Origin of the sequence: Kineococcus sp. GCM10028916, from assembly GCF_042674865.1 — a bacterium.
In the GTDB taxonomy this organism is placed as follows: Bacteria; Actinomycetota; Actinomycetes; order Actinomycetales; family Kineococcaceae; genus Kineococcus.
Genome location: NZ_JBHTFM010000016.1, coordinates 519,042 through 569,250, shown reverse-complemented (window position 1 = coordinate 569,250; position 50,209 = coordinate 519,042). Strand labels below are relative to the sequence as shown.

Annotated in this window: 44 protein-coding genes, 1 tRNA gene and 1 riboswitch (1 of these 46 running past the window's edge); of the genes, 15 read left to right on the top strand and 30 right to left on the bottom strand. The window is 73.2% G+C overall.

All coding sequences use genetic code 11. From position 1 onward, the window contains the following. The coding region (locus ACFQ46_RS16390; RefSeq protein ID WP_380260427.1) for a transposase at positions 1 to 241 on the bottom strand (241 nt) is incomplete at its 3' end. 429 nt (positions 242 to 670) lie between these two features. After that, positions 671 to 2,587 carry a GMC family oxidoreductase gene (locus ACFQ46_RS16385; protein WP_380260426.1) on the bottom strand — a complete coding sequence of 639 codons (1,917 nt, stop codon included), beginning with the start codon at positions 2,585 to 2,587 and terminating at the stop codon, positions 671 to 673. Between ACFQ46_RS16385 and ACFQ46_RS16380 the strand changes: the two genes are divergently transcribed. Beyond that, positions 2,588 to 3,163, top strand: a complete 576-nt coding sequence (locus ACFQ46_RS16380; protein ID WP_380260425.1) for a helix-turn-helix domain-containing protein — start codon at positions 2,588 to 2,590, stop codon at positions 3,161 to 3,163. Positions 3,164 to 3,660: 497 nt separating this feature from the next. After that, on the top strand, positions 3,661 to 4,104 hold the full coding sequence (locus tag ACFQ46_RS16375; protein ID WP_380260424.1) for a nuclear transport factor 2 family protein: 444 nt from the start codon (positions 3,661 to 3,663) through the stop codon (positions 4,102 to 4,104). A gap of 136 nt (positions 4,105 to 4,240) precedes the next feature. On the opposite strand, the gene ACFQ46_RS16370 is transcribed toward ACFQ46_RS16375, so the two are convergent. The 3 genes from ACFQ46_RS16370 to ACFQ46_RS16360 form a co-directional block, all read right to left on the bottom strand. Further along, entirely contained in the window at positions 4,241 to 4,381 is a 141-nt protein-coding gene (locus ACFQ46_RS16370) for a hypothetical protein (protein WP_380260423.1), read from the bottom strand. A gap of 25 nt (positions 4,382 to 4,406) precedes the next feature. Continuing rightward, positions 4,407 to 4,736: a helix-turn-helix domain-containing protein gene (locus tag ACFQ46_RS16365; RefSeq protein ID WP_380260422.1), complete on the bottom strand. Its 330-nt coding sequence runs from the start codon at positions 4,734 to 4,736 to the stop codon at positions 4,407 to 4,409. Positions 4,737 to 5,938: 1,202 nt separating this feature from the next. Further along, positions 5,939 to 6,697, bottom strand: a complete 759-nt coding sequence (locus ACFQ46_RS16360) for an SDR family NAD(P)-dependent oxidoreductase (RefSeq protein WP_380260421.1) — start codon at positions 6,695 to 6,697, stop codon at positions 5,939 to 5,941. Positions 6,698 to 6,743: 46 nt separating this feature from the next. Here ACFQ46_RS16360 and ACFQ46_RS16355 point away from each other — a divergent pair, with 46 nt between their 5' ends. Then, complete coding sequence (locus ACFQ46_RS16355; protein ID WP_380260420.1) at positions 6,744 to 6,995, top strand: DUF2530 domain-containing protein; 252 nt, start codon at positions 6,744 to 6,746, stop codon at positions 6,993 to 6,995. Between the two features lie 6 nt (positions 6,996 to 7,001). Here the strand turns inward: ACFQ46_RS16355 and ACFQ46_RS16350 are convergent, their stop codons facing one another. From ACFQ46_RS16350 to ACFQ46_RS16335, 4 genes are all read right to left on the bottom strand, one after another. Further along, positions 7,002 to 9,968: a sacsin N-terminal ATP-binding-like domain-containing protein gene (locus ACFQ46_RS16350; protein ID WP_380260457.1), complete on the bottom strand. Its 2,967-nt coding sequence runs from the start codon at positions 9,966 to 9,968 to the stop codon at positions 7,002 to 7,004. An 83-nt stretch (positions 9,969 to 10,051) separates the two neighbouring features. Continuing rightward, the gene (locus tag ACFQ46_RS16345) at positions 10,052 to 10,915 is read right to left on the bottom strand and encodes a DUF3027 domain-containing protein (RefSeq protein ID WP_380260419.1); all 864 of its coding nucleotides are present in this window, start codon (positions 10,913 to 10,915) and stop codon (positions 10,052 to 10,054) included. Further along, positions 10,912 to 11,301, bottom strand: coding sequence for a cold-shock protein (locus tag ACFQ46_RS16340; RefSeq protein ID WP_380157520.1), 390 nt, complete (start codon positions 11,299 to 11,301; stop codon positions 10,912 to 10,914). The genes ACFQ46_RS16345 and ACFQ46_RS16340 overlap by 4 nt, the downstream gene beginning before the upstream one ends. A 143-nt stretch (positions 11,302 to 11,444) precedes the next feature. Next, a complete protein-coding gene (locus tag ACFQ46_RS16335; protein WP_380260418.1) occupies positions 11,445 to 12,164 on the bottom strand; it encodes an HAD family hydrolase in 720 nt (239 codons plus the stop codon). Positions 12,165 to 12,350: 186 nt separating this feature from the next. Between ACFQ46_RS16335 and ACFQ46_RS16330 the strand changes: the two genes are divergently transcribed. Then, on the top strand, positions 12,351 to 12,974 hold the full coding sequence (locus ACFQ46_RS16330; protein WP_380260417.1) for a superoxide dismutase: 624 nt from the start codon (positions 12,351 to 12,353) through the stop codon (positions 12,972 to 12,974). An 84-nt stretch (positions 12,975 to 13,058) separates the two neighbouring features. Here ACFQ46_RS16330 and ACFQ46_RS16325 read toward each other — a convergent pair whose 3' ends face one another. Both ACFQ46_RS16325 and ACFQ46_RS16320 read right to left on the bottom strand, forming a co-directional pair. Next, complete coding sequence (locus ACFQ46_RS16325) at positions 13,059 to 14,258, bottom strand: glycoside hydrolase family 76 protein (protein WP_380260416.1); 1,200 nt, start codon at positions 14,256 to 14,258, stop codon at positions 13,059 to 13,061. Between the two features lie 60 nt (positions 14,259 to 14,318). Next, positions 14,319 to 15,206 (bottom strand): LysR family transcriptional regulator, encoded by an 888-nt coding sequence (locus tag ACFQ46_RS16320; RefSeq protein ID WP_380260415.1) that lies wholly within the window; start codon positions 15,204 to 15,206, stop codon positions 14,319 to 14,321. Positions 15,207 to 15,309: 103 nt separating this feature from the next. Here ACFQ46_RS16320 and ACFQ46_RS16315 point away from each other — a divergent pair, with 103 nt between their 5' ends. Further along, positions 15,310 to 16,524 carry an MFS transporter gene (locus ACFQ46_RS16315; protein WP_380260414.1) on the top strand — a complete coding sequence of 405 codons (1,215 nt, stop codon included), beginning with the start codon at positions 15,310 to 15,312 and terminating at the stop codon, positions 16,522 to 16,524. On the opposite strand, the gene ACFQ46_RS16310 is transcribed toward ACFQ46_RS16315, so the two are convergent. Next, on the bottom strand, positions 16,496 to 17,140 hold the full coding sequence (locus ACFQ46_RS16310) for a copper resistance protein CopC (RefSeq protein ID WP_380260413.1): 645 nt from the start codon (positions 17,138 to 17,140) through the stop codon (positions 16,496 to 16,498). The genes ACFQ46_RS16315 and ACFQ46_RS16310 overlap by 29 nt on opposite strands. Before the next feature lie 185 nt (positions 17,141 to 17,325). Between ACFQ46_RS16310 and ACFQ46_RS16305 the strand changes: the two genes are divergently transcribed. The 3 genes from ACFQ46_RS16305 to ACFQ46_RS16295 all read left to right on the top strand — a co-directional run bounded on the left by ACFQ46_RS16305 (position 17,326) and on the right by ACFQ46_RS16295 (position 21,330). Then, positions 17,326 to 20,424 (top strand): S8 family serine peptidase, encoded by a 3,099-nt coding sequence (locus tag ACFQ46_RS16305; RefSeq protein ID WP_380260412.1) that lies wholly within the window; start codon positions 17,326 to 17,328, stop codon positions 20,422 to 20,424. Between the two features lie 145 nt (positions 20,425 to 20,569). Then, complete coding sequence (locus tag ACFQ46_RS16300) at positions 20,570 to 20,830, top strand: hypothetical protein (RefSeq protein WP_380260411.1); 261 nt, start codon at positions 20,570 to 20,572, stop codon at positions 20,828 to 20,830. After that, complete coding sequence (locus ACFQ46_RS16295; RefSeq protein WP_380260410.1) at positions 20,827 to 21,330, top strand: 2'-5' RNA ligase family protein; 504 nt, start codon at positions 20,827 to 20,829, stop codon at positions 21,328 to 21,330. Before ACFQ46_RS16300 ends, ACFQ46_RS16295 begins: the two co-directional genes overlap by 4 nt. Here the strand turns inward: ACFQ46_RS16295 and ACFQ46_RS16290 are convergent, their stop codons facing one another. The 6 genes from ACFQ46_RS16290 to ACFQ46_RS16265 are packed head-to-tail and all read right to left on the bottom strand — an operon-like array spanning position 21,331 to position 27,353. Next, positions 21,331 to 21,747, bottom strand: a complete 417-nt coding sequence (locus ACFQ46_RS16290; protein ID WP_380260409.1) for a GNAT family N-acetyltransferase — start codon at positions 21,745 to 21,747, stop codon at positions 21,331 to 21,333. It lies immediately after the preceding gene. Then, a complete protein-coding gene (locus ACFQ46_RS16285) occupies positions 21,744 to 22,874 on the bottom strand; it encodes a cysteine desulfurase family protein (protein ID WP_380260408.1) in 1,131 nt (376 codons plus the stop codon). Before ACFQ46_RS16285 ends, ACFQ46_RS16290 begins: the two co-directional genes overlap by 4 nt. After that, complete coding sequence (nadC, locus tag ACFQ46_RS16280) at positions 22,871 to 23,734, bottom strand: carboxylating nicotinate-nucleotide diphosphorylase (RefSeq protein WP_380260407.1); 864 nt, start codon at positions 23,732 to 23,734, stop codon at positions 22,871 to 22,873. Before nadC ends, ACFQ46_RS16285 begins: the two co-directional genes overlap by 4 nt. Then, complete coding sequence (gene nadB / locus ACFQ46_RS16275) at positions 23,731 to 25,320, bottom strand: L-aspartate oxidase (protein ID WP_380260406.1); 1,590 nt, start codon at positions 25,318 to 25,320, stop codon at positions 23,731 to 23,733. Before nadB ends, nadC begins: the two co-directional genes overlap by 4 nt. Further along, a complete protein-coding gene (nadA, locus tag ACFQ46_RS16270; RefSeq protein WP_380260405.1) occupies positions 25,317 to 26,609 on the bottom strand; it encodes a quinolinate synthase NadA in 1,293 nt (430 codons plus the stop codon). Before nadA ends, nadB begins: the two co-directional genes overlap by 4 nt. A gap of 48 nt (positions 26,610 to 26,657) precedes the next feature. Then, positions 26,658 to 27,353, bottom strand: a complete 696-nt coding sequence (locus ACFQ46_RS16265; protein ID WP_380260404.1) for an NUDIX domain-containing protein — start codon at positions 27,351 to 27,353, stop codon at positions 26,658 to 26,660. Between the two features lie 458 nt (positions 27,354 to 27,811). Between ACFQ46_RS16265 and ACFQ46_RS16260 the strand changes: the two genes are divergently transcribed. After that, positions 27,812 to 29,131 carry an MFS transporter gene (locus tag ACFQ46_RS16260; protein ID WP_380260403.1) on the top strand — a complete coding sequence of 440 codons (1,320 nt, stop codon included), beginning with the start codon at positions 27,812 to 27,814 and terminating at the stop codon, positions 29,129 to 29,131. A 38-nt stretch (positions 29,132 to 29,169) separates the two neighbouring features. Here the strand turns inward: ACFQ46_RS16260 and ACFQ46_RS16255 are convergent, their stop codons facing one another. Next, positions 29,170 to 30,552, bottom strand: a complete 1,383-nt coding sequence (locus tag ACFQ46_RS16255; RefSeq protein WP_380260402.1) for a cryptochrome/photolyase family protein — start codon at positions 30,550 to 30,552, stop codon at positions 29,170 to 29,172. Positions 30,553 to 30,703: 151 nt separating this feature from the next. On the opposite strand from ACFQ46_RS16255, the gene ACFQ46_RS16250 reads away from it, so the two are divergent. The 6 genes from ACFQ46_RS16250 to ACFQ46_RS16225 all read left to right on the top strand — a co-directional run bounded on the left by ACFQ46_RS16250 (position 30,704) and on the right by ACFQ46_RS16225 (position 37,860). Next, positions 30,704 to 31,387 (top strand): metal-dependent transcriptional regulator, encoded by a 684-nt coding sequence (locus ACFQ46_RS16250; protein ID WP_380260401.1) that lies wholly within the window; start codon positions 30,704 to 30,706, stop codon positions 31,385 to 31,387. A 287-nt stretch (positions 31,388 to 31,674) separates the two neighbouring features. Then, a riboswitch (cyclic di-AMP (ydaO/yuaA leader) is annotated at positions 31,675 to 31,874 on the top strand. 2 nt (positions 31,875 to 31,876) lie between these two features. Next, a complete protein-coding gene (locus tag ACFQ46_RS16245) occupies positions 31,877 to 32,746 on the top strand; it encodes a C40 family peptidase (protein ID WP_380260400.1) in 870 nt (289 codons plus the stop codon). Between the two features lie 417 nt (positions 32,747 to 33,163). Then, on the top strand, positions 33,164 to 33,658 hold the full coding sequence (locus tag ACFQ46_RS16240; protein WP_380157485.1) for an HNH endonuclease: 495 nt from the start codon (positions 33,164 to 33,166) through the stop codon (positions 33,656 to 33,658). A gap of 116 nt (positions 33,659 to 33,774) precedes the next feature. Next, positions 33,775 to 37,230, top strand: coding sequence for an ATP-binding cassette domain-containing protein (locus ACFQ46_RS16235; RefSeq protein WP_380260399.1), 3,456 nt, complete (start codon positions 33,775 to 33,777; stop codon positions 37,228 to 37,230). Between the two features lie 71 nt (positions 37,231 to 37,301). Next, positions 37,302 to 37,637, top strand: coding sequence for a hypothetical protein (locus tag ACFQ46_RS16230; RefSeq protein WP_328295299.1), 336 nt, complete (start codon positions 37,302 to 37,304; stop codon positions 37,635 to 37,637). Beyond that, positions 37,630 to 37,860: an RNA-binding S4 domain-containing protein gene (locus ACFQ46_RS16225; protein ID WP_380260398.1), complete on the top strand. Its 231-nt coding sequence runs from the start codon at positions 37,630 to 37,632 to the stop codon at positions 37,858 to 37,860. Before ACFQ46_RS16230 ends, ACFQ46_RS16225 begins: the two co-directional genes overlap by 8 nt. 3 nt (positions 37,861 to 37,863) lie before the next feature. On the opposite strand, the gene ACFQ46_RS16220 is transcribed toward ACFQ46_RS16225, so the two are convergent. From ACFQ46_RS16220 to ACFQ46_RS16170, 11 genes are all read right to left on the bottom strand, one after another. Continuing rightward, entirely contained in the window at positions 37,864 to 38,820 is a 957-nt protein-coding gene (locus tag ACFQ46_RS16220) for a D-2-hydroxyacid dehydrogenase family protein (protein WP_380260397.1), read from the bottom strand. Next, positions 38,817 to 39,599: an aldo/keto reductase gene (locus tag ACFQ46_RS16215; RefSeq protein WP_380260396.1), complete on the bottom strand. Its 783-nt coding sequence runs from the start codon at positions 39,597 to 39,599 to the stop codon at positions 38,817 to 38,819. The genes ACFQ46_RS16220 and ACFQ46_RS16215 overlap by 4 nt, the downstream gene beginning before the upstream one ends. 39 nt (positions 39,600 to 39,638) lie before the next feature. Next, on the bottom strand, positions 39,639 to 40,526 hold the full coding sequence (locus ACFQ46_RS16210; protein ID WP_380260395.1) for a carbohydrate ABC transporter permease: 888 nt from the start codon (positions 40,524 to 40,526) through the stop codon (positions 39,639 to 39,641). A gap of 1 nt (position 40,527) precedes the next feature. After that, complete coding sequence (locus ACFQ46_RS16205) at positions 40,528 to 41,487, bottom strand: carbohydrate ABC transporter permease (RefSeq protein WP_380260394.1); 960 nt, start codon at positions 41,485 to 41,487, stop codon at positions 40,528 to 40,530. Positions 41,488 to 41,515: 28 nt separating this feature from the next. Beyond that, on the bottom strand, positions 41,516 to 42,814 hold the full coding sequence (locus tag ACFQ46_RS16200) for an extracellular solute-binding protein (protein ID WP_380260393.1): 1,299 nt from the start codon (positions 42,812 to 42,814) through the stop codon (positions 41,516 to 41,518). Positions 42,815 to 42,995: 181 nt separating this feature from the next. Then, positions 42,996 to 43,940: a hypothetical protein gene (locus tag ACFQ46_RS16195; RefSeq protein ID WP_380260392.1), complete on the bottom strand. Its 945-nt coding sequence runs from the start codon at positions 43,938 to 43,940 to the stop codon at positions 42,996 to 42,998. Between the two features lie 835 nt (positions 43,941 to 44,775). Then, a tRNA-Arg gene (locus ACFQ46_RS16190) sits at positions 44,776 to 44,848 on the bottom strand. Between the two features lie 79 nt (positions 44,849 to 44,927). Beyond that, entirely contained in the window at positions 44,928 to 47,780 is a 2,853-nt protein-coding gene (locus ACFQ46_RS16185) for a sugar-binding domain-containing protein (RefSeq protein WP_380260391.1), read from the bottom strand. Positions 47,781 to 47,808: 28 nt separating this feature from the next. Continuing rightward, entirely contained in the window at positions 47,809 to 48,699 is an 891-nt protein-coding gene (locus tag ACFQ46_RS16180; protein ID WP_380260390.1) for a carbohydrate ABC transporter permease, read from the bottom strand. Further along, positions 48,696 to 49,616: a carbohydrate ABC transporter permease gene (locus ACFQ46_RS16175; protein WP_380260389.1), complete on the bottom strand. Its 921-nt coding sequence runs from the start codon at positions 49,614 to 49,616 to the stop codon at positions 48,696 to 48,698. Before ACFQ46_RS16175 ends, ACFQ46_RS16180 begins: the two co-directional genes overlap by 4 nt. Beyond that, positions 49,613 to 50,209: the 3' end of an ABC transporter substrate-binding protein gene (locus tag ACFQ46_RS16170; RefSeq protein ID WP_380260388.1), read on the bottom strand. Its footprint extends 732 nt past the window's final position; the window shows 597 of its 1,329 coding nt (coding positions 733–1,329); the start codon falls outside the window, past its right edge — the gene reads right to left on this strand; it ends in the stop codon at positions 49,613 to 49,615. The genes ACFQ46_RS16175 and ACFQ46_RS16170 overlap by 4 nt, the downstream gene beginning before the upstream one ends.

The window sequence follows — 50,209 nt, the reverse complement described above, 5'->3', positions numbered from 1 at the left end:
GCCAGGTCCCGTCTTCTTCCAGTCGCCGTGACCAGCGGTAGCAGGTCTCCCACGCCGGTAGGTCGCGTGGCATCGCCCGCCACTTTGCACCGTTGTCGACGATGTAGAAGATGCCGTTGAGGACTTCGCGCAAGTCCTGGCGCGGGCGGCCCATCCGTCCCTGCTGAGGTAGGAGGGGCTTGATCAGCTCCCACTCCGCATCAGTCAGGTCGGACGGGTACGCCTTGCGATCACCAGCCACCGCACCAGCATGCCCGACATGGACCCACATCTGAAACAGTCACTCAGTCGACGGCGGGAGTTCGTGGCGCCCACCAGGGCCGACGGTCCAGGTGGAGGTCGACCGGGAACGTGGTCGGTGAGGTGCCCGGCGACATCTCGGGAATCCACGCCACCGACCTGGGACCGTGCTGCGGACAGGGGAGTCGGTGCTGGTTCGGCCCTGGTGTGACGGGACTCGGTACGGCAGGCTCACGCCACCGCGACCGAACCCCTGCTTCGACCTGGGTGCACGACACCTCACGCGCAGGACGTCGGGAACAGGCACGTCGTGCCGTGTCGACGACGGAGAAGACGGCCCTCGGGAACTTGCGCAGGTCCTGGCGGGGAGGTCCTCCCGGCTCTGGCGACACAGGGGCGCTCCGGCGAGAACGGCCGTGCGGCGGGGTGGTCACCCCGCCGCCAGCACTGCCGCGATCCGTGTCGCCGAGCTCGCCGCGATCATGATGGTCGGGGCCTGCGTGTTTCCACGGGGAACGGTGGGCATCACCGATGCGTCGGCGACCCACAAGCGATCCGCGCCGTTGACCAGCATCGTGTCCGCTACGACGACGGCGCGCGCGTCGCTGCCCATCCTGGCGGTGCCGACGGGGTGCCACTGGCTGTAGACGTGGTCCCGGATCCACTCGTCGAGGGCGAGGTCGCTCGATCCCGCGGCGGGTGAGATCGCACCGTCGGTCACCGCGGTGAGCACCTTCGTCTGGAACAGCTCCTCTGTCCGGCGCAGTCCCTGACGGAGGGCGACCGCGTCCTCCGGTTCGCCGAGCAATCGGGGGTCGATGGACGGTGCGACCGCGGGATCGCGGGAGATGACCCGCACGCTGCCTCGGCTGCGCGGGGTGAGCAGCGAGACGACGCACGACACCGACGGTTCGGCCATCGGGGCGAGGTGATCGTCGAGTCCCACCCGCGCCAGGAACATCTGGATGTCAGGAGCGCCGTCACCGGGTGCGGTCGCCAGCATGGCGCCGGTCTGCGTCAGTGAGGCGAGCGTGCCTCGGCCCAGCTCCGCCTGGAGCAGGGCTTCGTCGGCTCCAGCGCTCGTGAGGAGCCCCTCGCCGCTCCTGGCCCGCCAGCTCGTGTAGACGACGGGGTGGTCGGACAGGTTCTGGCCCACCTCGGGCAGGTCGAGCACCGTTGCGACCCCCAGGTCGTCGAGCTCCTCTCGGCCCCCGACACCTGAGAGCACCAGGATCTGCGGCGTGCGGACCGCTCCTGCCGCGAGCACCACGCCTTCGCGGGCCCGTACGTGCCTCGTGGTGCCGTCGGCGAGGGTGACTTCCACGCCAGTGGCCCGGTGGCCGTCCAGGACCACCCGATCCACCCGTGCCCCGGTCGTCAACCGCACGTGGCCAGACCGCAGCGCCGGCTGGAGGAAGGCGTCGACCACGCTCCAACGGCGCCCCCGGGAGATGTTCGACGTCGTCAGCCCGACGCCTGTCGACTGCGGACCGTTGAAGTCGTCGGTGATGGGCAGTCCCAACTCGCGCCCGGCCAGGACGAACGCGCTGGAGATGGGGTGCAGATCGGAGGCCGTCGAGAGAACCATCGTCCCCGGTGCGCCGGGGGTGCGACTTTCGATCTCCGCGTACACCTTGCTGACGTCCGCAGGCCCCCAGCCCGTTGCTCCGGCCGCCTCCCAGGACCGGAAGTCTTCGGGGTGGCCGCGGAACCACGCCATCAGGTTCAAACTGCTCCCGCCGCCCACTCCGAGGCCTTGGGCGAAGGGCACCGCGCGTCCCCCCAGGGCGCTCTGGGGAGCGAGTTCGTCGTTCCAGCTCAAGGACGGGTCGGCCAGACGGGCGAGAGCAGCTCCGGGAACCACCCCGTTCGCCTCGGCACCGGTGTTCGTTCCGGCTTCGATGACGAGGACGTCCCGCACCCCGGCCGCCACCAGCCGGTACGCGAGAGTGCACCCGGCAGCACCTCCGCCGACGATGACGAGACCGGCTTCGGCCGGCAGATCGGACGACGTGACGTCAGGGGTGTCGAATGCGGTCATTGACCCATCGTCCGTCGGGGTGGGGCCGGAGCGTCCTGATCTGTCCGCTGAGTGGACACCCGTTGCGCGTACGATCGACCGGTGCACGAGTTCGAGCGCTCTCGTCCGGCCGTTTCCGTCACGTCGGCCCGCGATCGAGAGGACGCTCCGTGCTACGACGCCATTCGTTTCGGGCAACGCCGGGATGACGCTCGCGCGAGACTCACCGCGAATCCGGCCCCGGGGAGTTCGAGAGGAGGCCGCGGCGTCCTGGAGGGCGCATTCGCCATCCTGAGAGCCCTCCCGTTCAGCCCCGCGGAAGGCCAAGTGGCTGCGCTGGCGGACATCACCGGGATACCCCGCAGTTCGGTGTACCGCCTCCTCGACCAGCTGATCGGCGAGGGTGTGGTCGTGCTGTCCTACGGGCGGTACCTTCTCAGTTCCGAGATGCTGGTCATGGCTGAGCTCAACGAACCGGACGTGGGTTTCCGGCCGGTGGCGGAGCGGTACCTGCAGGCCCTCCGGGAACGCACGGGAGCGACGGTGACCTGCGTCGTGGCCGAGGGGACGAGGGCCTACGTGATGAGCGTCGTCCCAGGGGTGGAGAAACTGCCCGCGGACCTCTACCCCGGCCGCGAGCTGCCACCTGGTGCGGCTGCTTCCGTCCTGCTCGCTCCGACGACGATCGGCACGCCCGGACGGCGGTTCGTGACGGACCGGGAGGACGTTCTCCCGGGGCTGACCTGTTACGCGACGAGCATCGTGCTCCGCGACCGACGGGTCGCCGCGCTGCAGCTCTGCACGCCGCCGTCTGCACCCGCTGAACACTTCGCTCCCCTCGTCAACCGCGTGGCGGCCATGATCAGCCAGGCCATGTCCGCGACCGATGGCGGTCGCGGATAGCGCGGCACCCAGGAACCTCACGGACCGGACCCAGGAGGTCGCGCCCGTGCGCCGGGGACCGGGAACCGAGGTCGAAGGCGTCTCGGTGTCTGGTCGGGGAGAACTGGTGAACTCCATGGAGGTTTCGTCAGTGCCGGGTTCGGACACAGCGCGGGAGGTTAGGGTCGGGCTCGCGACGTACCGGCACGGCGTGCCTGAGTTGGACCGTGGGAGTCGGGGTCTTCGCCGACGTCTTCTCGCGCCACGACGCTCACCACTGCTGGCGGAGGTCTTCGCCCCTGCTCTTCCGGCACTACTCAGACCGGGACTCCGGTGAAGCGGCGAGGCCTGCCCGGAGTTCGGGCTGGGAGGTGTCCCCGGCTCGTCGACCGCAGCGTCCTGCACCACCACACCAGCGCGGGCACCAGCCCCATACCGGCTCGGCGTACCCGTCCGACGGGCCACCTCGGTCCGGCACCACACCGGACCGCCGCTCACACCCCACAGGAGTAGTGCACATGGACAACACGACCACGACGGTGACCGCCCTCGGCATCGGGCAGCGGTGGGTCGAGGCCTGGAACGCCCCGACGCACGAAGCGTTCGTCGGGCTCTTCGCCGAGGACGCTGAGTACTTCGACGTCACTTTCGGGATCCGCCGCCGCGGGCACGCCCTGCTCAGCAGGCACCACGCCCTCTGGCGCGCGGCGATCCCCGACTTCGAGATGACCCTGGAGAACGCGCACGCCGGCGAAGGCTTCGTGGTCGTCGAGGCCATCGGGCGAGGGACGTTCACCGGTGAGCCCCTGGCCGTCGGTACCATGACCGCCACGATGAAACCCTTCACCGGCCGGTGCGCGGCGATCCTCACCCTCACACCGACCTTCGAGATCCAGTCGTGCCACGAGTACTACGACCGGTCCGTCATGCCGGGTGGGGCTACGACCCCGGGCGGTCAGTAGGCCGGCGCCGCTGTGGCCGGTCGTCCAGATCGTCCTCCCGCATCCAGCGACCTCAGCTCGTCCCGCCGGCGGTCCACGGTCGACTCCTGAGCAGGTCGGGGTCGCGCCCCGGTGCAACGCCTGCTCGGACCGACCCTCACGCATCGACGTCGTGCAGCTCGTCGACGAAGAACGGGTCGGTCGACATCTTGAACCGGTCCCGCAGGTGAGGCAGCGAACCAAAGGCCCGCCAGGTTCGAGGGACGGTGGTCCGGGACAGATCGAGGTGCTCGGCCATGGATCGAGTCGACCAGTGGGTGGCGTCATCCGGTTCCGTCTCCGGCGTCGTGACGATGGTTCTCGACGTGGGCGTCGGTCACCGACCGCCGCCAGCCGGGTCGAGGTTCATCGGCGAGGCCTTCGAGGCGGTGCTCGGCGAACCGGGCTCGCCAGGTGGTCACGGTCGGTCGTGAGGCCTTCAGCTCGGTGGCGATGGCGGAGTTCGACTTGCCCTCGGCTGCGGCCAGGACGATGCGACTGCGCGTCGCCAGGCCGGCTGCGGTGGTCCGTCGACGAGACCAGGACCGCAGCTGGTCCCGTTCGGCCTCGGACAGCGTGATGTTCGGTGGTTCCGGTCCGCGAACGCCCGCCATGACCCCGGTCTACGGAACTGCCAGCGAACCATCGATTCAGAACACCAGGCACCGGGCCGCTCCGGTCTCGATGGGACCGCGCGGCTCGGCGTCCGGGCCTGCGAGGCGGGTACGAGGCGGCTCGAGGCTACGCACGGATCATGGCCTCGAACGGACGATCTTGAGTTCACAGTCTCCGGCCAGGCGTCTGCAGCTCTCACCATCCGCGGAGATCAGGCGTGGGACCGTTCCAGCGTCCAACGCCCGGGCAGCACCTGAGGACTCGCACGTCGGCGTTGCGCGGGGCCGCGACGATCTGCATCCCGGTGCGGGTTGCGGCCCCGTGGTCCAGGCTTCGTCTCACGCTCCACCCGGGCACGCCCGTGGGCACCGATCTCCATCGTCAGGGCCAGTGTCCACGCGGCGTTCGGGGTCTCGGCATCCATGGTCATCAGTCCAGATCGAGAACCAGGCACCGCAGTACCCTCCGCACCACGCGGCACACGACTGCGCCTGTCGTGGCCTGGCCATCGGCATGACGGCGAAGTGGTGACGCTGTGACCCGTCGGGTGTCGGGGTGACAGCGGCCGACGCTCGTTCCAGGTTCCGCAGAGGACCTGCGCGATCGCGTCGGCCACGGTCTCCGGGGTGCGCCAGGTGGTGAGGTGGTCGCCGTGCGTCTCGCCCACGTCGGTTCGCCGCGCGGGGGCAGGTCGATGACGTCCCCGCCGCAGGGCCGGCCGACGAGCACCACCGGAGCGGGCAGCGCGTGGAGCACAGTGCGCACGTGGTCGGCGTCCTCGAGGAGGCCAACCCTCGCGTTGCGGTGGGAGGGCAGGTCGCGGCGGCCACGCGGAGCGGTTGCCGCGGGGCGCGGATGTCTCCGCGCCGAGGATTCAGGACTTCGTGGCGCGACACCACGCCATCGCTTCACGTTTCTGCGCGCCGTCGAGAGCGGCCTGCGTCGACATGGGTCTCTTCCACGAGGAAGACGTTGACATGAGGAACTTCCACAACGGGTACACCCGAGTACGGCGAAGTCTCTGGGTGGAGCTGTGAGCGTCTACGCCCGAGGCGATCTGCGAACTCGAACCAGCAGGTGGTCTGCACTGCGAACCCCAGCGGCCCCGTGGTGCACCACTCGCGCACCGGCGCGAGGGCACGAGGTGGCGCGCCGGTGCCGCTGCGTCGCACGCCGGGGTGAGGAGCGTTCGCGACCGAGCCTACCGGCGGAGCACGTGGGCGGCGTCGGCCTGCTGGACCGGGCGCATGACGATCTTGTCCAGGTCGACGTGCGGCGGGCGGGTGACGGCGAAGGCGATGACGTCCGCGACGTCGTCCGCGCTCAGCGGGGTGAGCCCGTCGTAGACCTTGTCGGCCGCCTCCTGGCTGCCGAGGCGGACCAGCGAGAACTCCGTCTCGACCATGCCCGGGGCGATCTCGGTGACGCGGACGGGGTCGCCCAGCAGTTCCTGGCGCATGGTGCGGCACAGGGCGTTCACCCCGTGCTTCACCGCCGTGTAGCCACCGCCGCCGGGGTAGACCTCGAACCCGGCGATGGAACCCAGGACGACGACGTGGCCGTTGCCCCCGCGGCGCATCCCGTCCAGCAGGGCCTGGTGGACGCGCAGGACCCCGACGACGTTGATGTCGTACATGGCCTTCCAGCCCTCGGGGTCACCGTTCTCGACCGTGTCGGAACCGAAGGCGCCCCCGGCGGAGTGCACGACGACGTCCACGTCGCCGACCTGCGCGGCCATCGCGGCCACCGACGCCGCGTCGGTCACGTCGAGGGCGACGGCGCGGCCCCCGACCTCGGCGGCCAGTTCCTCGAGGCGGTCCACGCGACGGGCGGCGGCGATGGTCGAGAACCCCGCGGCCGCCAGCGCGCGCACGGTGGCGGCGCCGATGCCGCTGCTGGCCCCCGTCACGAGGGCGGTTCGCTGGGTGGGGGGTTCCGTGGTCTGCGGTGCAAGCGCCATGCGGGTCATCCCAGCAGATCGTGCGCAGGGGGAGGACACTGGCCCCGTGCCCTTGTTCCTCCCGCCGTCCAAGGCGAAACCGCCGCCCCCGCCGCTGCGCACCGACGACCGTCGGGCCGTGCTCGTCGGACTCGGGGTGTGGGCGGTCCTGCTCGTCGTCGCCCTCGCGGTCCCCGAGGTCCGCGGCACGGGCCAGGGGCGCTGGCTCGGCTCGTGCGTGGCGGGTCTGCTCCTCGGCGTCGTCGGCCTGGCCTTCCTGCACCGCCGCGACAGGCGGACCCCACCCCCGTCGGCCTGACGTCGCTCAGGGGAGGCCGGGGAGCTCCGCGCCCAGCACGGCGGCCGGTGAGTCGGTGGTCAGGAGTTCGGTGAGCGCCCCGCGCAACGGCCACGCACCCGCGACCTGCGCCAGCCCGCAGGCCGCGGCGGCCGGGTCGACCGCGATCACCTCGTCCTCCGCGGTCACCCAGAAGCGCACCGGCTGCCCGTCGCACCGCAACGAGGTCACCTGCGACCAGGTCGCCGGGACCCCCGCGGCGAGGACGCCGACCGTCGCGGGGACCGGGTGCGTCTCCCCGGCGGGGTGCTCCAGACGACCCGCTCCGCGCTCGGAGCTGAGGTCGAGCTCCAGCAGGTCCGCGACCGCGGTCGCCGCGGCGGCGGGGACCAGTAGGCGGGGCCCCAGGTCGGTGCGCTGGGCCCACGCGGGGGAGTCGACCACGACGACGTCGTCCGCCTCGGCCACGACCACCGCACCGGCCGCGTCCAGGGCGGCGAACCGTTGGGGTGCAGCGAAGACCGCCGCCTGCGCGGAGCGACCCAGCAGGGCCCAGAGCAGCATCAGGTCGACGGCGGCCGGGGGAGAGCCGGCGCTGGCCCGCAGCAGCCCGGGGAGGTCGTCGGCGCCCGCGCTCGCCAGGTCGGGGAGCACGCCGAGGGCACGCCGGGCGAGCGGGGGCAGCGGCGCGACCCACTCCGGGGCGAGCGGCAGCCACGGCGGGGCCGCACCGTCGGGGGCGCGGGACACGTCGGGCAGCGGGCCGTGACGGCGCAGCCACCACGCCACCAGACCCTGACGCCGGTGCGCGCCGAGCGTCCACGGACCGGTCAGGGCCTGCAGCCCCGCCGGTGACCCCGCGAGGTCGGCCAGCACCTCGGGCCAGGCGTCGAGGACCAGGTCCAGGTCGCGGACGACGACGACGTCGGCCACGAGGGCCTCGCCCTCCTCCACCAGGTCCGCCCAGACGTCCTCGACGTAGTCCGCGAAACCCGCCAGCCCCGCGTCGTCGGCGCCGTCGAGGTCGTTCAGGTCGAGTTCGGCGACGTGGGTGAGGGCCGGGCCGGACAGCACCCCGACGGCCCGCAGGACGTCGGACCCCCACTCCTGCAGCGTCTCCGGTGCCACCGGGGTGACGTCGTCGGGGTCGAAGGCACGCTCCGCCAGCGTCCCGGGCAGCAGCAGCGCGCCGGCCGGCGCGAGGTCGTCCTCGACGTCGGGCAGGGCCAGGTCGGCCAGCCAGGGCAGTTCCCGTGCCGTCCGCAGGACCGTCTCCTCCTCGGCCGCGGAGCCCGGCTGCGAGCCGATGACGGCGGCGACGAGGTCGAGGACCGCCGCGGCGACCTCGTCGGGGTCCTCGGCGTCGGGGGAGGCCACCACCGCGGCGCGGACCGCCGGGTCGGTGAGCACGGCCCACGCCCCGCCCTCACGGGCCCCGAGCCGCGACAGCAGCTCCCGCGCCGGCCCCTGCGAGGCGGCCGGGTCCACGACCCGCAGACCGTGCGCGGCGAAGACCTGCGCGGCCTGCGTCCCGAGGAGGTCGGGGTCGTCGAGCAGGACCGTCCCACGGGCCCCGTGGACGCGTCGTCCGTCGAGCAGCGGGACGGGCAGCCCGGACATCGCCTCCCGCGCGGAGGGGTCCGCGGCGAGCGGAGCCAGCGCGGCGAACAGCTCGCGGCTGCCCTCGGCGTCCAGACCGGGCAGCAGGTCCAGCACGTCGGCCAGACCGAGGCGCGTCACCCCGAGCTCGGTGAGCAGGCGGTCCACCGCGCGCGGAGCCGCCACGAGACCGGCCAACGCCGGGGCGAGGGCTCCGAGCAGGGCGGGGTCGTCCGCCCCCGCGCCGGTGAGCGCCACCGCGGAACTCGGCCGCAGGAGCATCGGTGCGCCGTCGACGCGTTCCACCGCACTCAGCACGGGGGCGGCCCGGGCGCGGTCGAGGACGCGCAGGCGCAGCTCGGCGTCGACGCGACCCGCCGCGGCGCCGTAGGGCAGCAGGGCGAGGGCGTCCCCGCCGTCGCCGGCGAGTTCGCTGAGCAGCGCGCAGAACGCGTCGGCGGCGGCGTCGAGGAGGACGTCCGCGGCCCGTCCCGGCGCGATCCGGCGCCGGTCGGGACCCAGCGGGAACGTCGCCACCAGCACCGCGGGCCACGGGAGGTCCTCGTCGGTCGGGGTCGGGGCGCACACGACCCCGGGCGTGCGGGCCTCCGCCGCGGTGGGCAGCGCCCAGGTCAGCTGCCAGCCGAGGCGCCGTCGGTCCTCGACCCCGCGGTCGGCGAGGTCGGCGGGGTCGTGGCGACCGCTGCGACGCAGGACCCGCCACCGCTCGTGGACGTCGGCGAGGCGACGAGGGGCCGCACCCGGGACCTCCACGACGATCTCGGCCAGCGCCGGCAGGGCCAGCAGCAGCACGTCGTCGACACCCCCGGGGGACCCCGTGAGCAGCGCCTCGACCGCGGCCCGCGCGTCGGCGTCGCGCAGCGGCAGCTCCACGACGGTGTCGTAGCCCGCGGGGACGGCCGCCGCGTCGGGAGCCGGGAACGGCAGCCGCAGCGCCGGGACGTGACCGTCACGACCGTCCACCTCGGCGACCAGAGCGGCGGAGCCGCGCGACCTCAGCAGGTCGGCGGAGGCGCTGCGGGAGAAGCGGACGGCACCCGGGACCGAGCGGACCGCGGGGTCGTCGCAGACCGCGAGCACGGCGGCGAAACCCACGCCGAACCGGCCGACGACCGCCGTGGCCGGGTCCCGCTTGGCGCTCGCCCGCAGCGTCGCGAGACCCTGCACGCCGGCGGCGTCCAGCGGGGTGCCCGTGTTCGCGGCCAGCAACCGGCCCGGACCCCCGGCCGGGTCGTCGAGCAGGCGCAGCAGCAGCCGGCCCTCGACGCCCGCGGCCGACGCGGCGTCCGCCGCGTTCTGGGCGAGCTCGACGACGAGCCGGTCGCGGTAGGCGCCGAGGGAGGCGTCCTCCTCGGCGTTGGCGTCCTCGCGCAGCCGCGCGGGGGAGTCGTTCCAGGCGGCGAGGACGCGGGCGCGCAGGGCGGCGGTGCCGAACGGATCGACCCCGTGGGCGTCGGTCAGCTGCCGGCTCCGGCGGTGAGCTCGTCCTCGAGCGTCTCGTCGGCGCCCGTCCCCGAGGGGACCAGCTCCAACCCCTCCGGGTCGAGGTCGTCGATCAGCGGGACGGCGGGGGCGTCCGCGGTGACCTCGACGTCGGTCTCGCTGTGCGCGCCGCAGCCGTGGTCCAGGCTCACGACCCGTGCGTCCTCGGGGGACCACTCGTTCGCGCAGACGCCGAAGACCTGACGCAGCGAGCCGGCCAGCGGGAGGAAGTACCCGCAGGTCGAGCAGGGTGCCTTGGCGTGCTCGGTGATCTCGTTCTTCGGGCCGCGGTCACCCTCGTACCAGCGGGTCGCGGCCTCGTCGCGGCCCGCCAGGTTCAGGACGCGCTCGCGACCCAGACCGAGTTCCCAGAGGGCGAGCTCGTCGGCGTCGGCGTTGCTGGTCCACTCGTAGCCCGGGTCCAGGAGGGGGTCGTCCTCCCGGCGCGGCAGCGTGTCCTGCGGACCGACGTCGCCGGGGGCGATGCGCTGGTCCCAGGGCAGCCACGTCGGCGCCTGCAGGGCGTCCTCGCCGGGCAGCAGGCAGACCTCGTTGACCGTCACGTTCTTCGCGCGGGAGGCGCGGGTCACGGTGACCGTCCAGCGCCAGCCGCGGTAGCCCGGCAGCAGGCACGCGAAGGCGTGGCTGACGATCCGGTCGCCCTCGGCGGAGGCGTCGAGGTGCTCACCCACGCTGCCCGCCTCGGCGACGTCCTCGGCCGCGGCGCGCGCGAGCTCGACGGCACCGCCGGCGGCGGCGTCGAGGGACGGCTTGCGGGCGCGCTTCGCCCTCTTCGCCCCGGGAGCGGTGTCCGCGGTGTCCGCGGTGTCCTCGCTCACGCGCCGGCCTCGAGGTCGTCGGCGACGGCGCGCAGGACGGTCGCGAACTTCCCCGCGGCGTTCTTGTCGGGGTAGCGACCCCGGCGCAGCGTGCCGGAGACGCCGTCGAGCAGCTTGATGAGGTCCTCCACGATCGGGACCATGTCCTCGGGCTTCTTCCGCGTGGCGCGGGCGACCGAGTGCACCGGGTCGAGCAGGCGCACCGAGAGCGCCTGCGTCCCGTTCTTGCCCTGCACGACGCCGAACTCGACGCGGCTGCCCTTGGACAGCGTCGCCGTGCCCGTGGGCAGCGCGGAGGCGTGCACGAAGACCTCGGCGCCGTCCTCGGCGGCGAGGAAGCCGAATCCCTTGTCGGCGTCGAACCACTTGACCTTGCCAGTCGGCACAGGAACCTTCTCCAGTTTGCGGTGCGGGCGCTGCGGGGTGTCCGCGCGCTCCGGCGGGTGTGCGTTCGGTGTCGTGAGAGCCGGCTGCGGCGCACCCCCGGGCGAGGAGCCCGGGACGCGCCGTACCGGCGGTCCCCCCCAGGTTAACGGGGGAGGGGGACCGCGCGCTTCCCGTTCTGCAGGTCGGCGGCGTGGGTGGCGAGCCAGTCGGGGAAGTCCTCCAGGCCGGCGAGCACCACGTCGGCTCCCGCGTCGAGCAGCGCGGCCCCGTCGTGGGAGCCGGTCGTGACCGCCACGGAGACGGCTCCGGCCACCTGCGCGGCCCGGACGTCACCCGGGTGGTCGCCCACGTAGGCCGTCGCTCCGAGCTCGGCGAGCCGCTGCCCCTTGGCCTCGGCGAAGAGGTCGCCGGTCACGTCGGTGTCCTGCACCGCCCCGGCGAGGCCGGTGACCGAGAGGACGCGGTGCACGTTCGGGGTGTGCTTGGCGCTGACGACGACGCTGCGCCCACCGTGCGCGGCCGGTGCGGCGAGGGCCGCGGCGGCCGCGGGGTAGGCGCGCACCGAGGCGATCCCCAGGGAGGGGTAGAGCTGTCGGTAGCGCGCGGCGAGGGTCTCGATCGTCGCCGCGGGCGTCCCCGGGGCGAGGCCCGCGAGGATGAGCTCGAGCGGCATCCCGGCGTAGGGCCGGGTGTGCGCGGCGGTGACGGTGATGCCGACCTCGGCGAGCACGGCCCGCAGGGTCGCGGCGATCCCGTCGCTGGAGTCGACCAGCGTCATGTCCAGGTCGAAGCCGACGACCGGGACGCCGGCCGCGGGGGCCTCCCGGCTCGGGTCCCCGACGGCCTCGGGCACGGTGCTCATGGCCCCAGCGTAGGTGCTCGTCCCGGGCCGACCCCGGCGCGCCGGGGGTGATCACGCGGTGAGACGCTTTCCACCGCCGGTTGCGCACCCCTCGTGGCTGCGCGATGGTCACGGTGCGAGGCGGGGTCGGTGCCGCCGGCTCTCGTCCCACGCACGTCACGTTGACGAGGAGTGAAGAGGAATCGCATGGCTGACTACACGCTTCCGGACCTTCCCTACGACTACTCCGCGCTCGAACCCCACATCTCCGGGGCGATCATGGAGCTGCACCACGACAAGCACCACGCCACCTACGTGGCCGGGGCCAACACCGCCCTGCAGAAGCTGGCCGAAGCCCGCTCCACCGACGACTTCGCCACCGTGAACCTGCACGAGAAGAACCTCGCGTTCAACCTCGGCGGACACGTCAACCACTCCGTCTTCTGGCCCAACCTCAGCCCCGACGGCGGCGACAAGCCGGTCGGTGAGCTCGCCGCGGCCATCGACGACAGCTTCGGCTCCTTCGAGGGCTTCCAGAAGCACTTCACCGCCACCGCGCTGGGCATCCAGGGCTCCGGCTGGTCGATCCTGGCCTGGGACTCCATCGGGCAGAAGCTCGTCAACGTCCAGCTCTACGACCAGCAGTCCAACATCGCCCTGGGCCTGGTGCCGGTGCTGGTGCTGGACATGTGGGAGCACGCCTTCTACCTGGACTACAAGAACGTGAAGCCGGACTACGTCAAGGCCTGGTGGAACGTCGCGAACTGGGCGGATGCCGCTTCGCGCTTCGAGCGTGCGCGCACCCAGACCGTGGGGCTCATCGTCCCCTGAGGACCCCGCAGCGCCGAGCGACCCCCCACCGTGCGGTGGGGGGTCTTCTCGTTCCCGGGCCGGTCACCCCGGAGGGGCCTCGCGTCAGTACAGCGTCGCGTGGTCGGCGGGGTCCCAGGCCAGCACCGCGAACACCTGCACCACCGCGGCCTGCTCGAGCAGCTGGGTGGAACCGTCCAGCACGCCGTCGTGCGGGAAGTGGAACAACCCGGTGGCGGGGTCGCGGCGGTGGCGCCAGACCCGCTCCGCGTAGGCCGCCATCGCGTTCCGGTAGGTGCAGCCGCCGACGACGGACTCGAGCAGCAGCAGGTTCTTGAACCAGATCGAGTTGAAGAACGGCGGGTGGTCGTCGACGCGACCGCCGTCGACGAAGTAGGCGATCGAGGCGTCGGCGACGCGGCGCGCCTCGCGCAGGTACCTGCGCTCACCGGTCACCCGGTGGAGCAGGGTGTTCACCCCGACGGGAACCCCCTGGTTGTAGGACCAGACCGTCGGTTCGACCGTCCCGTCGAGGCCGAGGTGGTCGGAGTACAGGCCGTCGGGACGACGCAGGTACCGGTTGGTCCAGGTGTAGTACTTCTGCGCGCGGTCCAGGTAGCGGCGTTCACCGGTGAACTGGAACAACCGCAGCGCGAGTTCCGCCCCGGGCATGTTCGACACGGTGTTGCGGTCGGTGCTCCACGGCGCCTGCGTCCAGAACACCCCGCCGGGATCGGCGTGCGTGGGGTCGACGTCCCAGCCGGACTCGACGAGGTCGGAGATCCTGCGCGCCTCGCGCAGGGCGGTGGGGTTCGGCGCCATCCCGTGGGCCTGGACGTCGAGCAGTCCCACCCACTCGTTGTCGTCGTAGAACAGGTCCCCGCCGCCGGCGTACGGGGGGAGCGGGGCGGACGCGAACCCGGGGAGACCGGTCGTTCCGGCGCTCGTCCAGTAGAGCTGCTGCGCCGCAGCCAGATCACGCAGGTCGTGGCGGTAGCGACGACCCGCGCCGCCGGGGATCCCCGTCAGGTCGAGGGCCGCCACGTGGGCCTGCGAGAACGGCCACTCGTAGGAGTACGCCGGGTCGTCGGGGCCCACGGGGAGCTGCTCGTGGAACAGTCCCGAGCCGTCGTCCACGCTGAAGTGGTCGAGCAGGGCCCGCCAGGCGTTCCCGGCCCGGTCGGCCCAGGGGGAACCCCGGTCGGCGGCCCGTGCCGCGGGGGCGAGGGTTCCGGTGGCCGTGGTGGCGGCGATGCCGGTGAGGATCGTGCGTCGGGTGAGGTTCTTCCGGGTGGGGTTCTGCACGGAGCACTCCAGACGTCGGTGTCGAGGCCTGAGAACGTTCTCACCGTGAGTTGCGGGTGGTCAACCACCCTCGCGGTTCAGGTGCCCGCGGAGTTCGGCGAGGAACGCCCGGGTCGCGGCCGACGACCCGGGCCCCGCGTGCAGGACGCAACTGCGCCGGGCGGGCCCGTCGGTGACGGCCAGGGTGTGCACCCCCTGGGCCGGGCCCACCGCGGAGGCCGGGAGCAGGGCCACCCCGAGGCCGCAGCGGACGAGGTCCAGCAGCAGCGGGAGGTCGTCGGTCTCCACCACGACGTCGCGGGCGAGGCGGGCCGCGGTGAAGGCCTCGTCGCTCTGGCGCCGTCCGCCCGTACCCGCCGGGAAGTCGACGAAGGGCAGGCCGGCGAGGTCGCGCAGGCGGACCCGTCGACGCGTCCGCAGCGGGTGCCCGGCGGCGACGACGGCGACGTGCGGTTCGGTGGCGAGCACCTCGACCTCCACGCCCGTGGGTGGGGAGTCCAGCGGGAACCCGGCGATGCCGACGTCCAGGGTCCCCGCCGCCACCTGGGCCAGGGACACCTCGCTGCTGTGCACGGTGACGGTGGCGCGGATCCCGGGGTGACTGCGCTGCAGCGCCGCGAGCACCTCGTGGATCCGCAGGTCGGGCAGCGTGGGGATCGTGCCGATCCGCAGCCGGCCCTCGATCGCGCCGGAGGCCGCGACCACGTCGGTGCGCAACCGGTCGAGTTCCGCGAGCACCGCGCGGGCGCGGGGGAGCACCGCCTCACCGGCCGCGGTGAGCCGGACCCGTCGGCTGGTGCGCTCGAAGAGCGGGGTCCCGAGCTCCTCCTCGAGGGTCGCGACCTGGTGGCTCACGGCCGACTGCGCGATGCCGAGGTCGGTGGCGGCCCGGGTGAAGTGCAGGCCGTCGGCGACGGCGAGGACGCAGCGCAGCTGCAGGGGGGTCACCGGCCGACGGTACCCCCGGCGGCACTCGTCGATCGCGATGTGCGATCGATCGAGCCGGTTCGACCGCTTGGACAGTCGGACCCGGGCAGACGACGATGGTGGCGTGCTGACCCGACCGCTCCTGCTCGTCATGGCCGTCGCCACCGGACTCACCGTCGGGGGGAACTACGTCAACCAGCCGCTGCTGGACACCATCGCGGGCGACCTCGCCGTCAGCGACGGCCGGGCGGCGGCCTTGGTGACCGTGGCCCAGGTCTCCTACGGCCTCGGGCTGCTGCTCGTCGTCCCGCTGGGTGACCTGCTGGAGCGTCGCCGGCTGCTCACCGTCCTGGCCCTGCTCGCGGCGGCCGGGCACGCCGTCTGCGCGCTCGCCCCGAACTACGCCGTGCTCGTGGTCGGGACCGCGATCGCCGGGGTGTTCTCCGTCGCGGCCCAGGTCCTCGTCCCCTTCGCGGCGGAACTGGCCGAACCCGGCCGGGAGGGTCGCGCCGTCGGGACGGTCATGAGCGGGCTGCTCATCGGGGCCCTGCTGGCGCGCAGCGTCTCCGGTGCGCTGGCGCAGGTCGCGGGCTGGCACGCGCCGTACGCCGTGGTCGCGGTCGGTCTGGTGGTCATCGCGGTGGTCCTGCGGCGCAAGCTGCCCAGCAGCGTCCCGCAGGCCACGGGCGGCTACCTCGCCACGCTGCGGTCCGGGGCGCGTCTCGTCGCGGAGCTGCCGCGGTTGCGGACCCGCGCCCTGCTCGGCGGACTGGGCTTCGCCGGGATCTCGGTGCTGTTCGCGACGACGACGTTCCTGCTGGCCGGTCCGCGGTTCGGGATGTCGGAGCTCGAGATCGGCCTCGTCGGCCTCGCCGGGGTGGCGGGGGCGTCGATGGCCTCGGTCGCCGGACGGATGGCCGACGCCGGTCGCGGCCAGCTCACCACGGGGGTCGGGGCCGTCGGACTCGTGCTCACCTGGGGACTGCTGGGGTTGTCGGCCTCGACGTGGCTGACGTCGCTGCTGCTCTTCGTCCTGGGGTTCGGGCTGGCCGACATGTTCCTGCAGGCCGTCCACGTCTCGAACCAGAACGTCGTCTACCCCCTGCGCCCGGCGGCCCGTTCCCGGCTGAACTCCGTCTACATGACGACGTACTTCGTCGGCGGCGCGCTCGGGTCCGCGGCGGGCTCGGCGGCCTGGGGGGCGGGCGGCTGGTCCCTCGTCTCGGCCGTGGGGGCGGGCTTCGGCGTCCTGACGATCCTCGTCTGGCTGGTCGACCTGCGTCTCGAGCGGGCCGGGCGGCCGGCTGCGGTCAGCGCTGCCGGCGCCGGTAGCCGATGATCCCGCCCGCGCCGGCCCCCACGACGACGATCGCCGCCGCGACGCTGATGAGGGCGCCGTTGCCACTGCCGGAGTCGGGCCTGGAGGGGTCGACGGTCCCGGCCGTCGAGGTGCCCGGGCTGCTCGAGCTCGGGGCGGCCGTGGGCACGGGGTCCAGGGTCGTCGTGCTCGTCGGGGTCGCCGCCCCCGTCGCGGTGAAGGTGTAGCTGCCGGAGATCGGGTGCCCGTCCGAGGACGTCACCCGCCACTGCACCTCGTAGCTGCCCGCGGGGAGGTCGCCGGTCAGGGGCTCGGTGATCGTCTCGTCCACGATCCGGGGTTCGCCGGAGGAGACCACGCCGGCCGGGCCGGTGACCTGGACCTGGGTCCCGAGGGCCAGCGGCGCGGACGACATCGTCAGCACGACCGCGTCGGGCGCCACGTCGACCGTCGAGCCGTCGGCGGGGTCGGTCGACTCGAGGCGGTCGTGGGCGGCGGCGGGACCGGCGGTGAGCACGGGCAGGACGGGGGTCAGCAGCCCGGCCAGGAGCAGCACCCCGGCGCGGCGCCGGCCCGGGCGCTGGGTGGCGTGGCCCGTCGTGGCGCGGGCGGTCCGTCGGTCACTGAACGTCTGCACGGGGACAGACTACGGAGCGTCGTTGTGGAGCTCGGACGGTCCGGCGGAGCGAACGAGTGCCCCGGGACACCTTGACGCCACGCGCTGTAGCCGGTTGGCTGCACCCCGTCGTCACTGAATCACCGAACGTCACTCGATGCACACGACACGTCAACCGTCGCTCCTGTTCCACCCTGGAGGCCGTCATGGTCGTCCCCCGTCCGCACCCAGCCGCAGGACCGGAGGGCGGCAGCCGCGGCCCCGTCCGGCTCGCCCTCGCCCTGGGCACCGGCCTCGTCCTGGCCCTCGTCCCGACGCTGACCGCGAACGCCGCCCCCACGCCCACCCCGGCCGCCTCGGCCTTCCGGGACGGCGACTACGTCGTCACCCTCGCCCAGGACCCCATCGCGAAGTACGACGGTTCCCTCCCCGGCCTGCCGCAGCTGAAGTCGGCCGGTGGCGACCTGGACATGACCCGGTCGACGACCCAGCGCTACCGCGACCTGCTGCTGTCCGCCCAGACGAAGGTCGCCGACAGCGTCGGGGTCGCCCCGCTGCAGCGCTACACGGTCGCCCTCAACGGGTTCTCCGCCAAGCTCACCGGCGCGCAGGCGACCAAGCTCGCCGCCACCGCGGGGGTCGTCTCGGTCGCTCCCGACGTCGAGCGGCACCTGGTCACGAGCAGCGCCGAGGCCTCGGCCGCGGCGAGCAGCGTGACCACCACGACCAGCGCCACCACGACCAGCTCGACCGGCGCTGCGAGCACGGCCGCCGCCCCCGCCCGCACGACCGCGGACTACCTCGGCCTCACCGGGGCCGACGGGGTCTGGAGCCGGCTCGGCGGTGTGCAGCAGGCGGGCCGGGGTGTCGTCGTCGCCGACCTGGACACCGGGCTCTGGCCCGAGCACCCCTCCGTCGCCGGCGCGGCCCTGCCCACGGGGGCCCCCGCGGGCGACCCCTACGGCGCCTACCGCAGCGGCGGCACGATCCGGATGGCGAAGGCCGACGGCGGCACCTACACCGGGACCTGCGAGACCGGCCAGCGGTGGACCGCCGCCTCCTGCACGACGAAGGTCGTGGGCGCCCGGGCGTTCTCCGACGGGTACACCGCGGTGCACGCCCTCGGTGACGCCGAGTTCACCTCCGCCCGCGACAGCGACGGCCACGGCACCCACACGGCCACGACGGCCGTGGGCCGCAACGGCGTCCCCGCCACCATCGACGGCGACTCCTACGGCGACGTCACCGGGATCGCCCCCGCCGCCGCACTGGCCGTCTACAAGGTCTGCTGGACCGGCGACGACGGGACGAACGGCTGCCAGACCTCCGACCTGATCGCCGCGATCGACCAGGCCGTCGCCGACAACGTCGACGTCATCAACTACTCGATCGGTTCCGGCGCGTCGACGACGGCGGCCGACCCCGTCGAGATCGCGTTCATGGTCGCCGCCTCCGCCGGGATCTTCGTCTCCGCCTCGGCCGGGAACTCCGGCCCGACCGTCTCCACCACCGACCACGCCAGCCCGTGGGTGACGACCGTCGCGGCGGCCACCTCGGTGCTGCGCGAGGGCACCGTCGTGCTCGGCGACGGCCGGAAGTTCGTCGGGGCCCGGTTGACCCAGGAACCGCTGCCCACGACCCGCCTCGTGCTGGGTTCCGACGTGGCCGCCGCGGGGAAGACCGCCGACGACGCCGCGATCTGCCTCGCCGGGTCGCTGGACCCGGTCAAGACGAAGGGCAAGGTCGTCTTCTGCCGGCGGGCGGTGACGGCCCGCGTCGACAAGTCCGCCGAGGTCGCCCGCGCCGGTGGGGTGGGGATGATCCTCTACAACCCGACGCCGAACTCGCTGGAACCTGACGCGCACGCGGTGCCGACGGTCCACCTGGACGCCGGGGCGGGCAAGACCCTCCTCGGGTACCTGCGGACGCACCGCACCAACGCGACGGTGTCCTTCCAGCCCGGGAACACCACCCGCACCCCGACGCCGGCCCCGCAGATCTCCGCGTTCTCCTCGCGCGGGCCCGCGCTGGTCGACGGCGGCGACCTCCTCAAGCCCGACCTCACCGCCCCGGGTTCCGGCGTCGTGGCGGGGTACTCGCCCGTCGCGGACGGCGCGCGCGGCAACCTGTTCGCCCCCGAGTCGGGGACCTCGATGTCGGCCCCGCACGTCACGGGCCTGGCGGCGCTGTACTACGCCGCGCACCCGGAGTTCACGCCCATGATGGTGAAGTCGGCCCTCATGACGACCGCGCGGAACCTGCTCGGTCCCGACGGCACCCCGGCCCGCGACCCGTTCGCCGGGGGGGCGGGTTTCGTCGACCCGACGAAGATGCTGACCCCGGGTCTGGTCTACGACTCGACCCCGGTCGACTGGTTGCGCTACCTCGAGGGTTCCGGCGTCGCGACCGGGACCGGCGTGGGTGCGATCGACCCGAGCGAGCTGAACCAGGCCTCGATCGCGGACGGCGACCTCGCGGGGGCCCGCACCGTGACCCGCACGGTGACGGCCACCACGGGCGGGTACTACTACGCCACGGCCCAACTCGCCGGGTTCGACGTCCAGGTCCAGCCCAGCGTCCTGAAGCTGGACGCCGGGCAGAGCGCGCAGTTCCGGGTGACCGTGGCCCGCACGACCGCGGCGCTGAACACCTGGGCCTCGGGCTCGCTGACGTGGAAGGGCGGCGACGACCTCACCGTCCGCTCGCCGCTCGCGGTGCGACCGATCCCGCTGGCGGCTCCGGCCGAGGTCGCGGGGACCGGCGCGAAGGGTTCCGTCCAGGTCGGTGTCACCTCCGGTTTCACCGGTGACCTCGACCTGACCACGACCGGCCTCGTGGCCGGGAAGCGGAGCGCGGGCTCCGTCGCCGTCGGGGACAGCGTCGAGTTCCCCGTGACGATCCCGAAGGGCACCACGTTCAGCCGCTTCGACCTGCACGGGGAGGCCGGGTCCGACGTCGACCTCTACCTCTACTCCGCCGCCGGGGAACTCCTCGACCTGTCGGCCTCCGCGTCCACCGACGAACGGATCGACGACTTCGTCGACCCGGGGAACTACGTCCTCGTCGTCGACGGCTACGCCCCGGCCCCGGGGAAGTCGTCGATCGGGTACACGTTCACCTCCTTCGTCCTCGGGCCGGACGCGAAGGCGGGTTCGCTGACCGCCACACCGGACCCGTTGCCGGTGCGCACCGGTCGCCAGGCCACGTACACGCTGTCCTGGTCCGGGCTGGACCCCTCGACGCCCTACCTGGGCACCGTGGGCTACGGCGACACCACGCGGTCGACGGTCCTGACCGTCGGCTGACCCTCCCGCGGTGACGAGACCGCCGTCCCCACCCGGGGGCGGCGGTCTCGTGCGTTCACGCCGAGGGTGTCTCCCCGCGCGTGCCGCCCTCGTGGTGGGGCAGGACCGGTGCCGCCGGGTCGAGCGCGGGTGGCAGAGTGGGCCCGTGCAGCAGCAGAAGGCCGAGCCGACCAACACCGGGGCGATCGGCGGCGTCGTCGCCTCCGTCGCGGGGCTCGTCGTCTCGCTCGCGTTCGCCCCGCTGGGACTGGTCATGGGTGTCGTGGTGGTGGTGCTGGGGGTGCGCGCGTTGCGCTCCGGACACCCCGACCGCGGCTGGTGGACCCTCGCGCTGGCGCTCGCCGTGCTCTGCACGGCGTCGGGAGTCTTCGGGACGGTCGTCGGGTTGGCCAACGTCCTCGGATGAGGCCGCTCATCGTCACGGCGACGTTCGACGTCGCGACCCAGGCGAGCTTCGACCGGTTGCGTGAGCGGTGGTTCCCGCCGGAGCGCAACCAGCTCGCGGCCCACCTGACCCTCTTCCACGCCCTGCCGGGGGAGGCCCTCGACGACGTGTGCGCCGCCCTGGACCGCGCGTGCGCGGGTGCCGCGCCCCGCGCCGAGGTGACCGGGGTGCGGTCGCTGGGGCGCGGCGCGGCCCTCGTCCTGGACTCACCCGGGCTGGCCCGGGTCCGGGCCGGGCTGGCCGCGGAGTTCGCGGACCGCCTGACCCGGCAGGACGGCCAGGGGTTCTGCCCGCACGTCACGGTGCAGAACTTCGTGACCCCCGAGGTGGCCCGTTCGACCGTCGAGGAACTCGGCCGGGGCCTCGTGCCCTGGACGGTGCAGGTGAGGGGTCTCGCGGTGCACCGCTACCTCGGCGGCCCGTGGGAACTCCTCCGGGAGTCCTGCTTCACCGCTGCCTGATCAGGCTCTCCCGTGGGGGAGCGGCAGGGGTTTCGTGCACAGGACGTCGGGGCAGGTGAGGTAGCCGAGCCGGGCCCAGAACCGCAGTCCCGCCTCGTTCTCGGGCATCACCAGCAGGTTCACCCGAGGTAGGCCGCGCCCGGCGAAACGCCCCTCGAGCTCCGCGACCAGGGCGGCGGCGAGTCTCCGCCGGCGGTGGGCGGGGAGCACGGCGAGGCGGTGGATCCAGCCGCGGCGGGCGTCCGTGGTGCCGACCACGACTCCGACGATCCGGTCCTCCACCTCGGCGACGAGCAGCAGTTCCGGCGCGTTCGCGCGGATCGCCGCGAGTTCGTCGGCGGGGAGGGGTTCCCGACCGCAGGCGGCCCAGACCGCCTGGACCCCGGGCAGGTCCGCGGGCGCGAAGGCGCGGATCACCGGCCGGCGAGCTGGACGGCGGAGGGCAGGGCGGCCAGCACCGCGTCGATCTCGTCGGCGGTGCTCGTCGGGCCGAGGGTGAAGCGCACGGCGGTGCGGGCGAGGTCGGCGTCGATCCCGGTGGCCAGCAGCACGTGCGAGGCGTCGTCGGAGTCGGCGGCGCAGGCCGACCCGCTGGAACAGACGATCCCGACCTGCTCGAGCTCCGCGAGGACGGTCTCGCCGCCGACGCCCGCGAAGCAGAAGGAGGCGTGGCCGGGCAGGCGCCGGGTGCGGTGACCGGTGAGGCGGGCCCCCGGGACCGTGGCCAGGACACCATCGATCAGCCTGTCCCGCAACGAGGTCAGCCGGGCGACCTCGGCCTCCCGGGCGGTCGCGGCGGCGTGCAGGGCGACGGCGGTCCCCACCGCCGAGGCGACGTCGGAGGTGCCCGAGCGTCGGCCACGTTCCTGCCCGCCCCCGTGCAGGACGGGCGCCAGCGGGACGACGCCGCGGACCCAGAGGAACCCCGCGCCGCGCAACCCGCCGAACTTGTGCGCCGACGCGGACAACGCGTCGACGCCGAGTTCCCCGACGTCCAGCGGCAGGTGCCCGGCGGCCTGCACCGCGTCGGTGTGGAACGGGACCCCGAACGCGCGGCAGCGGGCCGCGATCTCGGCCAGCGGCTGCACCGTCCCGATCTCGTTGTTGGCGTACATCACCGACACGAGCGTCGTGTCGGGGCGCAGCACGGCGTCGAGCGCGGTCAGGTCGAGCAGACCGTCCCCGTCGACCCCCACCACGTCGACCTCGAACCCGCTCTCCCGCAGGGCGGACGCGGTCTCCAGGACGGCGGGGTGCTCGATCGCGGAGACCACGACGTGGCGGCCCCGGGGGTTCGCCGTGGCGATCCCCGTGATGGCCAGGTTGTCGGCCTCGGTGCCGCCGGAGGTGAACACGACCTCCCCGGGACGGGCCCCGAGGACCTCGGCGACGGCGTGGCGCGCCGCGTCCAGCCCCGCCTTCGCGGCCCGGCCGACCTCGTGGCTGCTGGAGGGGTTCCCGGTGACCTGGGTCAGGTACGGCCAGACCGCCTCGAGCACCTCCCGGCGCGGCGGTGAGGTCGCGGCGTGGTCGAGGTAGATCACGCGCTGACCGTGGTGTCGAGCCCCAGGTCCAGGGTGCGGGAGTTCTGGGTGAGCGCGCCCACCGAGATCAGGTCGACCCCCGTCTCGGCGATGGCGCGGACGGTGTCGGCCCGCACGCCGCCGCTGGCCTCCACGAGGGCCCGCGAGCGCTCCCGGACCAGGCGGACCCCCTCGGCCAGGTCGGCCAGGGAGAAGTTGTCCAGCATGACGACGTCGACGTCGGCGGCGAGGACCGCCTCGAGCTGGTCGAGGCGGTCGACCTCCACCTCGATGGTCGTCGTGTGCGGGACCTGCGCCCTCACGCCCTCGAGCGCGGTGGTGACGTCGATGCCCTGCGCGAGCAGCACCGCGAGGTGGTTGTCCTTGACCAGCACGGCGTCGGAGAGCGACCAGCGGTGGTTGTGCCCGCCCCCGGCCCGCACGGCCGCGCGTTCGAGCGCGCGCATCCCCGGGGTCGTCTTGCGGGTGTCGACGACGCGGGCGTTCGTCCCGGCGACGAGGTCGACGAACGTCGCGGTGTGGGTCGCGATCCCGGACAGGTGCTGCAGCAGGTTCAGGGCGACGCGTTCGGCACGCAGGACGCCCCGGGCGGTCCCGCGGACCCGGCCCAGCACGTCCCCGGCTCCGAACCGGGTGCCGTCCTCGGCGAGTTCCAGGAGTTCCAGCGAACCGCCGGTGAGGTCCGCGGTCCGGGTGAACGCCGCGCGGGCGCAGGCCGCACCGGCCAGGACGCCGGGTTCGCGGGCCACCAGTTGCGCGTCGGCGAGCGCGTCGGGCGGCAGCAGGGATTCGCTGGTGACGTCGCCCCAGGGGGCGTCCTCGGCCAGCGCGAGAGCGACGACGGAGTCAGGGGTGTTCACGGGATCCTCCGGAAGGACCGGCGCCGGGCGTACCCCGGTGCGGTGGGGTGGTCGCTGCGGAAGTGCGCGCCGAGGCTCTCCTCCCGCGCGGTCGCCGCGGCGACCAGCAGGTGGGCGGCGAGCACGAGGTTGGCGTCCTCGCGGGTGTGGCGGGGCACGTCGAGGTCCTCGGACAGGATCTCGACGGGGTCCTCCTGCGGGGTGAGCAGTTTCATCGCCACGGCGAGACCGGCGTCGTCGCGCACGACACCCGCGTGCTCCCACATGGCCGACTGCAGGTCACGGCGGCCGACGTGGGACGCGACGGGCAGCGCGGCCCCGGGCACCTCGACGACCTCGTCCTCGGGGAACTCCGCCGCGGCGACGCCGTTCTCGCGGATGTCGCGCACGACCTGACCACCGGTGACGAGCGCCTCCAGCAGGGAGTTCGACGCGAGCCGGTTCGCGCCGTGGACCCCGGAACAGGCGACCTCGCCCGCGGCCCACAACCCGGGCAGCGTGGTGCGCCCGACGGCGTCGGTGCGGATCCCGCCCATCCAGTAGTGCGCGGCGGGGGTGACGGGGATCGGTGTCGTCTCGGGGTCGATGCCGGACTCCCGGCACAACTGCGCGATCCCGGGGAAGCGCTGCGCGAAGGGCTTCCCCAGGGTCGCGGCGACACCGGTGGCGTCGAGGACGACGGGTTTCCCGCCGTGCTCGGCCATCGCGGCGGCGATGGCCCGGGCGACGACGTCGCGCGGGGCGAGTTCGGCCCGCGGGTCCACCCGGAGGGTGAACCGTTCACCGGCGGCGTCGAGCAGCACGGCGCCCTCACCGCGCACGGCCTCCGACACCAGGAACGGGTGCGCGACGGCGGCGACCGTGGGGTGGAACTGGAAGAACTCCAGGTCCGCGACCGCCGCACCGGCGCGGAACGCGGCGGCCAGGCCGTCGGCCGTCGCGACCGGGGGGTTCGTGGTGTGGCTGAACAACTGTCCCGCCCCGCCGGTGGCCAGCACGACGGCCCCGGCGTGGACCCGCAGGACGTGGGTGGCCCCGTCCTCCTCCGCGCCGGAGATGAGGTCGGCACCCACGACGCGGCCCCCGGAGGTCCGCAACCCGGCGAGGAAGGTCTGCTCGCGGATCGTCACGTCGCTGCGGCGGACGGCCGCGGCGAGCGCGGCGGAGATCGCCGCGCCGGTCCGGTCACCGCCCGCGTGCAGGATGCGCGAGGTCGAGTGCGCGGCCTCCAGACCGAGCGCCCAGCCCCCGGAGGCGCCGCGGTCGAACTCCACCCCGCGCTCGGCGAGGACCCGCACGGCGGCCGGGCCGGCCTCGCACAACGCCTGCACCGCAGCGGGGGAGGACAACCCGGCGCCGGCGGCCAGGGTGTCGGCGACGTGCGCGGGGACGTCCTGCGGCCCCACGGCCGAGGCGATCCCGCCCTGGGCGTAGTGCGTGCTGCCGTCGCCGAGCCCCGTCTTCGTGGCCAGCACGACGCTGCCGTGGTGGGCGGCCTCGAGGGCGGCGGTGAGCCCGGCGATCCCGGCGCCGACGACCAGGACGTCGACGTGGAGCTCCTCCACGAGTTCGCGACGGCGGTTCACGGGTGGACGGCCAGCATGCGTTCCACCGCCGTGCGCGCGTGGCCCGCGACGTCGGCGGCGACGCTGACCTGGTTCACGACCCGGCCCTCGACGAGGGACTCCAGCACCCAGGCGAGGTAGGCCGGGTGGATGCGGTACATCGTCGAGCACGGGCAGACGACGGGGTCGAGGCACTCGATCGTCAGGTCGGGCCGGGTGTCGGCGAGGCGACGGACCATGTTGACCTCGGTCCCGATCGCGAACGCGGTCCCGGCCGGGGCGGCGTCGACCGCCTTCTGGATGTACTGCGTGGAACCCGCCTCGTCGGCGGCGTCGACGACCTCCATCGGGCACTCGGGGTGGACGACGACGCGGACGTCGGGGTTCTTCGTCCGGGCCTGCGCGATCTGGTCGACGGTGAACCGCTGGTGCACCGAGCACCACCCGCGCCAGAGCACGACCCGGGCGTCCTCGAGGGTCTCCGCGGAGTTCCCGCCGTGGGGTTTGCGGGGGTCCCACACGGGCATCCGCGCGACGTCGACGCCCATGGCCTTGGCGGTGTTGCGGCCCAGGTGCTGGTCGGGGAAGAACAGCACGCGCTGCCCCCGCTCGAAGGCCCACTCCAGGACCTCGCGGGCGTTGGAACTGGTGCAGACGATCCCGCCGTGGGCGCCGCAGAAACCCTTGAGCGCGGCCGCGGAGTTCATGTAGGTCACCGGGATGACCGGCACCCGGCCGTCGGCGTCGGCCTCGGTGCCGTAGAGCGCCTCGAGCTGTTCCCAGCAGGCCTGCACGGAGTCGATGTCGGCCATGTCGGCCATCGAGCACCCCGCGGCGAGGTTCGGCAGGATGACCGGCTGGTCCGGGGTGGTCAGCAGGTCGGCCGTCTCGGCCATGAAGTGCACCCCGCAGAAGACGACGAACTCCGCCTCCGGGTGCCGCTGCGACTGCTGCGCGAGCTGGAAGGAGTCCCCGACGAAGTCGGCGTAGCGGACGATCTCGTCGCGCTGGTAGGCGTGGCCGAGGATCGACACGCGCGGTCCCAGGGTCGCCTTCGCCGCCAGGATCCGGCGGTCCAGCTCCTCGGCGGGCAGCAGCCGGTACTCGGCCGGGATCTGCTGCTGCACCGGGGAGTCGGCCGGGGCCGGGTCCTGGCGGGAGGCTCCCGCGCCGTAGGTCGGCAACGGCAGGGGCCGGCCGGGGACCGCGTCGAACTGCCACGGGGCGGTGGGCAGGTCGGGGTCGCAGGTGCTGTCCGCGCCACCGGGGGCGCGGGTGAGCAGGGCGATCTGCGTGGGGACGGACGCCATCGTGACGGGCCTGTTTCTCGAGGAGTTCCTGTGAACGTTGCCGGAGCGCTACGCGAGCGGACCGGCGGTCATCAGCGGGCCGGCGACCCCGTCCGGGACCACCGCCCGGTACAACGTCGGCGGCCGGTGCCGGCCGCCCGTCTGGCGTTCCCCGGTGGAGACGACGGTTCCCGAGCTCTCGACCTGGCGACGGAAGTTCGCCGGGTCGAGAGGGCGCTGCAGGATCGCCTCGTGGACCTCGCGCAGCTGCGCCAGGGAGAACTGCTCGCCCAGGAAGTGCAGGGCGACGTGCGCGTGCTGGACCTTGGTGCGCAACCGCCACAGCGCGTACTGCACGACCTCGTCGTGGTCGAAGGCGAGGCCCGTGCAGTCGTCGGCGGAGGTCCAGCGGACGTTCTCGCCCTCGACCGTCGCCGCGGCCTCGTGGTTCCTGACCAGGGCGGAGTAGACGACGGAGACGACGCGCTGACCGGGGGAGCGGTCCGGCTGCCCGAACGTGTAGAGCTGCTCCAGGTAGCTCGGGCGCAGCCCCGTCGTCTCGGCCAGGGTCCGCCGTCCGGCGTCGCTGAGGCTCTCCGTCGTGCGCACCCAGCCGCCCGGGAGCGCCCACTGGTCGGCGAAGGGGGCGCGGGTGCGGCGCACCAGCGGCAGGTGCACCCGGACGTTCCCCTCCCGGTCGGGCAGCAACGCGAAGATCACCGTCGACACCGCGACGAGGATCGCCTGCTGCTCGGTGGTGCTCATGGAACGCGGCCCCGGTCTCAGTAAGGGTGGTTCTGACAGTAACTGTGCCGGGTCGAACTGTAGGACACGGGCGCGGCACGCCACAAGCCGCCCCGTCGCCCGGGTCCGCTCCGGCGCGCCGGCGGTCGGGGAACTTCTTCGGAATTCGGCGTGACAACGGCGCGGGAGCGGTCTTACCGTTGACCTACACGGGAGAGGAGGTGGTCCGAAGAATGGTTTCTCTTGGGACGCGTGAGGTGGCTGCCCGCTAGCAGCTGCGTGAACGGACGCGGACCGCTCTGGTCGCCCCGCGCAGCGCGGCGAGATCACGGCAGTCACCGGGTCCCCGGGCGCCGGTCTGTCCAACCGGCCCGCACCGTGACGGCGAACGCCGTCGTGGGGGCGGAAGCGCCCGGGGACTTCCCACGCCCCCGTCCTCCGCGCTGAAGTAGCCCCGGGCCACGACCTATCCTGACCGGGTGAGTCCACCGCCGGCGCGATCCGGCCCCCCGAGTCCCGGTCCCGCACCGACCCGCCGCCGGTTCCTCGTCGACACGACGCCCCTGCGCGAGGTCCCCGCGTTCCGCCGGCTGTGGGTCGGCCAGTCGCTCGCCGCCATCGGCACCCAGCTCACCGTCGTCACCGTCGGGTTGCAGGTCTACTCCCTGACCTCCTCGACCTTCGCCGTGGGACTCGTCGGGATCTTCGCCCTCGTCCCCCTCGTCGGGCTGGGGCTCTACGGCGGTTCCCTCGTCGACGCCCACGACCGCCGGCGGGTGGCGCTGTTCGCCTCCGTCGGGCTCTGGGTCCTCTCCATCGCCATCGCGGCCCAGGCCTGGGCGCACCTGGACTCCGTCGGTCTGCTCTACGGCCTCGTGGCGCTGCAGAGCGCGGCGTTCGCGATCAACAACCCGGCCCGGTCGGCGATCGTCCCCGGAATCGTCCCGCGGGCGGTGCTGCCCGCGGCCAACGCGCTGTCCGGGATGACGAACGCCATCGCCCTGACGATCGGGCCGCTGCTGGCGGGACTCCTCGTGGGGGCGTGGGGCTTCCAGGCCGCCTACACCGTGGACGCGGTCACGTTCGTCGCCGCGCTGGCCGGGGTGCACGGGTTGCCCGCCATGCCTCCCGAGGTCCTCGGGGGGTCGCAACGGCCGGGACTGCGATCGGTGCTGGAGGGGATCCGGTTCCTGGGGACCCGCCCGAACATCCGGATGACCTTCCTCGCCGACCTCTGCGCCATGGTCTTCGCCATGCCCCGCGTCCTCTACCCCGCGCTGGGGGCGGCGGAGCTCGGCGGCGGTGCGCGGACGGTCGGGATCCTCGGTGCGGGGTTCGCGCTGGGTTCGGTGCTGGCCGGGTTGTTCTCCGGGCCGCTGGGGTCGGTGCGTCGCCAGGGTGCGGTCGTCATCGGCTGCGTCGCCGTCTACGGCGTCTCGGTCGCCGCGTTCGGGGCGGTGCTCGTCCTGGTCCCGCAGGGGGCCTCCGTGAAACTCGTCCTCTGCGTCCTGCTGCTCGCCGTCTCCGGCGCCGCCGACGCCGTCAGCTCGATCTTCCGCGGCACGATCCTGCAGGTCGCCACCCCCGACGCGCTCCGCGGCCGGTTGCAGGGGGTGTTCATCGTCGTCGTCGCGGGTGGACCGCGCCTGGGGGACCTCGTCCTCGGGTCGACCGCCTCCGGCGTCGGTGAGGGTTTCGCGGCGCTCGCCGGGGGGACGGCCTGCGTCGTCGCGGTGCTCTCCCTCGCCCGCTGGCAACGGCGCTTCCTGCACTACGACGCCCGGAACCCCCGACCCTGAGCCCCCGGCCCTGAGTCCCGGCGCTGAGTCCCGGTCGGTCAGCCCTTGACGCGGGCGTAGTCCTCGAGGGCGACCTGGCGTTCGTGGGCGTGGTCGACGATGCGCTCGGGGTACCCGTGGTCGTAGCCGCCGGGCGCGTCCCAGGGGGTGTGCGCGGACTTCCCCGCGAGGTGGCCCAGCTCCGGGACCCAGCGGCGGACGTAGCTGCCGTCGGGGTCGAACTTCTGGCCCTGGGTGATCGGGTTGAAGATCCGGAAGAACGGCGAGGCGTCGGTCCCCGACCCCGCGACCCACTGCCAGCCGTGGTTGTTGCTGGCGAGGTCCCCGTCGCGCAACCAGTGCATGAACTCCCGCGCCCCGGAGCGCCAGTCGACGTGGAGGTCCTTGACGAGGAAGCTCGCGACGATCATCCGGACCCGGTTGTGGACCCACCCGACGGAGCGCAGCTGGCGCATCCCGGCGTCGACGACGGGGAACCCCGTGCGCCCCTCGGCCCAGGCCGTGAACGACTCACCCACGGGTTCGTAGTTCATGGCCGCCAGTTGCGGTCGGTAGTACTCCCGGGCGGACTCCGGGCGGTTCCAGAGCACGTCGGCGTAGAACTCCCGCCAGCACAGTTCGGTCCGGTAGGTCTCCGCCCCCACCGACCGCTTCGCGCGCAACGCGGCCAGCAGGGTCCGGGGGTGCAGCTCGCCCCACTTCAGGGCGTGCGAGAGCTGGGAGGTGCCGTCGTGGTCGGGGCGGTTCCGTTCGCCGTCGTAGTCGGCCAGGGCGCCGTCCAGGAAGTCGTGCCAACGCGCGAAGGCGGCGTCCTCGCCAGCCTCGGGGAGTTCCAGGTCGCCCAGGTCCGGCTCGGCCGGCCAGTGGGAGCCGTCGACCCCCGCACCGTCGTGCACCCAGTCGACGTCACCGGGATCGGCGGCGGGCGCGGGCCAGCCGTGCTCGTTCCAGGCGCGTGAGAACGGGGTGAAGACCTGGAACGGCTTGCCGGAGCCGTTGAGGATGGTCCCGGGCCCGATGGCGTAGGGCGTCCCGGTCCGGACCAGTTCACGGTCGTGACCCGCCAGTGCCGTCGCGACCGCGTCGTCGCGCCGACGGCCGTAGGGGCCGGCGTCGGCGCTGACGTGCACCCGGCGGGCCCCGACCCGTGCGGCGACGTCGTCCACCACCTGCGCCGGGTCGCCCGCTTCGACCACGAGGTTGCCGTCCAGGGACGCGTCGAGCGCCCGCAGCGAGCGGAGCAGGTAGGCGCGACGGACGTCCCCGGAGGGCTTCCAGAGCGCGGGGTCGATGACGAAGAGCGGGAGCACCGACCCTTCCGCCGCCGCGGCGAGCAACGCCGGGTGGTCGCTGAGGCGGAGGTCCCGACGGAACCAGAGCACGCTGGTCCTCGGGTCACGGTCCTGTTCGCGGGCGGCCACGCCGGGACGCTATCCGCGCGCCCGCCGCCCCGCCCGGTGGAGGCCCGGTGGACGTGGGGCCCCGACCCGTCGGACGCTCTGCGCGAACACGCCCCGAAGGCCCCGGGGTCAAGGGTGCGACCACCCGTCGCGATGAACGATGATGGGCACCGTGAGCGATCTCATCGACACCACCGAGATGTACCTCAAGACGGTCTTCGAACTGGAAGAGGAAGGCATCGTGCCGATGCGCGCTCGCATCGCCGAGCGGTTGCACCACTCCGGCCCGACGGTCTCCCAGACCGTGGCGCGGATGGAACGCGACGGGTTGCTGCACGTGGGCACCGACCGACGGCTGGAGCTGACCGACGCCGGCAAGCAGAAGGCGATGCGGGTCATGCGCAAGCACCGCCTCACCGAGCGCCTGCTGACCGACGTCATCGGACTGGAGTGGAGCCTCGTCCACGAGGAGGCCTGCCGCTGGGAGCACGTCGTCTCCGAGGAGGTCGAGAAGCGCCTCGTGGCGATCCTGGACCACCCGCACTCCTCGCCCTACGGCAACCCGATCCCCGGCCTGGACGAGCTGGGGGAGGAGTGCTCGACCGAGGACTTCCGCTCCGGCGTGCAGTCGCTGACGAGCCCCGAGCTCGAAGGACGCTCCGTCGTCGTCCGGCGCCTCGGCGAACCGCTGCAGACCGACGTCCCGCTGCTGGCCCGCTTCCACGCCGCCGGCCTGGTCCCCGGGGTCGAGGTCGTCGCGAAGTCGTCGGCCTCCGGCGTCGAGGTCGCGGTGGGCGACGGCGTGGTGGACCTCACGTCGGCCGAGGCGTCGCACATCTTCGTCGCGCTCAGCTGACCCCGCCCCGACCCGGGAACCCCTCGACGACGCGGGGTTCCGGGCCCGGCAGCAGCCCGGACAGCCGCCTGCCGGCCCTCCCGCGGGTGATCCGCGACGGAGGGTGAGGGACGGCGTCACCCGTTCGGCCCCCGCCGCTGCCCGCTCCGCGTCCCCGGTCGTCACTCTCCGTAGATCGAGCTCGACGCGTCGTCACGTCCCCGGCACCAGTTCGTCACCGGGTCGTGACATTCGACCGTGGATCGGGTTATGGTCCACCCGCATCCTCGACAGCGCACGCGGATGCCCTCACGTGGACGCCGAGCCCTGCCACCACGTCGAGGTCCCCCGAGACATTTCATGGCAGGGGTGGGGGAACCACGTTTCCCGGGCGGAGCACGACCACCTGGTCGCGCCGAGTCCTTGGGGTGAAGCCGGTGCGAACCGGCCGGGGGATACTCCCTCCCGAACCCGACAGCTCACCTCGCAGGCGTCGGAGAGGCCACCACCTTGACGACTCGCGTCCAGGCGCGCCACCGCGCCGCCGTTCGTGCCCGTACCCCCCTGACCGACCTGTCCGACAGCGTCGCCCGCACCGCCGGCGGCGCCGTCCGCACCGGTGCGGTCGCCGCCGCCGCCGGTGGTCTGCTCGTCTCCGTCGCTCTCCCCGCGAGCGCCGTGACCAGTGCAGCCCCGGCCGCCGTCGGCTCGAGCGTCGCCTCGGTGGCGACCGCCGTCCCCGCCGCCTTCGGCACCACCGCCGCCGGCGTCGTGTCGGCCCCCGTCACGGTGAGCACCCTGTCGAGCACCGCGACGTTCGCCGCCGCCCCGGCCGCTGCGCCCGTCATCGTCGCCGCCCCGGTCCTCACCCGGGCCACCCGCACGGCGGACGCCGTCCCGGTCGTGGCCTCCAGCGTCGCGGAGAACGCGATCGTGCCGGAGCCCGCGCCGGTCGTCGCGGCTCCGGTGGCCGCACCGGCTCCCGCGCCGGCTCCTGCACCCGCCCCGGTCCAGGCCTCGCTGGGTGCGCGCATCCTCGACGTGGCCGACGACTACGCCGGTGTCCCCTACGTCTACGGCGGCACCACCCCCGCCGGCTTCGACTGCTCGGGCTACACCAGCTACGTCTACCGCCAGGTCGGTGTCGAGATCCCCCGGACCGCCGCCGCCCAGAAGTCGGCCGCGGCCACGATCTCCCGTGGCGACGCCGTCCCCGGCGACCTCGTCTTCTTCAGCAACGGTTCCGGCCGTGCCTTCCACGTGGGCATCTACGCGGGCGGCGGGATGATGTGGGACGCGCCGCGGACCGGCAAGCCCGTCCAGCTCCGCGCGATCTGGAGTGACGCCGTCACCTTCGGTCGCCTCGCTGCCACCGTCTGATCGAGGCAGGTCACCGATCGGCGAGTGGTCGTCGCTCGGTACGCAGGAACGGCGCTCGTCGCGTCCACCGGAAGAGGTTCCCGCCTCCGACGGTGGTGCGACGGGCGCCGTTCTCGCGTTCACGACCCGGCCGATCCGGGCCACCTCCCCGGTTCCGGCGCGCCCGGTGGGATTCACGGGAAAGTTGCTGACTCCACCACCCCTCGCGACGTAGGGTGCCGTCAACGACGACGGCACCCACGGAGGTCCGATGACCAGGCGTCACGGCGGCACAGCCACCGTGGTGCCCCACGCCCTCCAACAGCACGCGGAGCACCACCACCACGTGCACCACCACCACCACCATGTGCACGTCGTCGCTCTCAGAGGCGCCCTCCCCACCGGGGACGGCGCCTCTCGTCGTCTCAGGAGGTGGATGTGCGCACGCTCGTGCTGAACGCCGGCTTCGAACCGCTGGCGGTGGTGTCCTTCCGCAGGGCACTCGTCCTCGTGCTCGCCGGGAAGGCGTCGGTGGTCCTCGCCGACGCCGACCCCGTCGTCGGCGCGACGATGAGCCTCGAACGGCCCTCCGTCATCCTGCTCACGCGTTACGTCCGCGTCCCACGCGGCCAGGTCGTCCCGGTCAGCCGGCGTGGCGTCCTGCGACGCGACCACCAGCGCTGCGCCTACTGCCGCGGCCACGCGAGCACCGTCGACCACGTCCTGCCGCGCAGCCGTCGCGGCCCGGACAGCTGGGAGAACCTGGTCGCCTGCTGCGTGCGCTGCAACAACGCCAAGGGCGACCGCACACCCGAGGAGATGGGGTGGAGCATGCCGTTCCGACCCGCTGCCCCGCGGGGCGCGTCCTGGGCCGTGCGGGGTGCCGAGACCCCCGATCCTCGCTGGGACGAGTTCCTCGCCACCGCCGCCTGAGCTCGCTGCTGCCGTCCCCGGCGCGAAAAGGGGAGGTCGCGGCGGCGGCCGCTCGCTAGCGTCGGAGCGCTCCCCGGCCGGTCGGCCGGGGAGCGCGGCGCGACGGGGGAGCTACGGTGACGGGTCGTCCCGGACTGACGGTGCGACGACTCGCGGGAGCAGTGACGACCCTCGCGACGGTCCTCGGGGTAGCCGCGGCGCTCGCCGAGGTGCTGGGGACGGTCGTCACCGGCCAGCTCGCGGAGCAGCCCACGGCTGCGCTGCTCACGGTGCTGGCCTCGCTCGTGGTCGGGGCCAGCGCCGCCGACACCCTCGGACGGGTCGCGCTCGCGACCGCCGTCGGCCGGGCCGAGGGGCGCTTGCGCGCCGACCTCCTCGCCGCGGCCTTCGCCCAGCCCGTCCCGGCGCTGGCGGAGCAGGCCGTCGGCGAGGTCATCGACCGGGTCGACGACGATCCGCGCCAGCTCGCCCAGCTGGTCCGCGAGGCGCTGTGGGACCTCGGTCGCGGGCTGACCCGTTCCCTGCTCGGCTGGGTCGTCGCCGGGCTGGTGTGGTGGCCGGCCTTCGTCGCGTTCCCGGTCGTGGCCGTGCTCGTGTGGTCCACGGCGCGCCGGCTGACCCCCCGGCTGGTGCAGCGCAAGGTCGCCGAGGAGGTCGCCTGGACCGACCACGCCGCCCAGCTCGAGGAGGCCGTCGCCGGCCGTGACGACGTCCGGTCCAGCCTCGGCCAGGCGCACGTCGTGCGCCGCTACGCCCAGAACGCGGCGACCGTCCTCACCCGGGTCCGGGCGACGAACGATCTCGCCGCCGCCGTCGCCCGCCGCACGACGCTCGTCCTGGGCTCGGTCTGCTCCGCGCTCGTGGTCGGCGGGGTGGCCCTCGTCGGCGACGGTCGGCTGAGCGTGGCCCAGCTCGTCACGGTCTGGTTGCTGTGCACGGGTTTCGCCGGCGACCTCACCCAGATCAGCGGTCGCCTGCCCGAGGTCCAGGCCGGACTCGGTGCGGTGCAGCGCATCCGGTCGCTGCTGAAGTCACCGGCCGAACCCGTGGGCGGGGTACCCGTCCCCGCCGGGACGCCGGCCGTGGAGTTCCGCGGCCTGCGGTTCGCCCACGCCGGGGGTTTCGCCCTGCGCGACGTCACACTGACCGTGCCCGCCGGCACCACGTGCGCCCTCGTCGGGCGCAGCGGGTCGGGGAAGTCGACGCTCGCCGCGCTGGTGTCCAGGGCGCTGGAACCCCCGCGCGGGGCGGTGTTCCTCGGCGGGGTCGACGTCGCCGACCTCGACGTCCACCACCTGCGACGCGCCGTCGGCGTCGTCACCCAGCGGACGGAACTCCTCGCCGCCACGTTGCGGCGCAACATCACCCTCGAGGCGGACGTCCCCGCGGAGCGCGTCGCCGCGGCGCTGGACTCCCTCGGGCTCGGCGACTGGGTCGCCGCTCTGCCGGACGGTCTGGAGACCCGGCTGGGGCCGGGCGGCTCCAGCCTGTCCGCGGGGGAGGAGCAACTCGTCGCCTTCGCCCGCCTCCTCGTGCGGGACGTGCGCGTCGTCGTCCTCGACGAGGCCACCGCCCGGATGGACCCCGTCACCGAGCACCGGGTCACCGCCGCCGCGCAACGCCTCCTCGCCGGCCGGACCGGGATCCTCATCGCCCACCGGCTCTCCACCACCGCCCGCGCGGACGGCGTCGCGGTCCTGGACGCCGGGCGGGTCGTCCAGCAGGGGTCGCGGTCCGACCTCGCCGCGACCCCCGGGGCCTTCGCGGACCTGGTGCGCGCCAGTGGGCACGAGGAACTCGCCGAGGAGCACCAGGAGGGCCGGGTGCTGCACACCCGACCCCGTCGCGAGCCCCGCGAGCCTCCTGAGCCGACGCGTCCCCGGCTGGTCCGCTCCGTGGCACGGGCCACCACCCGGTTCAAGCGCTGGGGGCTGACCGGTGCCGTGCTGTTCGCGGGTGTCTCGATCGTCGGCATCCACGGGCCCGTCGTCGGCTGGCTGTGGGGCGTCGTGGTCCAGACCCTGCAGCGGGGCGGTGGTGCGCGACAGGCGTGGCCGGCGATGGGAGCCCTCGTGCTCGCCCTGCTCACCGTGCCGTTCCTCCTGGGCGCCGCGATCGCCCTGTACCCGCGGTGGTGGAACGCGGTCACCCTCTCGACGCGGTTGGCGGTGCTGCGCGGGCAGACCCGCCAGCACCGCCTCGCGCGGGTGCCGGCCGGCGAGGTCGCCGCCCGCAGCCTGGACTCCGAGCGCTTCGTCCTCTACGTCGACCGGTGCGTCGACGTCGTCATCGGGGTGTTCGTCGCCGCCGTCACCGCCCTGGTCGCGCGCGACCTCACGGCGGGTGCCGTGGTGGCCGTCGTGATGCTGGGGTCCGCCGCGATCTCCGTCGCCGGGGCGGGGGTCTCGGGGCGTCGGGGGCGGGCGGCCGGCGACGCGCGGGCCGGTTTCGGGCGCGACCTGGGCTCCGCGGTGGACTCCGCCCGCACGGTGAAGCTCGCCGCGGCCGTCCCCGACGTCCTGCGTCACCTGGCCCGCATCGACCACGAGCGGGTCCACGCCTCCGTCCGGGAGTTCCGGGTGCGGGCCCTGCTCGAAGGGGTGCCGGGGGTCCTCGTCCAGTGCGGCATCGTGGCGACCTGGCTGATGCACCTCACCGGCCGGTGGTCCCTGGCCGACGCGCTGCTCGTCGCCACCGCCGTCGCCGGGGCCTCGTACTACGGCACCGTCGCCGGCGCCGTCATCACCGAGGCGCCGGTCGCCCGGGAGTGGCTGCGGGCCGTCACCGACCTTGCCGGCACCGAGGACGTCGTCCGCCTGCCGGCCGGGGTCGACCTCGTGCGGGGCACCGCCCCCGCTCCGGCACCCCCCGCCAAGGAGGCGCTGCGGCGGGTGTCCGTGCAGGGGTTCGCCGCCGTGCACGACGACGGCACGGTCGGGGTCGAGGACGTCGACCTCGAGGTCGAGGCGGGGGAGCTCGTCCTGCTCACCGGCCGCGTCGGGTCGGGGAAGTCGAGCCTGCTCGCCGCGCTCGCGGGGCTGGTGGACCACGAGGGGTCGCTGTGCTGGAACGGCCGCGACGTCGGCGACCCGCAGACGTTCCTGCGCCCCGGGCAGGTCGCCTACGTGGCCCAGGTGCCGCGCGTGCTGTCGGGCAGCTTCGCCGAGAACGTGACCCTCGACCACGCCCACGCGCGGGTCCTCGCCGGGCACGCCGTGCGGGACGCCCGGCTGGAGCTCGACGTGCGCGAGGCCGGTGGGGACGCCGCCCTCGTCGGGCACCGCGGGGTGCGGCTGTCCGGAGGTCAGGTCCAGCGCCTCGCGCTGGCCCGGGCCCTGGCGAGCGGCGCAGAGCTCCTCGTCGCCGACGACGTGTCCTCCGCCCTCGACGCCCGCACCGAGCTCGAGCTGTGGGAGTCGCTGCGGGAGCGGGGGACGACGGTCATCGGGTCGTCGTCGAAGCGGTCGGCGCTGCTCGCCGCCGACCGGGTCGTGGTGCTGGCCGAGGGCCGCGTCGCCGCCGTCGGGGCGTGGAAGGAGCTCGAACCGGACTGGGGCTTCCTCTCCGGCTGAACGACGGACGGCGTCCGGGGTTCCGCCCTGCGGATGACGAGGACGGCGCGGGCGGGTGCGACGCTGGGGGCATGGACGAGAACAAGAGGCAGGGCGAGTCGATCGACGCGGTGCTGCGGGGTCTGCTGAAGCAGGGCCGGCTGGACCCGGGGGCCGAACGCCTCGCGGAACAGGGCATCGACCGGCTGAAGGCGTTCCTCGGCTCGACCCCGGGGGCGCGGACCACGACCGGGACCGAGGTCCCCGAGGACGCCGAGGTGGTCGTCCCCGGCGGGCGGGAGATGCTGATGCACACGATCCCGCTGCCCGACGGCACCCGGGTCGAGGTTCTGGTGCCGGAGCGCCTCACCCGGGCCGAGGCCGACCGGGTCGCCGGTGTCCTCACCGCGCTGGCCGTCGATGAGTGAGGTGGCGGTGGAGACGATCGACGTCGAGGTGACCGGGATCGTGCGCCTCGGGCAGTTCCTCAAGCTCGCCGGCGCCGTCGACTCCGGGGGGGAGGCCCGTGAGGTCCTCCAGGCCGGGGAGGTGACGGTGAACGAGGAGCCCGAGGACCGCCGGGGTCGTCAGCTCTCCGACGGTGACGTCGTCGCCCTCGGCCAGGGGTCCTGGCGGGTCCTCGTCAACTGATGCTCAGCCCAGCACCCGCACCGGGCGGCCCGCCCGCCACGCCGTGACGTCCTCGACGGCGTCGAGGTACATCCGGCGGTAGGAGGCTTGCGTCACGTACCCCGTGTGCGGGGTCAGGACGGTGTTCGGGGCCTCGCGCAGCGGGTGGCTGAGGGGCAGGGGTTCGACGTCGTACACGTCGAGCCCCGCCCCGGCGATCGTCCCCGCGTGCAGGGCCGCCACGAGCGCGTCGGTGTCCACGACCGGGCCCCGCGAGGTGTTCACCAGGAACGCCGTCGGCTTCATCGCGGACAGTTCCGCTGCACCCAGCAGACCGCGGGTGCGTTCGGAGAGCCGGGTGTGGACCGAGACGACGTCGCTGCGGCGCAGCAGGTCCGCCTTCGAGACGGGTTCCACGCCGAGCTCCCGGGCCTGGGACGGGTCGAGGTGCTCCGACCACGCGAGGACCTCCATGTCGAAGGCCTGCGCGATCCGCGCGACCCGGCGGCCGAGGTTCCCCAGCCCGATCGTGCCGAAGGTCAGTCCGGCCAGGTCCAGCCCCACGCCCAGTTGCCAGTGCCCCGCCCGGAGGCCCGCGTCCTCGGCCGGGACCCGCCGGGCCAGGGCCAGCACGAGGGCCCACGTGAGTTCGGCCGTCGGCGTCGCGGTCGTCGGTGTGCCGGCCATCCCCGTCCCGCAGACCAGGACCCCGTGGCCCGCGGCCGCGGGCAGGTCGATCGCGGCGTTGGCCATCCCCGTCGTCACCAGCAGGCGGAGGTCGGGCAGACCGGCGAACTCCGCCGCCCCGAACGGTGTCCGCTCGCGCATGGCGACGACGACCTCCACGCCGGCCAGGCGTGCGCGCAGGGCGTCTCCCGCGAGGTGCTCGTGGACGAAGTCCACCTCGCCCAGACCCGAGAAGTCGGCGAACCCCGCGGCCACCCGCTGGTAGTCGTCGAGGACCACCACGCGCCGGCTCACCCGCGCCCCAGCCCGTCGATCGCGGTGACCTCGTCGTCGGTGAGGGCGAAGCCGTCGACGTCGAGGTTGGTGGCCTGCCGACCGGGATCACCCGACTTGGGGATCACGACCACCCCGTGCTGCACGTGCCAGCGCACGACGACCTGCTCGGCGCTCACGCCGTGCGCCCGCGCGACGCCGGTGAGGACCGGGTCCTGCAGGCTGGTCGCCTTGAACGGGGAGTACCCCTCCAGGACGATCCCGCGGTCGAGGTGACCCTGCAGCAGGTCCGCGTCGAAGAGCCGCGGACCCCACTTCACCTGGTTCACGGCCGGGGTCACCCCGGTGGCCGCCGTCAGCTCGTCGATCTGGGCGAGGGAGTGGTTGCTGACGCCGATGGCGCGGACCTGCCCGCGCTGCTGCGCCGCGACGAACCGTTCCCAGACGTCGGGACGGGCCCGGCCCTCCGGCGGCCAGTGGATGAGCCACAGGTCCAGGACGTCGCGGCCCAGCAGTTCGAGGCTGCGGGCGAGGAACTCGTCCTCCCGGCCGGCGTGGTCCTGGCGCAGCTTGGTGGTGACGACCACGTCGTCACCGTCGTCGTGGCCCGCGATCGCCCGGCCGACCTCGGCCTCGTTCTCGTACATCGTCGCGGTGTCCAGCAGGCGGTACCCGAGGTCGAGGGCGCTGCGCAGCGACCGCTCACCCGCGGCACCGCGCAGGCCGTAGGTGCCGAGCCCCACGAGGGGCAGGTCGAGCGTGCCGTCGAGGGTCCGGACGGGAGTGCTGGGAGTGCTCACGCGGGGACGCTACGACCCGCGGGAGCCTCCCGCACCCGCTCAGTCCTTCAGGCCCGCGTTCATGTCGGCGTTCATGACGTAGCGCTGGAACACCAGGTAGATGACGACGAGCGGCACGATCGAGATGACCGAGGCGCCGAGCAGGACCGACCAGTTGACGTTCTGCGCCCCGACGATGCTCTGGATGCCGATCTGGAGCGTGAACTTGCTCGGGTCGTTGAGGACGATGAGCGGCCAGATGTAGTCGTTCCACCGCCACTGGAAGGAGAAGATCGCCAGGGTGATCATGATGGGGCGGGCGATCGGCAGCATGACGCGGACGAAGGTCGTCAGCTCGTTCGAGCCGTCGATGCGGGCCGCTTCGAGCAGTTCGTTCGGCACCGTGGAGAAGAACTGCCGGAACATGAAGCAGCCGGTGGCGGTGATGATCGAGGGGACGACGATGCCGGCGAGGTGGTTGTAGAGGCCCAGGTCGCGGATCACGAGGAACGAGGGCGACAGGATGACCTCGGTCGGCAGCATCGTCGTGGCGAGGATGCACATGAAGAACGCCTTGAGCCACCAGTTCTGGTACTTGGCCAGGGCGTATCCCGTCATGGCGCTCGCCAGCACCGTCAGGACGGTGGTGCTGACCGCCACGATGAGGGTGTTGGTGAAGTAGCCGGCGAAGTTGAAGCTCGTCCAGGCCTGCTCGTAGCCGGCGAACGTGGGGTTCTTCGGCAGCAGCGTCAGCGGGTAGGAGAAGAGGTCCCCCGCCGGCTTGAACGAGGACAGGACGAACCACAGCACCGGGAAGCCGTAGAGCACGGCGAGCAGCCACAGCAGGACGGTGGCCCCGACGGTGCGGCCCGGCGAGCCGCCCTCACGGATCCGGGTGCTGCGGCGCAGAGCCGGTGCTTTGGGGCGCGGCAGCGAGGAGAGAGCCATCTCACGCCTCCCGGCGTCGGTTGACGAGGACCTGGAGCAGGGCGATGCCCATGAGGACGGCCATGAGGACGAACGAGGCGGCGCTGGCGTAGCCGATCTGGCCCTGCTGGAAGCCCGTCCGGAAGATGTACTGGACGACGAGGTTGTTCTCCGTGCCCGGTCCACCGCCGTTCAGGGACTGCAGCAGCGCGTACTCCTTCATGGCCCCGAGGCTGCCGAGCAGGATGACGATGAACGACGTCGGGGCGATGCTGGGCAGCGTGATGTAGCGGAACCGCTGCCAGGACGTGGCCCCGTCGATCGAGGCGGCCTCGTAGTAGGAGGTCGGGACGTTGCGCAGCGCCGCGACGAACAGCAGCATGTTGAAGGCCGTCCCGCCCCAGGCGCCGGCGATGGCGACGATGACCAGCGACAGGTTCGCGTTGGACTGCCACGGGACGGCCGAGCCGCCGAGGGAGGTGATGAGGAAGTTCACCAGCCCGAAGTTCTCGCCGAAGATCCACCGCCAGATGACGCCGGCGACGATGGGGGAGATGAGCCACGGGATGAAGAACAGGACCCGCGCCACGGTCTTGCCCTTGGCGTGCGGGCTCGTCAGCAGCGTCGCCATGGTCAGCGACAGCACGTAGTTCAGCGGCACCGACATGACGGCGAACAGGACCGTCCGGCCGAACGCCGAGTAGAACCCGGCGTCGCCGAGCAGCTTCTCGTAGTTGGCCAGGCCCACCCAGGGGGCCGAGCCGACCCCGGTGTAGCTGGTGAACGAGTAGTACAGCCCCGTCACCGCCGGCCAGACGAAGAACAGGAGGAACAGGACCACGTTGACGCCGACGAACAGCAGCGGCGCCAGGCGGTAGCGCGCCGCGCGTCGGCGGTTGGCGGAGGCTCGCGGAGCCTGCACGAGGGCAGCGGGGTCGGTCCCGACGGCGGCGGGGACCGGGCCCGGTGAGGTGGGGGTCATCGAACCTCCTGGGGAGCGCGAGCGGACGTCAGGCGATCTGCTCGTTCAGCAGCTTCACGATGTTGGCCACGGTCTCCGCCACGGTCTGCTGACCGTTGATGGCCTTGCCCACCTCGTCCTTGGTGGGGTCGGTCGTGATGGCCTTGCCCGCGAGGGTCAGCTTCTCACCCGCGTCGCTGCCGGACGTGGAGATCGGGTCGGCGAGCTCGATCTCCTTCTGGTAGAGCGCGTAGCCGTCGAGGGCGGCCTGGTTCGTCCCCGGGTAGGCCACCTCGAGGTCGTTCTCCACCGGCAGCCAGCCGTTCTTCGCCGCGACCTTGGTGTAGTTGGCCGGGTCGTAGAGGAACTCGACGAACTGCATCGCCGCGTCCTTGGTGTCGCCGTTGTCGAACGCCACGACCTTGCCGCCGGAGTTGATGTCGGTGGCCTGGGTCGGCTGCGCCGGGGTCGGGACGGCCGCCCACTCGAACTGGGTGATGCTCTCGGCGAAGTCGGCGATCTGCCAGACGCCGGAGAAGTAGGCGACGACCTGGCCGCTCTTGAACAGGGCGTTCGGGTCGCCCCCGGAGGTCCACACGGACTTCGGCATGACGACGTCGTCGTTGAGGTCGACGAACTTCTGCAGCGCCGCGGTGGTGTCGTCGTCGACGGAGTACTCGGTGCCCTTCTCGTTGAGCTGGAAGCCCTTGGCCCCGTGCTCGTAGAGGAAGGCCCGGATGCGCGCGGGCGAGGCGTCGTAGACGAGGTCGTACTGGGCGCCGGCCGCGGTGCGGACCTGCGTCGCGGCGGCGAGGAACTCGTCCCACGTCCAGGTGCTCGCGGGGTCGGTCGGGTAGGCCACCCCGGCCTTCTGGAAGAGCGTGGTGTTGATGAAGAGCCCGGCCGCGGTGATGTCGGAGGGGATCGTCAGGATCTTGCCGTCGTCGGTCTTCTGGTAGAGCTTCTCGTCGATCTTGTTCGTGGCGCTCGTCGCGACGGCGGTGAGGTCCTGCAGCTTGTTCGTCCAGATCGGGTCCAGGGACGGCGCGCTCGCGACGTCGGGAAGGGAGTCGGCCTGCGCGGCCTGGCGCAGCTTCGTCTGGTACCCGTCGTAGGGGACGTTGACGATCTCGACCGTGATGCCCTTGGCCGCCTTGAAGGCGTCGGCCAGGTCGTAGTACCCCGCGGCCTGGGCCTCGCTGGCCGAGAGCCAGAAGGTGATCTTCTTGGCGTCACCGCCACCGGTACCGGAATCGTCCGAACCGCAGGCGGTCAGGGCGGTTCCCGTGGCCGCTGCGGCCAGGGAGCCGAGGAGGATGGATCGACGACTGGTGGTGAACTCGCGCATGGTTGGACGTCCTCGTCTCCGGTCACGAACCGTCTCCTCCGCCGGCGGTGGAGGCCGGTCAGGGCTGACCGGGGGAGGTGGACGGCACTGCCCTGAGCAGCAGCGGCAGTTCCGGCAAGTTAGGCGGAAAGCCCTTACCTCGTCAAGTGCCGAGAGCCGCTGGAGTCGGGATGACTTCACGTCAGAACATGTGCACACTGACGTCCGTCGGACCGCTGCCCCCGCGTGCGTCGGGACGACCCCCCACCCCAGCGCCCGGAGGACTGATCGCGTGCACCCCGACCCCGCTCCCGAACTCCTCGACCGCGGGTTCACCGACCTGCTGGTCGCCGACCTCGACCGCAGGGTCGCACAACTGCTCGCCGGCCGGGCGGGAACGCTCAGCCCGCTCGCCCACCGCGAGACGACCGCCCGGCTGAAGTCCCTCGTGGCGGCCTGGTCCCACCCGGGTTCCGAGCACCACCACGACGACCGGCTGCTCCCGCCGGCCGACGGGCTGCTGGGGCAACTGGCCGCGGCGCAGACCCCCAGCGGCCTCTTCGACAGCTCCAACCTCGCCTCCCCGCCGGACACCGCGTTCACGGTCAACGACCTCTGCCTCACCGCCGAGCTCGCCGGCCGGGAGGAGGCGCTCACCGGGATCGCGGACGGGCTGCGCGAGATCGGGCGCCGCACGCTGCCGCCCCTGCTCACGGGCGGCGTCCACACCCCCAACCACCGGTGGGAGCTCGCGAGCGCCCTGGCCCGCCTCGACGCACTGCTCGGGCACGAGCCCGCCGTCCGCGCGCGGGTGGAGGAGTGGCTGGCCGAGGGCGTGGACCAGCAGTCCGACGGGATGTACTCCGAACGGAGCCCGCTCTACGCCGGTGCCGTCACCAACCCCTCGCTCCTGGTCCTCGCCGACCTGCTGGACCGCCCCGACCTGCTCGACCCGGTGCGGCGCAACCTCGAGGCGTTCCTGCCCCTGCTCGACGAGGACGGGCTGCTGGAGAGCGTCCACTCCCGGCGTCAGGACCAGCACGAGGTCGGCCACCCCGGTACCGCGTTCGTGCTGCCCTACCGGCGCTTCGCCCTCGAGGAGGACCGCCCCGACTTCGCCGCCGCGGCCCGCTCGCTGCAGCGCCACGGCCTGGACGGTCGCCACGGCCTGCCCGAGGTGATGGCCCACCCGCGGCTGGGGCTCGCGCTGCCCGCAGGACCCGAGGAGTGGCGCTGGAGCGGCGCTGCGCTGCTGCCGGACTCCGGCCTGGCGGTCGAGGCGAGCGGCCGCACCCGCACCGTCGTCTTCGGCGGCAGCGACCAGCCCGCGGTGCAGAGCGTCCGGTCGGGAACGGCCAACACCGCCACCTTCCTGCGCTTCCGGCACGGGTCGGCCGTCGTGCAGTCGCTGCGCCTCTCCAGCGACTTCTTCGGGCTCGGGCCGTTCCGCAGCGAGACGCTGGAACCCCGCGACGGCGGCGGGTACGTGCTGCGTCAGCGGTTGCGGGCCGGCTACTACCAGCCGCTGGCGGCGGCCGACCACGATCCCCTGGGCGCGTACCCCCTGGGGGACGAGGGCCGCTTCCACGCCGCGATGGCCTTCGAGCGGCGTGCCGTCGACGCCGTCGAGCTGGACACCGAGGTCGAGGTCCTGCCCGGCCCGGACGGGGTCGAGGTGGTCGTGCGTACCGCCGGGGCCGCGACGTCCTTCGCGCTAGAACTGTCCCTGCGCCCGGGGGGCACCCTGGAGGGTGCCGAGCAGGTGTCGGCGGACACCTACCGGCTCACCGGTGAGCGCTGCCGCTGGTCCGTGGGGAGCGACGTCCTGGAGATCGGCCCGGGCGGCGGGGACGGTCCCGCCCAGCCGGCCCGCTACTCCGGCGGGGAGCAGTACGAGTACCTGCGGGGCGGTCACGACGCGGAGGGGGTGCGCCTCTACGTCACCGGCCGGACCCCGGGGACGGTGCGGCTCTCGCTGCGGGTGCGCTCGGAGGGACTCGAACCCCCAACCAACCGGGTAGAAACCGGTCGCTCTATCCGTTGAGCTACGAGCGCGGGTGCCGCCGTCGTGGCCGGCGCGCCCACCCTAGCGAGTGGGCGCGGGCCACAGGGTACGTCCGAGGGCACCCGTGCGTCAGACGGGTGCCAGCACGGCGCGGACCTCGTCGGGGGTGAGCTCCGTCGCCGGGGCGAAGGCGTCCCCGGCGACGTGGGACAGCAGCGAACGCCGGAAGGCCGTGGCCGCGGGGGAGTCGTCGAGGGTGAGCGTGCACACGACGAGCCGGCCCGTCCCCACCCGGGCCTCCAGCAGGACCCCGAGGCGCCGGGCGGAGAACCAGGTGTCGATGGGCTGCACCAGCGGGCGCAGACTCGCGGGCAGCCCGTCCAGCACGAGGGCCTTGGCGCCGTGCAGCAGGTCCCACCACTGCCAGTCGGTGTGTCCTTGCGAGGGGAAGCCCGCGAAGAGCGGGTGTCCCGGGTCGTGGGTGATCCCCAGCGTGTGCGGAGCCTGGTCCCGCGTCCACGCGGTGTTCCAGAACACGGGGGTGAAACCCAGTTCGACCTCCGTGCGGACCCGGGCCGGGTCCGGGGTCAGCAGCACCGTCGCTCCCGCGGCGGTGAGGCGCAGCGCCTCCTCGACGTCGGCGGTCCGGGTCACCTCCGGCTCCGGGGCGGGCGCGGGGGCGTAGACCCACAGCGACCAGTCGTTCTCGTGGACGGTCCCACCGCTCGCCCGGACGCGGACCACCAGCCGCACCTGGCGGGTGCGTTCGCTCCACCCCGGCTCGAGCGTCACCGTGCCCAGCCGCGCGTCGTTGCCGTGGGGGACCTCTCCCCGGCTCAGCACCCCACCGGCCAGCACCGGACCGTCGGTGTCCTCCACCCGCCAGGAGACCTCCGCGTCCAGGACGCCCGGCCCGAAGTGGGCCACCTGGACGTCGAAGGAGAACGCCTCGTCGGTGCGCAGGGTCCGCCGGGGCAGGCGGGCCAGCGGCACGACGGGACCGCAGAACCGGGCGAACTCCGCGGCGGTGGCGTAGGGCTTCTCGTCCCAGAACGCGTCCAGGACCCCGACCGGGGCCGTGCCCTGCCCCGGGAAGTCGTTGAGCCCCAGCAGGTGGAAACCCGCGAAACCCGGAGTCCGCAGCGCCGTCTCGACCTCCTCCTTGTAGCAGAGCAGCTGCAGGCGACCCGACGCGTGCAGGAACTCCTCGGCCTGGTCGGCCATCCCGCTCCGGCGCAGGAAGTCGGCGAAGATCCCGGAGTTCCTCGGCTGCATGAGTCCCGTGTACTTCGAGGCCTCCTGGAAGTCCGGGTACGCGCACCACTGCCCGACCTCGTGGCTGACGACCGGTCGCGCTCCCGCGGTCACGAAGGCGGAGTGGTCCGACTCCGTCTCCGGCGGGGTGGCGTTGAGCCGGGAACCGAGTCCCTCCTCCCACCGGTGCAGACGGGGGTCGGGCACGTTGTCGAAGTCGTTCTCCGGGATCGCCGGCCACCCGGCGGCACTCGTCCAGAGCCGGCGGGGATCGAGACGCCGGAAGTGCGCCACCCAGGCGCCGAGGAACTCCACGTCGCGCCCGGCCGGTTCGTTGCCGTGCGCCATGGCCACGAACGAGGGGTGGTTCCCGTAGGCCTCGAGGATGCGTTCGGTCTCCTCGTGGAGGAAGCGGTCGACGGGGCGCCCCTCGCCGAGCGCGGCGCCCTGGTTCGCCCAGACCGGGCCCTCGACCTGCAGGAGGACGCCCTCGAGGTCGGCGGCGGTGAAGGCCGCCTCCGGGGGGCACCAGGAGTGGAAGCGGACCAGGTTCAGGCCGTGCGCGCGAACGGTGCGCAGGACCCGGCGCCAGGGTTCCACCGCGGTGGGCGGGTACCCCGTCAGCGGCCACACCGCGGACTCCAGGGTGCCGCGCAGGAACGTCGGCCGGTCGTTGACGGTGACCTGCGTCCCCCGCACCCCCACCTCGCGCAGGCCGAAGGTGGTGCGCCGCGTGTGGTGGTCCCGCCGGTCGCGCACCGTCGCGAGCAGTTCCACGGTCACCTCGTAGAGGGCCGGGTGGAACTCGTCCCAGGTCTGCGCGTCCGCGCCGAGGGGCAGGTCGACGTCGAGGTGGCCACCGCTGCCGGTCATCCCGCGTTCGCCGAGGTCGCGGGGGTGGTCGGTGAGTTCCTGGTCCCCGTCGGAGTCGTAGCTCGCGGTCACGGGCGGCGGGACGTGCTCCCCGGGGACGTTGAACCGCCGTGCGGAGACGATCACCGTCCCGTGGCCGACGCCGAGCGGTCCGCCGGCCAGGTCGACCCGGACGCGGGCGCTGCGGCGCGCGACGTCGGGGACGACGGTGACGCGCCGGATCGTCACGGATGGGACCGCCTCGAGGCGGAGTTCCCCGACGACCCCGTTCCAGTTCCCCTGGGTGTGGTCGCTGACGCTGTGGGCGTTCGGGCCGACGTCGACGACGGTGCGGTTGTCGATCCGCAGGGTCAGCACGTGCCGACCGGGTTGCAGCTCGCCGAGGTCGTGGCGGTGCGGGGTCGAGAGGCTGCGCTGCGGACCCGTCCGGCGGTCGTCGAGCCAGACGACGGACTCCCAGTGCACCCGCTCCAGGTGGAGGACGACCCGCCGCCCGGCCCAGTCCGGGGGGACGTCGACGGTGCGCTGGAACCACACCGCCCCGCGGTAGTACGTGTGCGGTTGCAACCAGAAGGGGACCGAGACGTTCCCGTCCTCGCGGTAGGGCGCGTACCTCTCGTCCTCGTAGAAGGACCGGTCGACGACGAGACCCGTCCAGGGGGTCTCGAGGGTGACGGGATCGCCGAACCCCTGCTCCTGGACGGAGCCCGGCAACGTGAGGTCCCGGGTCGCGACGGCGTCCAGGACCGCGGGGCGGTACCAGCGTTCGTGCTCACCGACCCCGTCCGGGTCGAGGGCCGTGCGCCAGGGGCCGCTCAGGTCGAGGACGTGGTGATCGGGTACGTCGTCGGGCATCGTGGGTCCTCCGATCGGTGGTGGGTCGTCAGCTCTTGACCGCACCGGCGGTCAGCCCCTCGAGCAGTTGCCTGCGCAGCAGCACGAACACGACGAGGCTGGGGATCGCGGCCAGGACCGAGGCCGCGATGACCATGTCGATCTGGTGGCTCTGCGCGCCGTAGAGGGCCTGGATGCCCAGCGGGAGGGTGAACCGGTCGGGGTCGGAGACGATGACCAGGGGCCAGATGAAGCTGTTGTAGCTGTTCAGGAAGTTCCACACCGCCAGCGCACCGAGCGCCGGGCGCATCAGCGGCAGGACCATCTGCAGGAAGGTGCGGAACTCCGAGCAGCCGTCGAGGCGCGCGGACTCGAGGATCTCGTCCGGGACGCTCTGCTCGATGAACTGGCGCATCATGAAGATGCCGAAGGCCGGGGCGACCCACGGGACGATCAGGGTGACGAGGGGTTCGGTGACACCGCTCTTGACCAGCACGATGAACAGCGGGACGACGATCACCGCGAACGGCACGGCCAGCGAGCTGAACATGACGTCGAAGAGGATCCGCTTGCCGCGGAACTCGTACTTGGCGAAGCCGAACCCCGCCAGGGCGCAGACGAAGACGGCCACGACCGTGGACAGCACCGCGACCAGCGTCGAGGTCGCGAACCAGGACCAGAACGGCTGGGTCGAGAGCAGGTTGCGGTAGTTCTCCAGGGTGGCGGGGGAGGGCAGCAACGACGGCGGGTAGCCGAAGATGTCACCCCGGGCCTTGAACGAGGCCGACAGCGCCCACAGCAGCGGGAACACGAAGACGGCCACGAGGACGACGAGGACGACGTAGAGCGCGACCCGGCCGGGGGTGAGCGGTCGGCGGGTCCGCTGCGGGCGGGGCGACGGCGCGCGGAGCGCCGGGTCCTGCTGGACGGTGGTGCTCACCGGGTACCTCCCACTCCGAAGACTCGGTTGGCCGTGCGGCCCAGCGCGAACACCAGGACGAACATGACGACGCCCGCGGCCGCGGCGTAGCCCATCTGCTGGCGTTCGAACGCGGCGCGGAAGATGAACTGGGCGACCGAGAGCGTCGACTCGCCCGGACCGCCCTGGGTCAGCAGGTACGGCTCCTCGAAGATCTGGGCGCTGCTCACCAGGGTCGTGACCGCGACGAACGCGGTGACCGGTCGCAGCACGGGCAGGGTGACGGCGAAGAACGTCCGGACCGGTCCGGAACCGTCGAGGGCCGCCGCTTCGTAGAGTTCGCGGGGGACGTTCTGCAGACCGGCGAGGAAGAAGATGGTCATGTAGCCCGTCCACTTCCAGACGACGAGCAGGACGACGCTGAGCTTCGCCCACGACGGGTCGCCGAGCCAGTCGATGCCGCCCCAGCCGAAGACGCCGCGGAAGAAGGCGTTGAACAGGCCGAACTCCCGGTCGTAGAACAGGGTGAAGACCAGGGCGATGACGATGGGCGAGAGCACGACCGGGGTGAAGTAGGACAGCCGGAACAGGTCGCGTCCGCGCAGTCCGCGGGCGTTGAGCGCCTGGGCGATGAGCAGGGCCAGCGGGAGGACGACCAGCATGCTGACGGCGACGTAGATCGCGGTGTTCCCGACGGCGGTCCAGAAGCTGGTGTCGGTGAACAGCCAGCGGTAGTTCTGCAGCCCGACGAAGGTCGGACTGCCGATGCCGGCCCAGTCGGTGAGGCTGAGGTAGGCCCCGACCCCGATCGGGACGATCATGAAGAGGCCGTAGAGGACGAAGAACGGGGAGATGAAGACGTAGGGGGCCCGGCTGGGGGTCGCGCCCGTGGTGGTGGGGGTGACGGTCGTGGTGCGCGGGGCGGTCGTGGTGGTCATTCCCGGGCCTGCTTCCGGTAGTTCTCGACGGAGTCCGCGATGGCCTGCGAGGCGGTGGTGCGCCCGCGGATCGCGGCCTGGACGGGCCCGGCGAGCGCGGACTGGAGGATCGCGTAGTTCGGGCTCTGGTAGAACGCGGGGAGGTCGGTGGCGGCCTCGCCGAGGACCTCGAACACGCGCTGACCCCCGAGGTAGTCGTCCTCGATGGCGAGCAGTTCGGGGTCGGAGTAGAGGGACCGGAAGGTCGGCAGGTAGCCGGCCGCCTTGTAGCGCAGCAGTTGTCCCTCACGAGTGAGGTAGGTGGCGGTGAGGAGTTCCTTCGCCGCCTCGGTGTTGACCTTGTCCTTGGTGACGGCGAACCCGGTGCCGCCGGAACTGGAGGCGATGTGCCCGCCGCCGGCGAAGCGGGGGGCGACGCGCATGCGCCACAACCCCTTCTGGTCCGGGACGTTGGCCTGCAGGCCGTAGGCGTTGTACCAGTTCGGCATGAACGTCCCGATCAGCTGCCCCTGCTTCAACGCCGCCGCCAACGGGGCGCCGTAGGCGTCGGGGAGGTTGATGAGCGCCCCGCTGGCGACGCCGCGGGCCATCCA

What these genes read in the sequence shown, in the direction of transcription:
- ACFQ46_RS16375 (WP_380260424.1), top strand. Translation starts at nt 3,661, where the DNA reads ATGGACAACACGACCACGACGGTGACCGCCCTCGGCATCGGGCAGCGG.
- ACFQ46_RS16370 (WP_380260423.1), bottom strand. Translation starts at nt 4,381, where the DNA reads ATGGCCGAGCACCTCGATCTGTCCCGGACCACCGTCCCTCGAACCTGG.
- ACFQ46_RS16365 (WP_380260422.1), bottom strand. Translation starts at nt 4,736, where the DNA reads ATGGCGGGCGTTCGCGGACCGGAACCACCGAACATCACGCTGTCCGAG.
- ACFQ46_RS16360 (WP_380260421.1), bottom strand. Translation starts at nt 6,697, where the DNA reads ATGGCGCTTGCACCGCAGACCACGGAACCCCCCACCCAGCGAACCGCC.
- ACFQ46_RS16335 (WP_380260418.1), bottom strand. Translation starts at nt 12,164, where the DNA reads ATGAGCACCGTGCCCGAGGCCGTCGGGGACCCGAGCCGGGAGGCCCCC.
- ACFQ46_RS16330 (WP_380260417.1), top strand. Translation starts at nt 12,351, where the DNA reads ATGGCTGACTACACGCTTCCGGACCTTCCCTACGACTACTCCGCGCTC.
- ACFQ46_RS16305 (WP_380260412.1), top strand. Translation starts at nt 17,326, where the DNA reads ATGGTCGTCCCCCGTCCGCACCCAGCCGCAGGACCGGAGGGCGGCAGC.
- ACFQ46_RS16295 (WP_380260410.1), top strand. Translation starts at nt 20,827, where the DNA reads ATGAGGCCGCTCATCGTCACGGCGACGTTCGACGTCGCGACCCAGGCG.
- nadA (WP_380260405.1), bottom strand. Translation starts at nt 26,609, where the DNA reads ATGGCGTCCGTCCCCACGCAGATCGCCCTGCTCACCCGCGCCCCCGGT.
- ACFQ46_RS16265 (WP_380260404.1), bottom strand. Translation starts at nt 27,353, where the DNA reads ATGAGCACCACCGAGCAGCAGGCGATCCTCGTCGCGGTGTCGACGGTG.
- ACFQ46_RS16230 (WP_328295299.1), top strand. Translation starts at nt 37,302, where the DNA reads ATGGACGAGAACAAGAGGCAGGGCGAGTCGATCGACGCGGTGCTGCGG.
- ACFQ46_RS16225 (WP_380260398.1), top strand. Translation starts at nt 37,630, where the DNA reads ATGAGTGAGGTGGCGGTGGAGACGATCGACGTCGAGGTGACCGGGATC.
- ACFQ46_RS16210 (WP_380260395.1), bottom strand. Translation starts at nt 40,526, where the DNA reads ATGGCTCTCTCCTCGCTGCCGCGCCCCAAAGCACCGGCTCTGCGCCGC.
- ACFQ46_RS16205 (WP_380260394.1), bottom strand. Translation starts at nt 41,487, where the DNA reads ATGACCCCCACCTCACCGGGCCCGGTCCCCGCCGCCGTCGGGACCGAC.
- ACFQ46_RS16200 (WP_380260393.1), bottom strand. Translation starts at nt 42,814, where the DNA reads ATGCGCGAGTTCACCACCAGTCGTCGATCCATCCTCCTCGGCTCCCTG.
- ACFQ46_RS16185 (WP_380260391.1), bottom strand. Translation starts at nt 47,780, where the DNA reads ATGCCCGACGACGTACCCGATCACCACGTCCTCGACCTGAGCGGCCCC.
- ACFQ46_RS16175 (WP_380260389.1), bottom strand. Translation starts at nt 49,616, where the DNA reads ATGACCACCACGACCGCCCCGCGCACCACGACCGTCACCCCCACCACC.